At 67.4% G+C, this 57,106-nt stretch carries 51 protein-coding genes and 1 riboswitch (2 of these 52 running past the window's edge); of the genes, 31 read left to right on the forward strand and 20 right to left on the reverse strand.

The annotated features are described in order from the left end of the window. Positions 1–179, reverse strand: the 5' portion of a protein-coding gene (locus AC3ANU_RS08990) for an amino acid ABC transporter ATP-binding protein (protein WP_026265670.1). 577 nt of this gene lie to the left of the window's left edge; 179 of the gene's 756 nt are visible here — the first part of the coding sequence; it begins with the start codon at positions 177–179; its stop codon lies beyond the left edge, outside the window. Positions 180–283: 104 nt separating this feature from the next. Here AC3ANU_RS08990 and AC3ANU_RS08995 point away from each other — a divergent pair, with 104 nt between their 5' ends. From AC3ANU_RS08995 to AC3ANU_RS09010, 4 genes are all read left to right on the forward strand, one after another. After that, positions 284–1,066 (forward strand): LOG family protein, encoded by a 783-nt coding sequence (locus AC3ANU_RS08995; protein WP_018768594.1) that lies wholly within the window; start codon positions 284–286, stop codon positions 1,064–1,066. 43 nt (positions 1,067–1,109) lie between these two features. Next, positions 1,110–1,565, forward strand: a complete 456-nt coding sequence (locus tag AC3ANU_RS09000) for a DivIVA domain-containing protein (protein ID WP_056394094.1) — start codon at positions 1,110–1,112, stop codon at positions 1,563–1,565. Beyond that, positions 1,562–2,818, forward strand: coding sequence for a hypothetical protein (locus AC3ANU_RS09005; protein ID WP_018768592.1), 1,257 nt, complete (start codon positions 1,562–1,564; stop codon positions 2,816–2,818). Before AC3ANU_RS09000 ends, AC3ANU_RS09005 begins: the two co-directional genes overlap by 4 nt. 233 nt (positions 2,819–3,051) lie before the next feature. Beyond that, positions 3,052–3,219, forward strand: coding sequence for a DUF3117 domain-containing protein (locus AC3ANU_RS09010; RefSeq protein WP_009357720.1), 168 nt, complete (start codon positions 3,052–3,054; stop codon positions 3,217–3,219). A 58-nt stretch (positions 3,220–3,277) separates the two neighbouring features. On the opposite strand, the gene AC3ANU_RS09015 is transcribed toward AC3ANU_RS09010, so the two are convergent. Next, a complete protein-coding gene (locus AC3ANU_RS09015) occupies positions 3,278–3,910 on the reverse strand; it encodes an O-methyltransferase (protein WP_018768591.1) in 633 nt (210 codons plus the stop codon). 229 nt (positions 3,911–4,139) lie between these two features. On the opposite strand from AC3ANU_RS09015, the gene sigE reads away from it, so the two are divergent. The 3 genes from sigE to AC3ANU_RS09030 all read left to right on the forward strand — a co-directional run bounded on the left by sigE (position 4,140) and on the right by AC3ANU_RS09030 (position 6,135). Continuing rightward, positions 4,140–4,754 carry an RNA polymerase sigma factor SigE gene (sigE, locus tag AC3ANU_RS09020; protein WP_026265669.1) on the forward strand — a complete coding sequence of 205 codons (615 nt, stop codon included), beginning with the start codon at positions 4,140–4,142 and terminating at the stop codon, positions 4,752–4,754. 7 nt (positions 4,755–4,761) lie between these two features. Further along, a complete protein-coding gene (locus tag AC3ANU_RS09025; protein WP_018768589.1) occupies positions 4,762–5,661 on the forward strand; it encodes a hypothetical protein in 900 nt (299 codons plus the stop codon). A gap of 69 nt (positions 5,662–5,730) precedes the next feature. Next, positions 5,731–6,135, forward strand: a complete 405-nt coding sequence (locus AC3ANU_RS09030) for a twin-arginine translocase TatA/TatE family subunit (protein WP_018768588.1) — start codon at positions 5,731–5,733, stop codon at positions 6,133–6,135. Positions 6,136–6,165: 30 nt separating this feature from the next. Here the strand turns inward: AC3ANU_RS09030 and AC3ANU_RS09035 are convergent, their stop codons facing one another. The 3 genes from AC3ANU_RS09035 to AC3ANU_RS09045 form a co-directional block, all read right to left on the reverse strand. Next, positions 6,166–7,323, reverse strand: coding sequence for an Mrp/NBP35 family ATP-binding protein (locus AC3ANU_RS09035; RefSeq protein WP_488315859.1), 1,158 nt, complete (start codon positions 7,321–7,323; stop codon positions 6,166–6,168). 61 nt (positions 7,324–7,384) lie between these two features. Next, complete coding sequence (locus AC3ANU_RS09040; RefSeq protein WP_018768586.1) at positions 7,385–8,077, reverse strand: DUF1003 domain-containing protein; 693 nt, start codon at positions 8,075–8,077, stop codon at positions 7,385–7,387. Continuing rightward, entirely contained in the window at positions 8,061–9,344 is a 1,284-nt protein-coding gene (locus tag AC3ANU_RS09045) for a magnesium transporter MgtE N-terminal domain-containing protein (protein WP_026265667.1), read from the reverse strand. The genes AC3ANU_RS09040 and AC3ANU_RS09045 overlap by 17 nt, the downstream gene beginning before the upstream one ends. A gap of 77 nt (positions 9,345–9,421) precedes the next feature. Between AC3ANU_RS09045 and AC3ANU_RS09050 the strand changes: the two genes are divergently transcribed. After that, positions 9,422–10,423, forward strand: a complete 1,002-nt coding sequence (locus tag AC3ANU_RS09050; RefSeq protein ID WP_488315860.1) for a YflT domain-containing protein — start codon at positions 9,422–9,424, stop codon at positions 10,421–10,423. Positions 10,424–10,563: 140 nt separating this feature from the next. Here the strand turns inward: AC3ANU_RS09050 and AC3ANU_RS09055 are convergent, their stop codons facing one another. Next, complete coding sequence (locus AC3ANU_RS09055; RefSeq protein WP_056394082.1) at positions 10,564–12,138, reverse strand: aminopeptidase P family protein; 1,575 nt, start codon at positions 12,136–12,138, stop codon at positions 10,564–10,566. 80 nt (positions 12,139–12,218) lie between these two features. Between AC3ANU_RS09055 and AC3ANU_RS09060 the strand changes: the two genes are divergently transcribed. Further along, a complete protein-coding gene (locus AC3ANU_RS09060) occupies positions 12,219–13,067 on the forward strand; it encodes a PHP domain-containing protein (RefSeq protein ID WP_018768582.1) in 849 nt (282 codons plus the stop codon). Here AC3ANU_RS09060 and AC3ANU_RS09065 read toward each other — a convergent pair. The 4 genes from AC3ANU_RS09065 to thiE form a co-directional block, all read right to left on the reverse strand. After that, on the reverse strand, positions 13,064–13,936 hold the full coding sequence (locus tag AC3ANU_RS09065; protein WP_018768581.1) for a DNA-methyltransferase: 873 nt from the start codon (positions 13,934–13,936) through the stop codon (positions 13,064–13,066). The genes AC3ANU_RS09060 and AC3ANU_RS09065 overlap by 4 nt on opposite strands. Positions 13,937–13,944: 8 nt before the next feature. After that, complete coding sequence (locus tag AC3ANU_RS09070) at positions 13,945–15,645, reverse strand: DEAD/DEAH box helicase (RefSeq protein WP_018768580.1); 1,701 nt, start codon at positions 15,643–15,645, stop codon at positions 13,945–13,947. 289 nt (positions 15,646–15,934) lie between these two features. Continuing rightward, on the reverse strand, positions 15,935–17,440 hold the full coding sequence (locus tag AC3ANU_RS09075) for an RNB domain-containing ribonuclease (protein WP_144599985.1): 1,506 nt from the start codon (positions 17,438–17,440) through the stop codon (positions 15,935–15,937). A gap of 36 nt (positions 17,441–17,476) precedes the next feature. Next, a complete protein-coding gene (gene thiE, locus AC3ANU_RS09080; RefSeq protein ID WP_082581891.1) occupies positions 17,477–18,211 on the reverse strand; it encodes a thiamine phosphate synthase in 735 nt (244 codons plus the stop codon). Between the two features lie 27 nt (positions 18,212–18,238). After that, positions 18,239–18,357: riboswitch (TPP riboswitch) on the forward strand. On the opposite strand from thiE, the gene thiO reads away from it, so the two are divergent. The 3 genes from thiO (at position 18,351) to AC3ANU_RS09095 (ending at position 20,705) form a co-directional block, all read left to right on the forward strand. Continuing rightward, entirely contained in the window at positions 18,351–19,652 is a 1,302-nt protein-coding gene (gene thiO, locus AC3ANU_RS09085) for a glycine oxidase ThiO (protein WP_134163765.1), read from the forward strand. Its footprint overlaps the riboswitch before it by 7 nt. Then, entirely contained in the window at positions 19,649–19,885 is a 237-nt protein-coding gene (gene thiS, locus AC3ANU_RS09090) for a sulfur carrier protein ThiS (RefSeq protein ID WP_056394066.1), read from the forward strand. Before thiO ends, thiS begins: the two co-directional genes overlap by 4 nt. Before the next feature lie 4 nt (positions 19,886–19,889). Beyond that, the gene (locus AC3ANU_RS09095; protein ID WP_056394063.1) at positions 19,890–20,705 is read left to right on the forward strand and encodes a thiazole synthase; all 816 of its coding nucleotides are present in this window, start codon (positions 19,890–19,892) and stop codon (positions 20,703–20,705) included. 87 nt (positions 20,706–20,792) lie between these two features. On the opposite strand, the gene AC3ANU_RS09100 is transcribed toward AC3ANU_RS09095, so the two are convergent. The 3 genes from AC3ANU_RS09100 to AC3ANU_RS09110 are packed head-to-tail and all read right to left on the reverse strand — an operon-like array spanning position 20,793 to position 22,055. Continuing rightward, positions 20,793–21,095: a hypothetical protein gene (locus tag AC3ANU_RS09100; protein WP_018768574.1), complete on the reverse strand. Its 303-nt coding sequence runs from the start codon at positions 21,093–21,095 to the stop codon at positions 20,793–20,795. Positions 21,096–21,116: 21 nt separating this feature from the next. Further along, complete coding sequence (locus tag AC3ANU_RS09105) at positions 21,117–21,341, reverse strand: DUF3107 domain-containing protein (RefSeq protein ID WP_018768573.1); 225 nt, start codon at positions 21,339–21,341, stop codon at positions 21,117–21,119. A 48-nt stretch (positions 21,342–21,389) separates the two neighbouring features. Further along, entirely contained in the window at positions 21,390–22,055 is a 666-nt protein-coding gene (locus AC3ANU_RS09110) for a TetR/AcrR family transcriptional regulator (protein WP_018768572.1), read from the reverse strand. 84 nt (positions 22,056–22,139) lie between these two features. Between AC3ANU_RS09110 and moeB the strand changes: the two genes are divergently transcribed. Further along, the gene (gene moeB / locus AC3ANU_RS09115; protein ID WP_488315861.1) at positions 22,140–23,339 is read left to right on the forward strand and encodes a molybdopterin-synthase adenylyltransferase MoeB; all 1,200 of its coding nucleotides are present in this window, start codon (positions 22,140–22,142) and stop codon (positions 23,337–23,339) included. Positions 23,340–23,446: 107 nt separating this feature from the next. On the opposite strand, the gene AC3ANU_RS09120 is transcribed toward moeB, so the two are convergent. Beyond that, positions 23,447–24,772 carry a glutamyl-tRNA reductase gene (locus AC3ANU_RS09120; protein ID WP_144599983.1) on the reverse strand — a complete coding sequence of 442 codons (1,326 nt, stop codon included), beginning with the start codon at positions 24,770–24,772 and terminating at the stop codon, positions 23,447–23,449. Between the two features lie 158 nt (positions 24,773–24,930). Here AC3ANU_RS09120 and hemE point away from each other — a divergent pair, with 158 nt between their 5' ends. From hemE to hemL, 10 genes are all read left to right on the forward strand, one after another. Beyond that, positions 24,931–26,025, forward strand: a complete 1,095-nt coding sequence (gene hemE, locus AC3ANU_RS09125; protein WP_043424792.1) for a uroporphyrinogen decarboxylase — start codon at positions 24,931–24,933, stop codon at positions 26,023–26,025. 4 nt (positions 26,026–26,029) lie between these two features. Beyond that, positions 26,030–27,511: a protoporphyrinogen oxidase gene (hemG, locus tag AC3ANU_RS09130; protein ID WP_268003337.1), complete on the forward strand. Its 1,482-nt coding sequence runs from the start codon at positions 26,030–26,032 to the stop codon at positions 27,509–27,511. 139 nt (positions 27,512–27,650) lie between these two features. Further along, on the forward strand, positions 27,651–28,550 hold the full coding sequence (locus tag AC3ANU_RS09135) for a hypothetical protein (protein WP_488315862.1): 900 nt from the start codon (positions 27,651–27,653) through the stop codon (positions 28,548–28,550). A 113-nt stretch (positions 28,551–28,663) separates the two neighbouring features. Continuing rightward, positions 28,664–29,365 (forward strand): hydrogen peroxide-dependent heme synthase, encoded by a 702-nt coding sequence (hemQ, locus tag AC3ANU_RS09140; protein WP_018768566.1) that lies wholly within the window; start codon positions 28,664–28,666, stop codon positions 29,363–29,365. After that, entirely contained in the window at positions 29,362–30,609 is a 1,248-nt protein-coding gene (locus AC3ANU_RS09145) for a ferrochelatase (protein ID WP_268003335.1), read from the forward strand. The genes hemQ and AC3ANU_RS09145 overlap by 4 nt, the downstream gene beginning before the upstream one ends. Further along, positions 30,606–31,604 carry a hydroxymethylbilane synthase gene (gene hemC, locus AC3ANU_RS09150; protein WP_018768564.1) on the forward strand — a complete coding sequence of 333 codons (999 nt, stop codon included), beginning with the start codon at positions 30,606–30,608 and terminating at the stop codon, positions 31,602–31,604. Before AC3ANU_RS09145 ends, hemC begins: the two co-directional genes overlap by 4 nt. A gap of 7 nt (positions 31,605–31,611) precedes the next feature. Then, positions 31,612–32,493: a uroporphyrinogen-III synthase gene (locus tag AC3ANU_RS09155; protein WP_268003333.1), complete on the forward strand. Its 882-nt coding sequence runs from the start codon at positions 31,612–31,614 to the stop codon at positions 32,491–32,493. 57 nt (positions 32,494–32,550) lie between these two features. Continuing rightward, positions 32,551–33,534, forward strand: coding sequence for a porphobilinogen synthase (hemB, locus tag AC3ANU_RS09160; protein ID WP_018768562.1), 984 nt, complete (start codon positions 32,551–32,553; stop codon positions 33,532–33,534). Continuing rightward, complete coding sequence (locus AC3ANU_RS09165) at positions 33,531–34,607, forward strand: LLM class flavin-dependent oxidoreductase (protein WP_018768561.1); 1,077 nt, start codon at positions 33,531–33,533, stop codon at positions 34,605–34,607. The genes hemB and AC3ANU_RS09165 overlap by 4 nt, the downstream gene beginning before the upstream one ends. Positions 34,608–34,640: 33 nt before the next feature. Further along, positions 34,641–35,972: a glutamate-1-semialdehyde 2,1-aminomutase gene (gene hemL / locus AC3ANU_RS09170; protein ID WP_018768560.1), complete on the forward strand. Its 1,332-nt coding sequence runs from the start codon at positions 34,641–34,643 to the stop codon at positions 35,970–35,972. A 136-nt stretch (positions 35,973–36,108) separates the two neighbouring features. Here hemL and AC3ANU_RS09175 read toward each other — a convergent pair whose 3' ends face one another. The 4 genes from AC3ANU_RS09175 to AC3ANU_RS09190 all read right to left on the reverse strand — a co-directional run bounded on the left by AC3ANU_RS09175 (position 36,109) and on the right by AC3ANU_RS09190 (position 39,613). Beyond that, positions 36,109–36,846 carry an amino acid ABC transporter ATP-binding protein gene (locus tag AC3ANU_RS09175; protein WP_018768559.1) on the reverse strand — a complete coding sequence of 246 codons (738 nt, stop codon included), beginning with the start codon at positions 36,844–36,846 and terminating at the stop codon, positions 36,109–36,111. Further along, positions 36,843–37,607, reverse strand: coding sequence for an amino acid ABC transporter permease (locus tag AC3ANU_RS09180; protein ID WP_018768558.1), 765 nt, complete (start codon positions 37,605–37,607; stop codon positions 36,843–36,845). The genes AC3ANU_RS09175 and AC3ANU_RS09180 overlap by 4 nt, the downstream gene beginning before the upstream one ends. A gap of 12 nt (positions 37,608–37,619) precedes the next feature. After that, entirely contained in the window at positions 37,620–38,573 is a 954-nt protein-coding gene (locus AC3ANU_RS09185) for an ABC transporter substrate-binding protein (protein WP_018768557.1), read from the reverse strand. A 329-nt stretch (positions 38,574–38,902) separates the two neighbouring features. After that, positions 38,903–39,613: a 3'-5' exonuclease gene (locus AC3ANU_RS09190; protein WP_018768556.1), complete on the reverse strand. Its 711-nt coding sequence runs from the start codon at positions 39,611–39,613 to the stop codon at positions 38,903–38,905. A 63-nt stretch (positions 39,614–39,676) separates the two neighbouring features. Here AC3ANU_RS09190 and AC3ANU_RS09195 point away from each other — a divergent pair, with 63 nt between their 5' ends. The 3 genes from AC3ANU_RS09195 to AC3ANU_RS09205 all read left to right on the forward strand — a co-directional run bounded on the left by AC3ANU_RS09195 (position 39,677) and on the right by AC3ANU_RS09205 (position 46,943). Further along, on the forward strand, positions 39,677–40,093 hold the full coding sequence (locus AC3ANU_RS09195; protein ID WP_018768555.1) for an MGMT family protein: 417 nt from the start codon (positions 39,677–39,679) through the stop codon (positions 40,091–40,093). 122 nt (positions 40,094–40,215) lie between these two features. Beyond that, the gene (locus AC3ANU_RS09200; protein WP_488315960.1) at positions 40,216–43,467 is read left to right on the forward strand and encodes an ATP-dependent helicase; all 3,252 of its coding nucleotides are present in this window, start codon (positions 40,216–40,218) and stop codon (positions 43,465–43,467) included. Next, positions 43,464–46,943, forward strand: coding sequence for an ATP-dependent helicase (locus AC3ANU_RS09205; RefSeq protein ID WP_488315863.1), 3,480 nt, complete (start codon positions 43,464–43,466; stop codon positions 46,941–46,943). Before AC3ANU_RS09200 ends, AC3ANU_RS09205 begins: the two co-directional genes overlap by 4 nt. A 33-nt stretch (positions 46,944–46,976) precedes the next feature. Here AC3ANU_RS09205 and AC3ANU_RS09210 read toward each other — a convergent pair whose 3' ends face one another. Beyond that, positions 46,977–48,236 carry a macrolide 2'-phosphotransferase gene (locus AC3ANU_RS09210; protein ID WP_488315864.1) on the reverse strand — a complete coding sequence of 420 codons (1,260 nt, stop codon included), beginning with the start codon at positions 48,234–48,236 and terminating at the stop codon, positions 46,977–46,979. A 143-nt stretch (positions 48,237–48,379) separates the two neighbouring features. Between AC3ANU_RS09210 and nudC the strand changes: the two genes are divergently transcribed. The 3 genes from nudC to AC3ANU_RS09225 are packed head-to-tail and all read left to right on the forward strand — an operon-like array spanning position 48,380 to position 52,222. Then, on the forward strand, positions 48,380–49,402 hold the full coding sequence (nudC, locus tag AC3ANU_RS09215; protein ID WP_018768551.1) for an NAD(+) diphosphatase: 1,023 nt from the start codon (positions 48,380–48,382) through the stop codon (positions 49,400–49,402). A 55-nt stretch (positions 49,403–49,457) separates the two neighbouring features. Beyond that, on the forward strand, positions 49,458–51,593 hold the full coding sequence (locus AC3ANU_RS09220) for an ATP-dependent helicase (RefSeq protein ID WP_018768550.1): 2,136 nt from the start codon (positions 49,458–49,460) through the stop codon (positions 51,591–51,593). Then, on the forward strand, positions 51,590–52,222 hold the full coding sequence (locus tag AC3ANU_RS09225; RefSeq protein WP_488315865.1) for a YgjP-like metallopeptidase domain-containing protein: 633 nt from the start codon (positions 51,590–51,592) through the stop codon (positions 52,220–52,222). The genes AC3ANU_RS09220 and AC3ANU_RS09225 overlap by 4 nt, the downstream gene beginning before the upstream one ends. Positions 52,223–52,286: 64 nt before the next feature. On the opposite strand, the gene AC3ANU_RS09230 is transcribed toward AC3ANU_RS09225, so the two are convergent. Continuing rightward, complete coding sequence (locus AC3ANU_RS09230; protein ID WP_223992143.1) at positions 52,287–53,711, reverse strand: zinc-dependent metalloprotease; 1,425 nt, start codon at positions 53,709–53,711, stop codon at positions 52,287–52,289. Between the two features lie 136 nt (positions 53,712–53,847). On the opposite strand from AC3ANU_RS09230, the gene AC3ANU_RS09235 reads away from it, so the two are divergent. After that, the gene (locus AC3ANU_RS09235) at positions 53,848–55,062 is read left to right on the forward strand and encodes a YlbL family protein (protein ID WP_488315866.1); all 1,215 of its coding nucleotides are present in this window, start codon (positions 53,848–53,850) and stop codon (positions 55,060–55,062) included. A 162-nt stretch (positions 55,063–55,224) separates the two neighbouring features. Then, positions 55,225–57,106, forward strand: the 5' portion of a protein-coding gene (locus tag AC3ANU_RS09240) for a UPF0182 family membrane protein (RefSeq protein WP_186447752.1). It continues 1,097 nt past the right edge of the window; only the first 1,882 of its 2,979 coding nucleotides appear in the window; the start codon lies at positions 55,225–55,227; its stop codon lies off the right edge, out of view.

The raw sequence follows: 57,106 nt of genomic DNA on the forward strand, positions 1-57,106 counted from the left end.
TCCAGGCGGTTGATGGCCCGGCAGAGGGTGGACTTACCGGATCCCGAGGGTCCGATGACCACAACAACCTCGCCCTTGCGGACCTGCAGGTTGATGTCCTTCAAAACGTGCAGCTGGCCGTAATGCTTGTTTACGGCGTTCAGGGAGACGAGGGCATCGCCGGGCACATGAGTAGTCATAGGAACGAATCTAGCGAAGAACCGTGCGTTATGACGCCAATCACCCCAAGTTCCTGCTGATCGTGATTCAAGAGATACCTGGAGTGGGAGGTTAGCCTAGGGGAATGAGTATCAACGCAGATCCGGCCAAGAATTCCCAGCCCCGCCGTAAGGGGCCCCTTGAGCTGCGGCGCAAGCAGGCGGCCGTGGAGATGTCGGACCAACACCTGCTTGATACCAAGGGTCCGGGCCAGTTTGTCCACACCGATCCGTGGCGGGTCCTGCGGATCCAGAGTGAATTCGTCGAAGGTTTCGGTGCCCTGGCGGACATTGGAAAAGCGGTCAGCGTTTTCGGCTCGGCGCGGACCAAACCGGGCAGCCAGTACTACGAGATGGGTGTGGAGGTGGGCCGCAAGCTCGCCGAAGCCGGAGTCGCGGTAATTACCGGTGGCGGGCCGGGCTCCATGGAGGCGGCCAACCGGGGGACGGTGGAGGGCAACGGCGTATCGGTTGGCCTTGGCATCGAGTTGCCGTTCGAGCAGGGCCTGAACCAGTGGGTGGACCTGGGCATCAACTTCCGGTACTTCTTTGCCCGCAAGACGATGTTCGTCAAATACGCGCAGGGCTTCATTGTGCTCCCCGGCGGGCTGGGCACCCTGGATGAGCTGTTCGAGGCCATGGTCCTGGTCCAGACGCGCAAGGTGACCTCGTTTCCCATCGTGCTCCTCGGCGTCGAATTCTGGGGACCGATGATCGACTGGATCAGGGGCACCCTGGTGGCCGAAGGCATGGTCTCGGAAAAGGACCTGGACCTGATCCAGCTCGTGGACGATCCCGCGGAGGCAGTGGACCGGGTCCTGCATGCAGGCGTGACACCGTCCCTGAATGGGGAACAGCGGCCGGAGTAGCTGCAGGCCAAAGTCCGGGCCGCCGGTCTGGCACGATGGAACCGTGAGCTTCTTCCTCGTTTTCCTGGCCGTCGTGCTGGTGGCGGCCGTCCTTTGGGCCGGCCTGGGCCGGCGCGCCCGCAAGACCGGTGGGGCTGCGCTGCCCGCCCTTTTGGACGGGGGATTCGACGAGCCGCCCGCCAACCTGCCGCCCGTGCTGCTTCCGGAGCGTGCCGCTCCGGAAGACGTTGAGCAGATCCGCTTTTCGCTTGGCCTGCGCGGCTACCGGATGGACCAGGTGGACCAGGTCCTGGACGAGCTGCGGGACCAGTTGACCGCAAGGGACACCGAGCTGGCGGAGCTGCGTATCCGGCTGGCTGCCATGGAGCAGGCGGGGGAGCAGGCTTCCGACGGCGGACCCGCGGCACCCGGCGGGAGGGCACCTGAAGTGCCAGGCAGCGGGAACGCCGGGAGTGGGGAGGCCGACGAGGTTGCCGTGCCAGGACAGGGCGGCCTGTGAGCACGGTGGCCCCCCGCAACGCTCCGCCCTCTGCCGGCACCCTGGCCCGGCGCCTGGCCTCAGCCGTCCGCAACTGGCCGTGGTGGCTCCAGGTCACCGGCCTGTATGCCGCCGCACGCCTCGTTTCGGCCTGCATCTTCATGGCCGCGGCGCTCCACCAGGGCGTCAACCCCTGGTTCCCGCCCAAGCCGGATTACTGGAACTTCATCAACATCTGGGACGCCCGCTGGTACGCCCAGGTCATCGCCAACGGCTACCCGTCAATCCTTCCCACGGATGCCGCCGGCAATGTGCAGGAAAATACGTGGGCTTTCTACCCGCTCTATCCTGCACTGGCCGGTGGACTTAGCCGCCTCACCGGCTTGAACCCTGCCGCCTCGCTGACCCTCATCGCCATGCTGGCCGGCTGGGCGGCCGCCCTGGTGGTCTACACGCTCTTCCGGCAGAAGGCCGCACACGTGCCGGCCATGTGGGGGGTAGCGTTCTTTTCGACTTTTCCCGTCTCCGCCGTGCTGCAGGTCCCGTATGCCGAGCCGCTGTCACTCCTGCTGCTGGCCGCGGCCCTGCTGTTGGTAGTACGCCGGCAGTACCTCTGGGCCATCCCCGTGGTGTTCCTGCTGTGCCTGTCCCGGCCGGTGGGCGTCCCCTTCGCCGCCATGGCGGGGCTGCTGCTGGTCTTCCGCGCCGCCGCGCACATCCGGAAGGGGCGGCAGCGCGGCGCGGATGAAGCAGCCCATTCCCTCCGGGACCTGGCGGCACTGACAGGGCTCACCGCCGTCGCAGGCGTTTCCGCGCTGGCCTGGCCCGCCGCCGCCTGGGCAGCGACGGGCGACCCGCAGGCCTATACCAAAACCGAGACGGTGTGGCGGGGCCAGGACCTGGTCCCCTTCCAGCCGTGGTTCGACACCGGCGTCGAACTCTTCGGCCCCGTGCTGGGCCTTCTGGCCCCCGTGGTTTTCGTGGCACTGTTCATTGCCATGCTGTTCCTTCCCCCGGTGGTGCGGCTCGGCGTCGAACTGCGGCTTTGGTGCGCCTGCTACATGGGTTACCTGCTGATGTTCCTCCATCCGCAAACCAGCACCTTCAGGATGCTGCTGCCGCTGTTTCCACTGGCCCTGGGGGCGGCGTTCCTGTCCCGTTCCAGGGCTTACCGGGGCACGGTGGTGGTGATGTTCCTGCTGCTTCAGATGGTCTGGATCGTCTGGCTCTGGGCCTGGGCGCAGCTTCCCGGCGGAGGGGATTATCCGCCCTGACAAATCAGGCTTCCGCGCAGGTCAGCCGGGAAATAACAGTTGCCGGAAAATGTCCATCGATTAGCTACGTACGGGTAATTCCGCGATAATGATAGGTAAGCAAGGACAAAAGCATTCAGAAAACGCGCAGCCTTGGCGGTGGCACCACCACCCCGCCATAGCGGCCTGATCGACATGCGGACACAGCCCGCCCGGGCTGATCAGTCCTGGGACAAAATGGAGGGGAATTCCTCATGGCGGCTATGAAACCACGCACCGGCGACGGCCCAATGGAAGTCACCAAGGAGGGCCGCAGCCTGATCATGCGCGTCCCGCTCGAAGGCGGCGGACGCCTGGTGGTCGAACTGAACGCTGCCGAGGCAGCCAACCTCAAGGAATGCCTGGTAGGCGTTACCGAATAGTCGTACCGGACAGGGTGCGCGGCCCGCGGGCTGCGCACCCTGTCCTTTTTTGGGAGGCTTACTTCTTGACTGCCACCAGCAGACCATCGCCGGTGGGGAGCATTGCCGACGCCAGCCTGTCGTCGTCGCGGATTGCCCTGCCCACCTGCCGCAGGACCACCGTGGTGGCCTCCCGGCCCGCCGGGTTGGCAACCTTGTCCTTGTCCAGCGCGTCATTGATGACCAGCAGCCCCGCGGGCTTCAGCAGCCGGATGGCCTGCTCCACATAGCCCGGAAGGCCCGGCTTGTCCGCGTCGATGAAGACGAGGTCGTAGGCGCCATCGGTCAGCCGTGGCAGGACGTCGCCCGCACGGCCGGAAATGGTGCGGGTGCGGTTGGCGGGACTGCCGGCCTCCGCAAACGCTTCGCGGGCGGCCCTCAGGTGCTCCACATCCACGTCGATGGTGGTCAGGACTGCGTGCGGTCCCAGGCCCCGCAGCAGGCAGACGCCGGAGACGCCGGCGCCGGTGCCGATCTCGACGGCGGTCTGGGCTTTGGAGGCGGCGGCCAGCACCGTCAGGACGGCCCCCACGCCGGGGCTGATGGCGCTTACTCCCAATTCAAATGAACGTTCCCGGGCCCGAAGCATAACCTCATCCTCAGCGGGCAGATCTTCTGCATAGGACCAGCTGCTGGATTTGTCGGCGCTCATGAATTATCGCTTTCTGGGCGTAAGGGGGGAATGTCTCCTCAAGCCTACTGTGTTCGGGCCGGCCGGCCGGGAAAGCGGCCGTTGCGCCGAAGGCTGAAGTTTGCCAATGGTCAGGAAATTCCCAGCCAAGTTTGACATGATTGATATCCGCTCATCCAAAAGGTGACCGGCGCCGAATCAGAGATGTCAACAGTATCCGGGCGTTAGCATTTCACGAGGGGAGTGGACGATGTCATCTTCAGTTGTGGCACCTGTCCCTGCAGTAAACAATCCCGACGATGAGTGGGTCCGTCCCACCTGGGAAGAAGTGGTCACCAACCATTCCGCAAAGGTGTACCGGCTGGCGTACCGCCTGACCGGAAACAAGTACGACGCCGAGGACCTCACCCAGGAGGTGTTTGTCCGCGTCTTCCGGTCGCTGGAGAACTTCAAGCCAGGAACACTCGATGGCTGGCTGCACCGCATCACCACCAACCTGTTCCTTGACCAGGCCCGGCGCAGGACCCGCATCCGTTTCGACGCCCTCGCGGAGGACGCCGAGTCCCGGCTGCCCGGCCGTGAGCCGGGGCCGGAGCAGAGCTTCGAGCTGAACAACCTGGACCTGGACGTACAGGCGGCGCTGGAGGAACTGCCGCCGGACTTCCGTGCCGCCGTGGTCCTGTGCGACCTCGAGGGGCTGTCCTACGACGAAGTCGCCGAGGCCCTGGGCGTGAAGCTGGGCACCGTCCGCTCACGCATCCACCGCGGCAGGACCATGCTCCGTGAAAAGCTGGCCCACCGCGACCCCCGCCCGCAGCAGTCCCGCCGCAAGCTTGCGATGCCACGCATCGCCGGCATCCTCTGAACGGCACATGAAGTCCCAGTTTCCTTTCGGCGGCAGGCATCAGCGCAGCGGCAGCCACCTTGAGGCCTGCCAGGAGTGTGCTGCGGCCGTGCGCCGGGAACGGCAGTACCTGGAGCGTCTGCGCGATGCTCCCATTCCGCCCGCCAGCCAGGACCTGACGGCGCGGCTGCTGACCCGCACCCACGAATTGGCAGCCCAGCCGCCCGCCCCTGCCCATCAGGGCGGGACCTCCCGTGTGGCCGCCCGGGCACTTGCATTCACCGCGGGCGGAACCATGGCAGCGGCCGGAGTGCTGGCCGTAGGGGCCTTCACGGCAGCGGGAGACCCTGCGGCCGGGGAACGGGCGGGGACCGAAGCAGCCTTTTCGCACGTCTCGTCCCAGACCCCTGCGGACGGCCGGACCTTGACCGCCGCGCAGCTGGCCACGTTGCGTTCCGAGGGGTGGGCCTGCCCCGAACTGCAGGCCATGGGATTCCATGTGGAAGCGGCCAGGGCGCTGGTGGTTGACGGGCAACCTGCAGTGGAGCTGCGGCTCACCGACGGTACCCATCACGCCACCGTCACGGAACAGCACCCGGTTGATCATCAACCGGCCGGCAACGCGACACCGGCTCCGGGCGCCCCGGCGGGGGAGGGCTCCGCCGGCCAAGGTGGTCCAATGCAGGTTTCGAGCACCTCTCCCTGGTCCGCCACCTACCGGGCCGCCGGCCTCACCATCACTTACCGCTCCGATCTGCCCCCCGAGCAGGCAGATGATGCCCTGCCCATGCTCAAGCAGTACGCCGATACCGCGGCGGAAGGGGTTGCCGCCGCCGTGCCCGACACCACAGTGACGCCGGCACCGGAGCCCCTGGAGTCGCGGCTGGAGCGCGGGATCAACAAGATAGCTGCCCTGTTCACCCAGTAATGCAGACTGTTATCCCGTCCGCCGGACGGGAATCGTCACTCGCAGCCCGGAGAGGGTAATCTTCCTAAAGTGTTTGGAATCAACGGCCCGGAGTTCATCCTTCTGCTGATCATCGGCGTGCTGGTGATCGGCCCCCAGCGGCTGCCGGAATATACCCAGAAGCTGGCAAACCTGGTCAAGGAACTCCGCCGCATGGCTTCCGGGGCGCGTGAACAAATCAAGGAAGAAGTGGGCATCGACATTGACGATGTCGACTGGAAGAAGTACGACCCCCGCCAGTACGACCCCCGCCGCATCATCAAGGAAGCACTGCTCGACGACGACACCAAGCCCGTCAGCGCAAATGCTCCGGCCGCCGTGGCAGCAGTTTCCGGCGCCGCGGCCGTGGCGGATGCAGCCCCGCAGCGGCCTGAAAGAGTCGTGCAGAGGCTGGCCCCTGGCGATGCAGCCCCTTTCGACACCGAAGCCACCTAGGGTTTTCGCGCCCCGCCAGTTCCGGCCCGGTCAGCGCGGCTGCAGTCCCAGCTTCATCCCTGCAAGGCCACGGGGTTTTGCGGCCAACTGCCCTGCGATGCCGGCCAGCGCCACAGCGCCCGGCGAAGCAGGTTGGCCCAGCACGATCGGAACCCCCGAGTCCCCGCCTTCGCGCAGCTGGATGTCCAGGGGAATCTGGCCCAGCAACGGTACCTCCGCCCCGACCGTGGCGCTGAGGCGTTCGGTGAGGACCGCCCCGCCGCCGCTTCCAAACAGTTCCATCCGGCCGCCGTCGGGCATCTCCAGGTAGGACATGTTCTCGATGACGCCCGCGATCTTCTGACCCGTCTGGGTGGCGATGGCGCCAGCGCGTTCGGCAACGTCCGCCGCCGCCGCCTGGGGCGTGGTGACCACCAGGATTTCGGCCTTGGGCAGGAGTTGGGCCACGGAAATGGCGATGTCACCCGTACCCGGCGGGAGATCCAGGAACAGGGCGTCCAGGTCGCCGAAGTAGACGTCGGTGAGGAACTGTTCCAGGGCCCGGTGCAGCATGGGTCCCCGCCAGGCAACCGGCTGGTTGCCGGTGACGAACATGCCAATGGAGATCACCTTCACGCCGTACGCAACCGGGGGCAGGATCATGTCGTCCACCTGGGTGGGTTTCTGGGTGATGCCCATCAGCGCAGGGACGGAGAAGCCGTAGACGTCTGCATCCACGATGCCCACACGCAGGCCTTGGGCAGCCAGGGCCGTGGCCAGGTTGACGGTGACCGAGGACTTGCCCACTCCGCCCTTGCCGCTGGCCACGGCGTAGACCCTGGTGAGGGAATCGGGCTCATTGAAGGGGATTTTGCGCTGGCCGCCGGCGCCGCGCAGCTTCTCCTTGAGGGCATCGCGCTGGGCCTGGTCCATCACCTTGAGCTCGACGTCGACGGCGGTGACGCCGGGGACTGCGAAAAGGGCCTTTTGCGCATCGGCGGTGATGGTGTCCCGCAGCGGGCAGCCGGCAATGGTGAGCAGGACCGCCACGCTCACCTTGCCGTCGTCGGAAACCTGGACGGAGTCCACCATGCCCAGTTCGGTGATGGGGCGCCGGAGTTCGGGATCGATCACGGTGGCGAGGGCGCTGTTGACGGCCTGTGCCAGTGCCGGTTGGGTGGAGTCAGCGGGATCGATGGGGGCGCTCATGGGAGGAGCCTCGGCTTTCGTACGGATGCGGCGGCGGGCCTGCCGGAGGGCGGCCTGGCGGTCATTGGGCAGAGTGGCCCGGTTTCACCCGGGGGATCTGCTGGGTGCGCGGGCTGCGTTGCCGGTCCCGCTGTTCGCGCAGCTTGTCCTTGACCTTGTCCCGTGGGGATTCGTGCGAACCGGGGCCCGTGTCATCGTGGGTCCGCAGTTCCTCCTGGGCTTCCAGCAGGTCTTCAAGGAGTGACCGCAGCTCGGCGCGGACGTAGTCGCGGGTGGCTACCTCGCGCAGGGCGATCCGCAGGGAGGCCAGTTCCCGGGTCAGGTACTCGGTGTCGGACAGGTTGCGTTCGGCGCGCTGGCGGTCCTGCTGCACCGAGACGCGGTCGCGGTCATCCTGCCGGTTCTGCGCCAGCAGCAGCAGGGGCGCGGCGTAGGAAGCCTGCAGCGACAGCATCAGGGTCAGCAGGGTGAATCCAAGGTCCCTTGAATCGAACTGCCACTCGACGGGCGCCCACGTGTTCCAGCCCAGCCAGAAAATACAGAACACCGTCATGTAGACCAGGAACTGCGGGGTGCCCATGAACCGGGCAAAGCCCTCGGTGGCGTGGCCGAATGCGTCCGGATCCGGGGAGAACTTGGGCAGGATCCGCTGCCGCGCGCTCAAGGGAGTATCGAGACTGCCTTTTGATTCCGCGTTGGCCAGGTTCCGCTGGCTGGGGTTCTTCGGGGCGCTGTTATCAGCCAATGCGGCCACCGAGCTTTCTTATCGGGGCTTCGCCATCATGGGCGCGCCAGTCGTCCGGCAACAAGTGATCCAATACGTCATCAACAGTCACCGCCCCCACAAGCCGGCCGGCGTCGTTGACCACCGGGAGGGAGTTGAGGTTGTAGGTGGCCAGGGTCCGTGCCACTTCGCTGATGTGGGCCTGGTCGGACAACGGCTCGAGGTTCTTGTCCACCAGGTTTCCCAGAGCCTCGAACGGCGGGAAGCGCAGCAGCTGCTGGATGTGCACCACACCCAGGAAGCGGCCGGTTGGGGTTTCCAGCGGCGGCCGGGCAATAAAGATCGACGACGCCAGCGCAGGGGAGAGCTCCTCCCGCCGGACGTGGGCCAGGGCTTCGGCAACCGTGGCCTCCGGCGGCAGGATGACCGGTACCGGAGTCATCAGGCCGCCGGCGGTGTCCTCGTCGTATTCAAGCAGGCGGCGGACGTCCTCCGCGCCTTCGGGTTCCATCAGCTGGAGGAGTTCCTCTGCCTGGGCGGAGGGGAGTTCGCCGAGGAGGTCGGCGGCGTCGTCGGGGTCCATCTCCTCGAGGACGTCGGCGGCGCGCTGGACATCCAGCGCGGAGAGGATTTCCACCTGGTCGTCCTCGGGAAGCTCCTGGAGGACGTCGGCCAGCCGCTCGTCCTGCAGTTCGCTGGCCACTTCGAACCGGCGCTTGTCGCTCATCTCCTGCAGTGCCTCGGCGAAGTCAGCGGGCTTGAGGTCCTCGTGGTTGGCCACGAACTGTGTGGCTGCCTGCGGCTCGGTGCGTGGCCCCTGCTGGGCGTCCGCCCAGTCAATGATCAGTGTTTCGTTGCGGCGCAGCCGGCTCAAGGGGGACAGTGAGTGGCCGCGCCGGACAAAAAGCTTGCTGACGAACCAGTCGCGGGACCGGTGCTGGTCGATGGCGATGTCCTCGATGGTGGCGTCCCCGCTGCCGTCACGGAGGGTGACCCTGCGGTCGAACATCTCCGCCACCACCAGCGTTTCGGCTCCGCGCTGTTCAAACCGGCGCAGGTTGACCAGGCCCGTGCAGATGATCTGGGTCTGGTCGATCGAGGTAATGCGCGTCATGGGCACGAAGACGCGCTTCTTTCCCGGTACTTCCACCACGATGCCCACCACGTGGGGGGCTCCCTGGGTTCCGCGGGACAGCACAACAACATCGCGCAGCCGGCCCAGCCGGTCGCCCAGCGGGTCGAAGACATCGAGGCCCAGGAGGCGCGCCACGAAGACGCGAGTAGGTGTTGTGCTCACCACTACAGGCTACCGAGTCTGCTCTCTTTTAGCTGAATTTACAGGCAGCACCCACCTTGATGGGCAAGAATGGGGTTATGTCGAACATTTTTGGTCCTCCCAGGGCCGGCGCCGCGAACGGACCGGACGATGCCCGGGCTGTTCCCACCGGCGACACCGTTGGCTCCTACACTTCCTACCTCGACGCCCAAAAAGCGGTTGACTACCTGGCGGACCAGCAGTTCCCGGTCCAGATGGTCTCCATCGTGGGCAATGAACTGAAGATGGTGGAGCGGGTCACCGGGCGTCTCAGCTACCCCCGGGTGGCGCTGTCGGGGGCGTTGAGCGGCATGTGGTTCGGCCTGTTCGTCGGCGTCATGCTGTCCTTCTTCGCACCCTCGCCCGGCTACTTCTCGATCATGACGTCGGTGCTGATGGGTGCGGCGTTCTTCATGCTCTTCGGCATCGTCACGTACGCCATGCAGCGCGGCAAGCGGGACTTCACGTCCACCAGCCAGGTGGTGGCAACGAGCTATGACGTGATCGTTGCGCCGGAGGCCGCCCACGAGGCGCGGCGCCTGCTGCAGCAGCTGCCCATGACGCGTTCGGACGCGGCAGCGGGCCAGCGGCCGTACACACAGCACGACTACTACAACCAGCCGTACCAGCACCAGCAGCAGCCGGGGCAGCAGCAGGGCCCTGCCCGTCCCGCCGGATGGAACGATCCCTACGGCCAGCGGTCCGCCGGCACAGCCGCCGAGGATGGATCAGCCCAGGACGGAAGTGGCTACGCAGGCGACGCCGGCCAGCAGCACAGTGGGCAGCAGCACGGCGGGCAGCAATACGACGGCGGCCAGCACCAGCCGGCGCAGCCGGCAAGCCCGGTCCGGGCCGTCCGCTACCCGGACCTGCCGGATGGCCGCCCGCAGTACGGCGTGCGCCTGCCGCAGGGTCCCGGCGCCGGACAGCCAGGGCCAGGACAGCCAGAGCCAGGACAGCCAGATCCCCGACAGCCTGCGCCAGGACAGAACGCGGAACACCAACCTGACGCCCGGCATGGCCAAGACGGGGACCAGCACCACGGCGACCACCGGGAGTAGGACGGCCGGAGCAGCCAAGGTCCAGGAAGCCTGAAAGCCAAGGAAACCTGAAAGCCAAGGAAACCTGGGAGCGCCAACGCAAAGAGCGGGGCCGCCGGAACGAATCCGGCGGCCCCGCTCTTTGCTGTTTCCGGCCGGGGTCAGGCTTCTTCGGTTCGGTAGATGCCGGCCATCCAGTCCTCCACGTCTTCCGGTTTCCGCGGCAGGGCGGCACTGAGGTTCACGGGGCCGTCAGCGGTCATGAGGATGTCGTCCTCGATCCTGATGCCGATGCCGCGGTATTCCTCGGGAATCGCCAGGTCTTCCTTCTTGAAGTACAGGCCCGGTTCGATGGTGAAGACCATGCCTTCGGTGAGGATGCCGTCCAGGTAGAGTTCGCGTTTGGCCTGCGCGCAGTCGTGCACGTCCAGTCCCAGGTGGTGGCTGGTGCCGTGCGGCATCCACCGGCGGTGCTGCTGCCCCTCGGGGCTGATGGCCTCCTCCACGCTGACCGGCAGGATGTCCCATTCGGCCAGGCGTTCTGCCAGCACGGTGGTGGCGGCGGTGTGGATGTCACGGAACTTGGTTCCCGGCCGGGCAGCGGCGAACCCGGCGTCGGCAGCATCAAGGACTGCCTGGTAGACCTTGCGCTGGATGTCGCTGAAGGAGCCGCTGGCCGGAAGCGTCCGGGTGATGTCTGCAGTGTAGAGCGAGTCGGCCTCGACACCGGCGTCCAGGAGCAGGAGCTCGCCGGCGTGGATGCGTCCGGTGTTGCGGGTCCAGTGCAGCACGGTGGCGTTGTTGCCGGATGCTGCGATGGTGTCGTAACCCAGTTCGTTGCCCACTTCGCGGGCGCGGGCGAAGAAGGCTCCCTCCACCACCCGCTCGCCGCGGGCATGCGTCAGTGCCCGCGGAAGTGCCTTGACCACTTCTTCGAAGCCTTCGACGGTGGCCGCCACCGCGATCTTCATTTCCTCGATTTCCCACTCATCCTTGAGCAGGCGCAGTTCGGAAAGGGCCTCACTGAGCTTTTCGTCCAGGGCATCAAGGACGCCAAGGTCCAGGTTCTCAGGGTCCCTGGCCGTGTTGTACCGGGCCGTGTCCACCAGTGCGTCAATGTTCTCGTCCACTTTGCGGACCAGGCGGATGGAGATTCCGCCGATCTCCGGGGCGCCCACATCCTTGGTGATGGCCGTTTCCAGTTGGTCGATGTGCGCGGTGGCCAGTCCCAGGCGGGCCTCGAATTCCTCCAGGGTGGGGCGGGCCCCAATCCAGAACTCGCCGGAGCGGGAATCGGCGTAGAACTGTTCGGTGTCCCTGCCGGCCAGCGGCCGGAAGTACAGCGTCGCGCGGTGGTTCCCGCCGTCGTCGCCCGTTCCTTCTGCCACGGGTTCCAGGATCAGGACGGCATCCGGTTCGTGGTCCAGGCCCAGCCCGGTCAGGTGGGCGAAGCCGGAGTGCGGGCGGAAGCGGTAGTCGCAGTCGTTGGAACGGACTTTCAGGGGCCCCGCGGGGATGATCAGGCGTTCGCCGTTGAACAGGGCGGAGATCGCCTTGCGCCGGGCAGCGGCGTATCCGGCGACGGCGTCCCGCTGCGGAAGCTCCTGGCTGGACGGCGCCCAGTTGCTGGCCATGAAGGCCTTGAAAGCGTTGGAACTGGGCCGCTGCGAGCGGTTGTTGACGCGCTCCTCCAACGGCTGGGAAGCAGAGTTCTGGGTGTTTTCGGCATCGTTCACGGCACCATCGTCTCACCAGCATCCCGGCTAAGCGAACAGGACAGCCGGGTCCCGGGGCCGTGGTCCACTACGCTGGACCAGTGAGGATTGACCTGCATGCCCACTCCAATGTTTCCGACGGTACCGAAACGCCCGCCGATGTCATGGCGTCCGCCGCGCGTGCCGGCCTTGATGTGGTGGCCCTGACCGACCACGACTCCACGGCAGGCTGGGCGGAGGCGGCAGCGGCCGCAGCAACCTGCGGGGTGGCACTGGTACCGGGCATGGAGGTTTCATGCCGGACGGAGGAGGGCATCAGCGTCCACCTGCTGAGCTATCTGCATGATCCCACCCATCCCGGCCTCCTGGAGGAAATCACCAAGGCCAAGGATTCCCGCCTCACCAGGGCCGAACGGATGGTCACCATCCTGGCGGAGGACTACCCGCTGACGTGGGATGACGTGATCCACCACGTGGCACCCGGCGCCACCCTCGGACGGCCGCACATCGCAGACGCCCTCGTCGCGGCGGGCGTGGTGGAGGACCGTTCGGAAGCCTTCGCCTCCATCCTCACCTCCCGGTCCCGGTACTTCATCCCGCACTATGCTCCGGACCCGGCCACCGCCGTCGAACTTGTCCGTGCCGCCGGCGGCGTGCCCGTGTTCGCCCACCCTGTGGCGTCCGCACGGGGACGGATCGTGGGGGAGCGGACCTACCGCGACATGATCGACGCCGGGCTGGCCGGCCTGGAGATCGACCACCGGGACAACCCGGAAGAGGGCCGGGACTTCCTGCGCAGGCTCGCGGCCAAACACGGCCTGCTGATTACCGGTTCCTCCGACTACCACGGCACCGGCAAGCCCAACCTGCTCGGCGAAAACCTCACGGCACCCGACATGCTCGCGCGGATCGAGGCACTCGGCACGGGAGCCGCCGTCGTCCGGCCCTAGCTGGGCTGGAACGAGGCAAGGGTGGCGTGCGCGCCCAGCCGCTTGGCCATGATGTCAATGGCGGGCTGATTCTGGTCCACGCACACGAACTTCCGGCCAAGCTTGGCGGCAACGGCCCCCAGCGTTCCGGAGCCGGCGAAGAAGTCCAGGCACCAGTCACCGGGCCGGCTCGAGGCGGCCACCACCCGCCTGACCAGGCCCTCCGGCTTCTGCGTGGGGTAACCGGTCTTCTCCTTGCCGGTGGGTGAGACGATGGTGTGCCACCAGACGTCGGTGGGCAGCTTTCCCAGCTCGCGCTTGGCAGGCGTTACCAATCCAGGCGCCATGTACGGCTCGCGGTCCACCTCGGCGCTGTCGAAGTGGTACTTCGCCGGGTTCTTGACGTACACCAGGATGTTGTCGTGCTTGGTGGGCCACCGGTTTTTGGCCCGCGCGCCGTAGTCGTAGGCCCAGATGATCTCGTTCAGGAAGCATTCGCGGCCAAAGATCGCATCAAGCATCACTTTGGCGTAGTGCACCTCGCGGTAGTCCAGGTGCAGGTAGAGGGTTCCGTCGTCGGCCAGCAGGCGCCATGCCTCCACCAGCCGGGGTTCCAGGAAGGACCAGTAGTCGCTGAACGCGTCATCGTAGCGGTGCAGGGCGCCCTTGATGGTGTCGTAGGAGCGGCCCTTGAAGCCCACGCGGTCCCCGCTGCCGCCGGCGTTAACCACCATCCTGGTTTCCTGGCGCAGCTGCGGCCTGCCCGTGTTGAAGGGCGGGTCCACGTAAATCAGTGTGAAGGCGCCGTCCGGCAGCGTGGGGAGGTACTCCGCGTTGTCAGCGTGTACCACCAGGCTGCCGCCGTCCGGCGCCCAAACAGTGTCAGTCATCGGGGCAGTTAGCCCTCTGACGTGCCAGGCTGCGTGCCCGTGTCGGCGCCTGCCACCACTTCGCCGTTGCGGCGGCGGGTGCGGGTCCGGGGCCTGCGGGTGCGTGAAGGCTGTTCGCCGCCCGTTGCGGGTGCGGCAGCCTCGGCCGCGGGAGCGGCGGCGGAGTCCGGCGTCCGACGGCGGCGCTCGCCGCTGCGCGCGGTGTCGCCGCCGCTGCGGCTTCCTTCGCTGCGGGAACCTTCGCGGCTGCCAGTGCGGCTTTCCCGCCCACGGCCGTCCCGTTCCCGGGACCGGCCGCCGTCGCGGCTGCCGCTGCGGCTGTTCTTCTTGCCGGTTTCGCCCAGGTCCTCAAGCACCTCGGCGTCGACGCCAGCCAGGGTCCGCTTGTCACGCGGCAGCCGGCCCTTGGTCCCCACGGGGATGTCGAGGTCCGCGAAGAGGTGCGGCGAGGAGGAGTAGGTTTCGACAGGTTCGGGCACGTTGAGGCCCAGCGCCTTGTTGATCAGCACCCAGCGGGGAACATCGTCCCAGTCCACGAACGTGACAGCGGTGCCCTTGTTGCCCGCGCGGCCGGTGCGGCCCACCCGGTGCAGGTAGATCTTTTCGTCTTCCACGCACTGGTAGTTGATCACGTGGGTGACGTCCTCGACGTCGATGCCGCGCGCCGCGACATCGGTTGCCACCAGGACGTCCACCTTGTTGTTGCGGAATGCCCGCAGTGCCTGTTCACGGGCGCCCTGCCCCAGGTCACCGTGGATGGCAGCGGCAGCGAAGCCGCGGTCCACCAGTTCCTCGGCCACCTTTGCGGCGGTGCGCTTGGTCTTGGTGAAGATGATGGTCCGTCCGCGGCCGCGGGCCTGCAGGATGCGTGCCACCACTTCGATCTTGTCCATGCTGTGCGCACGGTAGATCAGCTGGCGGATATCGCGCTTGGTAAGGCCCTCGTCCTCAGGGTCCGCGGCGCGGATGTGCGTGGGCTGGGTCATGTAGCGGCGGGCCATGGCGATGACCGGACCGGGCATGGTGGCGGAGAACAGGAGCGTCTGGCGAACTGCGGGAGTTGCCGCGATGAGGGTCTCGACATCCGGCAGGAAGCCAAGGTCCAGCATCTCGTCAGCTTCGTCCAGCACCACGATCTTGACGTTCTTCAGGCTCAGGTGCTTTTGCTTGAAAAGGTCGATCAGCCGGCCGGGGGTACCCACCACAACCTCGACGCCCTGCTTGAGGGCCTCCACCTGGGGCTCGTAGGCGCGGCCGCCGTAAATGGTGGCGATCCTCGCGTTGCGCTTCCGGGAAGCGGTCACCAGGTCACCGGCCACCTGCACCGCCAGTTCGCGGGTGGGGACGATGACCAGGGCCTGCGGGGCTCCCGGGACGGCCAGCTTGGCGTAGCCGGGGTCGTCCTGCCCGATGACCCGCTGCAGGGCGGGGATGCCGAAGCCCAGGGTCTTGCCGGTGCCTGTCTTGGCCTGGCCGATGATGTCGTGGCCGCCCAGCGCCACCGGAAGGGTCATGGCCTGGATGGGGAACGGGTGGGTGATCCCGGCGTCAGCCAGGGATTCCACGATGTCCTCGCGGACGTTGTAGTCGGCAAAGGATTTTTCCGCGATCTCGTGCGGGGTCTCGTCCGAGATGATGGTTTCTTCCGGCTCGATGGTTTCCGTGCCGGTCTCATCGCTCAGGAGCTGGTGGGTATGCAATTCACTCACGGGGGAGTTTCCTTATTCATTTGGGCAATGGCGCTGCCTGCTCAACGGGCCGGCCAGGACTGGCCGTTCCGGAGCACGCTCAGGCGCGCAAGCGATTCCAGTGGAAGCCGATCGCGGGCTATCTAATGCTGGCACTGGTGACCAACGGGCAAATCTCAAGATCGCGTAGGGGCGGGCTTGTTGGTTTCAAATCAAGGAAATCAACGACCGGGCATCCATTTCTACCCTCTCAGTCTAGCTGCAACGTCGCAGAAACACGTTTCGGCCCGCCTGCCGCGGCCGCCGCCGCTTACGGGATCAGCTCGAAATGGATCTCGCGGGTGGTGATGTCCGAGGAAACCAACCGGACCCGGACCTTGGTACCCGACTCCAGCTCGCCGGCGCACCGGGCAGTGACCGCGGGCTCGGCAATCTGGATAATGCCCGAACTTCCGCTGCCGTTTCCGTTCTTCCCGTTGCCGTTTTTCACCGTCCCGGTCCCGTTTCCATTCCCGTTTCCGTTTTGCGGCCGGGAGCCGGAAATCACGATCGCATCGAACTCCTGCCCGATGTGGTTCAGCAGCAGCGCGGCCTCAACGGTGTCCAGGGCCAGTCGTTCCATCCTGGACGCGAGCTGGTCCGATCCGGCCATGATGCCCGGCAGGAGCGGCAGGGCTTCCCGCGCCCAGTCCGGAACATCCCCGCCATTGCTGAGGGCCTCGCAGATCACCAGCACAAAGCGGTCCACCAGGCGGCGGAGCGGCGCGGTGGTGTGGGCATAGGCCGCGCCGATGGCAGACTGCACGCCGTCCTCGGGGACCGTTCCGTCAAAGGCGGTATAGGAGGCGCCCCGGAACAGCATGCCGGCGGAATGCATGATGGCCAGCTGGCGGGGATCGGTGGGATCCAGGGAACGCAGGTATTCGCCGTAGCTGACTTCACCGTCCCAGGGCCTGCCCAGCACCTCGGTCTGCAGCCGGAAATGCTTCAGCGACCGTTCGTCCGGGGCGGGCATGGTGCGCAGGATTCCCACCTTGCCCTCCAGCATGAGCTGCGCGGCGGCCATCCCGGTCATCAGGGAAATCTGCGCGTTCCAGTCCTCCACGGGAAGCTGCGGTACGGCAGCAATGCGGTAGCCGCCGTCGGGCAGCTGGACAATTTCCTGCTCGGGCATGTTGAGGCTGGCCCCGCCGCGTTCCCGCTCCAGGGCCACCCGCTTCAGGCCCACCTCGCGGAGGAGCCGCAGCACCGGCGAGGCCGTCCCGGCGTCGAGGTCTTCCTGCGCACCCTTGTAGCTGAGCTTGTCGCGGCTGCGGACCCGCGCCCGCCTGACGCCCACCGACACAACCGTTGCGTCGCCGTCGAGCGTGAAGTCCCATACGAAAGCCGAACAATCCTGGCCCGGCAGCAGGCTTCCTGCCCCCTCGCTGATCACTTCCGGGTGCAGCGGAATCCGGCCGTCCGGAGCGTAGAACGTCTGGCCGCGGCGCCGGGTCTCGGCGTCCAGGGGACCTCCCGGCGCAACAAACGCCGGCACATCGGCGATCGCGTACATTACCCGGTAGCCGTTCCCGTCCGGTTCGATGAACACCGCCTGGTCCAGGTCCGTGGAGGAGGCCGGATCGATGGTCACGAACTGGACGGCGGTCAGGTCGTAGGACGGAAGCTTCAGCGCTGCCACCGCGGCCCGGGCATCCGCCACTGCCTCAGCCGGGTACGGTCCCGGCAGTTCAAGTTCGGTGCGCAGCAGGCCCAACGCCTCTTCCAGAGCGTTCCTGTGGTCATGGACGTTTGGAGCCAGCCGATGATGTGACACAAAAGTCAGCGTAGCTCCAAGTCCGCCGATATGGCATCAGGCGGCGGCGGCGTCCAATGCGTCGAGGAGGGAGGCGGCAGCGGCGGCGGGATCGGAGGCCTCGGTGATGGCGCGCACCACCACGATCCTGCGCGCACCGGCTTCCGCCACCTGGTGGACGTTTCCGTGGTCAATGCCGCCAATGGCGAACCAGGGCACGGGGTCCGCCGCCTGCCGTGAGGCCTCGGCGGCATACTTCACCAGGTCAGTGCCCACGGCGGACCTGCCGGGTTTGGTGGGGGTTGCCCAGACCGGACCCACGCAGAAGTAGTCCAGCCCGGCTGGTCCGGCAGTTGCTGCCAGGGCGGCGTCCACCTGCCCGGTGGTGTGGCTGGAGAGCCCGATGGCGGCGTTGCCGTTGACCAGCGTGCGCGCCGCCGCCAGCGGCAGGTCCTTCTGGCCGATGTGGAACACCGGTGCCCCGGAGAGGACGGCGATGTCCGCACGGTCATTGACCGCCCACAGCTTTCCGTGCCGTACCGCGGATTCCTTCAGCACCGCCAGGAGGTCCAGTTCCTCGGCCGCCTCGATGGTCTTGTCGCGCAGCTGGATGATGTCCACGCCACCGGCGAACGCGGCGTCAACGAACTCCGCGAAGTCGCCGCGGTCCCGGCGCGCATCGGTGCAGAGGTACAGGCGGGCTGCCTTCAGGGCGTCGTTGTCCCGTGAATTGACGACTTCGGTGGCTGGAGCGTGGTGGCCGGCGGGAAAGGATGGGGTGGACACATTCATGCGTGCAAGCCTAGTTCCTCTAAACTGGGCTGGTACTGCGGGAGCCCGCGGCGGCTGTCACAAAGCGCCGGGCTGAGAGGGCGTCAGAGCCGACCGCTTGACCTGATCCGGTTAATGCCGGCGTAGGGAAGGAACCCACATGCGTACCCCCTTCACCCATCACCCCGGGTCCGCCCGCAGCTCCATTCCCTCCACCCTCCGGGCCGACGTTGCCGTCATCGGCGGGGGAGTGGTGGGGCACGGCATTGCCTGGGAGGCGCAGCGTTCCGGGCGCTCGGTGGTCCTCATTGATGACGCGCCCGGTACCGGCGCCAGCTGGGCGGCGGCCGGCATGCTGGCTCCCGTCAGCGAACTGCATTACCAGGAGGAAGAGCTCCTGGAACTGATGCTTGACGCATCATCGCGCTGGCCCGGGTTCGCCGCCGGGCTGGGCAGGGCAACGGGCGCGGATTCCGGATACCTGACGACGCCGACCCTCGCCGTGGGTGCCGACGCGGCCGACCGCCGGGCGCTGATGGACCTGCGCACAGTCCAGCAGGCCAACGGGCTGGCGGTGGAACCCCTGACCGTGCGGGAGGCCCGGAAGCGTGAGCCGCTGCTCAGCCCGGCCATTGCGTGCGCACTTGATACCCCGGCGGACCACCAGGTGGATCCCCGGCGCCTGGTGGCCGCCTTGCGGCTGGCCCTGGCCGGCGCGGCGCAGGAGCAGCCCCAGCTGGCGGTTGCCGGGGCAGTGGAAGGTTTTGCCGTGCCGGAGCGGGCAGCCGGGCTGCTGTGGGAGGGCGGAACGGTGTCCGGGGTCCGCCTGGCCGGCGGCGGCACGGTGCTGGCAACGGAGACCGTGGTGGCCAATGGCCTGCAGGCGGGGGCGCTTGACGGCCTGCCGGACGGCCTTGAGCTGCCGCTGCGGCCCGTGCACGGGGATATCCTGCGCCTTGCCGTTCCCCGCCACCTTCAGCCCTTGGTGACGTCAACGGTGCGCGGCCTGGTCCACGGCATCCCCGTGTACATCGTTCCCAGGCAGGACGGGACCGTGGTGATCGGAGCCACGCAGCGGGAGGATGCCCTCTCCGATGCCGTGAGTGCCGGCGGCGTCTACCAGCTGCTGCGGGATGCGCAGGCTCTGGTGCCCGCCGTCGCTGAACTCGAACTCCTGGAATGCACCGCCCGCGCCCGCCCCGGTACCCCTGACAACGCGCCGCTCCTGGGCCGGGTGCCGGCCGCTCCGGGCGCCGGGGGAGGACAGGCCGGGCACGTCCCCGGACTCATCATCGCCACCGGGTTCTTCCGGCACGGAGTCCTGCTCACTCCCGCCGCGGCGGCCATCTGCAGGGAACTGCTGGACGGCAGGGCCGATCCCCGCTGGGGTCCCTTCAGCCCGGACCGGTTTTCCAGGCCGGCAACGGCAGCAACAAGCCCCCACATCAAGGAGACTGCGTGAACATCACCCTTAACGGAAACCCGCACACGGTGGCCGACGGAGCTTCGATCACCACGCTGGTCAGCGAGGTCACCGGACGCCCGCTGGCGGACAACGGACAGGCGACCGACGGCGGGAAACTCGGCGTCGCCGTCGCGCACAATGCCCAGGTGGTGCCGCGCAGCCAATGGTTCGCCACCGCGCTCGCCGACGGCGACGACATCGAACTTGTTACAGCAGTACAGGGAGGCTGACGCCATGACCGAAACCAGCACCATCAACCCTGCAGGAAACGCCGGTGCCGGCGACGCCCTGGTGATCGACGGCGTCGCGCTGGGTTCCAGGCTCATCATGGGCACCGGGGGAGCGCCCAGCCTCGATGGCCTGGGCGCGGCGCTCCTTGCCTCCGGCACCGCACTGACCACCGTGGCCATGCGGCGCTACTCCACGGCTGAAACCGGCTCGCTGTTCCAGCTGCTGGTGGATCATGGAATCCGGGTCCTGCCCAATACGGCCGGCTGCTTCACGGCCAGGGACGCGGTCCTTACCGCGGAACTGGCCCGGGAGGCCCTGGAAACAGACTGGGTGAAACTGGAGGTCATCGCCGATGAACAAACCCTACTGCCGGACGCCGTGGAACTGGTCGAGGCCACCGAGCAGCTGGTCAACCGCGGCTTCAAGGTCTTCGCCTACACCAACGACGATCCTGTGCTGGCCCTGCGGCTGGAGAACCTTGGAGCCACCGCCGTCATGCCGCTGGGTGCCCCGATCGGCACCGGCCTGGGGATCCTGAACCCGCACAACATTGAGCTCATCGTTTCCCGGGCCTCCGTGCCCGTGGTCCTGGATGCCGGCATCGGCACGGCATCCGACGCCTCCCTTGCCATGGAGCTGGGCTGCGACGCCGTGCTGCTGGCCACGGCCGTGACCCGCGCCCAGAACCCCACGCTCATGGGAGAAGCCTTCAAGCACGCGGTGATCGCGGGCAGGATGGCCCGGGCGGCCGGGCGCATCCCGCGCCGGGAGCATGCCCTCGCCTCATCCGCCATGGAAGGCCGGGCCGAGTTCCTCTAGGCATCGGCCATTCACTTAAAGGGCTGTGGCCACCACCCGCCTGGGTGGTGGCCACAGCCATATGCCTGGGAGCCTGCCAGCGACGGCTCAGCGCCGCAGGATCGCAGTGAGCCGTTCCGCATCATGGCGCGCCCGCGTACGGCCAAAATAGGCGACGGCGGCGATGGCGGCAGCAATGCCCAGAACGATGGGCAGGACCCAGGGAAGCCAGGTCAGCCCGGGCAGGTAGCCGAAACCGGCCGCCATCAGAATGATCCACACCAGCGCCGCAGCACCCGCGGCGACGCCGGCCGGAAGCGCCGCACCGTACTTGGCGTGCCGCTTGTCATTGGCCCAGACGACGAAGCCGCCGGCGACAGTAGCCAGCACCACGATGGACAGCGAAAGCATGGATCTCCTTGGAACCGGGGACTAGAACTGGCCGAAACCTACGCGCCGAACCTCTTCGGCACCGATTTCCACATAGGCAAGAGCGTTGCCCGGAACAATGATCAGGCGTCCTTTTTCATCCTTCAGGCGAAGTTCGTTGCCTCCGGTGATGGCTTCGCCAACAACCTTGGCCACAGTCTCCGCGTCCTGGTCCGATTCCAGCACGATCTCGCGGCCAACGTTTTGAACGCCGATCTTAATTTCCAAGGGGGCCTCCCAGCCTGTGAAGTTCGTCGATGATGTCTTATTTGTAGTCTAGGACTCTTTGGGGAAGCGAGAGATTCCGCGCCAAGCTAAACGGTAGATGAGGTCACTGGCCACGTTGAGGTCCAGGTTGCCGTCCGTTTCCAGCCAGTACCGCGCGCTGACCTGCGCCATTCCGGCCAGTCCGCGGCCAAGGAGTTCGGCCTCGAGGTGGGGGAGCTTGGTGTCCTCGGCAATGACCCTGGCGATGGCGTCGGCGAAGGTCCGGTTGAAGGTTTCCAGCCTGGAGCTGACGTCGGGGTCGTTGATCAGGTCGGACTCGAACACCAGGCGGTGGGCCTGGTCGTCGCTGGCGATGAAATGGAAGTAGGCGCGCATGACGGCCTGGACCCGTTCATCGTTGTCCGTGGTGGAATTCAGGGCACCCAGCATCAACTCGGTCAGGGACGCAAGGTGGCTCTCGAGCAGTGCGAGGTAGAGTTCCCGCTTTGACGGAAAGTGCTGGTACAGCACCGGTTTGCTGACATGGGCGGTCTCTGCAATTTCATCCATGGCCGCGCCGTGGTAGCCGTTGGCCACGAACACCTCCTGGGCGGCGGCAAGCAGCTGTGCGCGGCGCTCATCCCGGGGCAACCGGGCGGACCGATGGCCTGCGGGGCGGGAGGGAGTTTGCGGTTCGGCGGCGGGCGGGCGGTCAGCCCGTGCTTCAGGGACCACAGTTGTCCTTCTTTCCATTGCAGTTACCTTCACTTTACTGCGGGGTAATATGACCCGGCGGTATCCCGGGGCATACATTGAAGTATGGCTTCGTCTTTCACCGCAAATGTTTCAACCCATTCCCTGGATCCGCTGGTGGAACCGGCCGCCGGTCTCACCCCTGCCGAGGTTGAACGGTACTCCCGGCACCTGATCATTCCCGAGATCGGTGCCCTGGGCCAGCGGCGGCTCAAGAACGCCAAGGTGCTGGTGATCGGTGCCGGCGGCCTGGGCGCCCCGGCCCTGCTGTACCTGGCCGCGGCAGGCGTTGGAACCATTGGAATCGTCGACGACGACGTGGTGGACCTGAGCAACCTGCAGCGGCAGGTGATCCACGGCGTCAGCGACGTGGGCCGGCCCAAGATCGAGTCGGCACGCGATGCCATCGCGGAGCTGAATCCGCTGGTGGATGTCCGGCTGCACAACCTGCGCCTTGACGCGTCCAACGCCCTGGAGTTGTTCCGGGGGTACGACCTCATCCTTGACGGGGCCGACAACTTCGCCACCAGGTATCTGGTGAACGACGCCGCGGCCATCCTGGGCAAGCCTTACGTGTGGGGTTCCATCTTCCGGTTCGACGGCCAGGTCAGCGTGTTCTGGGAGAAGCACGGGCCCACCTACCGCGACTTGTATCCGGAGGCTCCCCCCGCGGGGTCCGTGCCGTCGTGCGGCGAGGGCGGTGTGTTCGGCATGCTCTGCGCTGCCGTGGGATCGCTCATGGTGACCGAGGCAGTGAAGCTGATCACCGGCGTCGGGCGTTCCCTGCTGGGCCGCGTGGCCCTCTTTGACGCCTTGGGCGGCAGCTGGCGGGAGATCCGGGTGTCGAAGGACCCCGCGGCGGAACCCATCACCGAACTCACTGACTACGAGGCTTTCTGCGGCATTGCTCCCGCCTCGCAGGCGGACACGGAACATACGGTCACCGCCACCCAGCTGGCCACTATGCTGGCGTCGCGGAAAGCCGGACTCAAGGATTTCGAGCTGGTAGATGTCCGCGAGGCCGGGGAATACGACATTGTCCGGATCGACGGGGCCAAACTGATCCCGCAGGGACGGATCCTTGCCGGGGAGGCGTGGGACGAACTTCCGCAGGACCGGGACATCGTGTTCCACTGCAAGGCCGGCACCCGGTCCGCGAACGTGCTGGCAGCGGCACGGCAGGCCGGCTACCAGCGGGTCAGCCACCTTGACGGCGGGATCCTGGCCTGGGTGCGTGAGGTGGAACCCCAGAAGCCCCTCTACTGACGGGACGCTCCATCACTTCCCGCGCCCTTTTGGAGTACGCCCCATCACTTTCCAGAAGAAAGTGATGGGGCCTTGCCGTAAATAGTGCAGGTAGTGATGGGGCGTGGTCAGGCGGTTTCGCGGCCCTGGTGGTCCACCGGGCATTCGGCCTCGACGGCGGCAGGGGCGGCGGTGGCGGGCTGTTCGACAGTGATGCCGTACAGGGCCTCCAGCGCAGCAACGTAGTCGTCCTGTTGGCCGTTCGCAGCGAGTTCGCGGGCGCGGACCGTGGGTACGTGCAGCAGCTGCTTGACCATGCGGCGGAGGGCGAACTCGACTTCCTCGGCGGCGGCGGTGCAGCCGTGGCGGGCACGGACCTTTTCCATCTCCGCGTCCAGGACGTTCATGGTGTGGCGCCGCAGGGCAACGATGGCTGAATCGACGGAGCGGGCTTCACGCTCCTGCTCGAAGGCCTTGGCGGCACCCTTCACGATGCCGCTGGCCTGGGCCAGCGATTCCGCCTGTTCCTGCGGCGCGGCCAGGCGGACTGATTCCAGGGTGAGCAGTTCCACGCCGTCCAGCTCGCCGACGGCGGGGTCGAAGTCGTGGGTGAGGGCAAGGTCGATGGCGATCAGGGGCTGCGGCGAATCGGCGCGCACCTGGGCGAGCTCGTCGGCTTCGACCCGGGTGTCCGACCCACTGCACCCGATCATGACGTCCGCAGCCGCCACTGCGGACCGCAGCGAGTCCACGTCCAGGGCGGTCCCGCCGCGCGAGGCGACAAATCCTTCGGCCCGGCCGGACGAGGAGTAAACGGAGATGTCCGTGCAGCCGCGTTCACGCAGCAGTGCCATGGTGGCCCCGGCGTAGGCGCCGGTCCCGAACAGCACAACCTTCTTGGTTGTCCAGTCCGGGTTTTCGGAAAGATCGGTGGCAAGGTCCAGTGCCACCGAGACGATGGACAGGCCGCGGGAACCGAGCGCCGTCTGCGCGCCAACATCCTTGGCTGTCTTGGAGGCGGCCTGGAAAAGCCGGATGAGGCCGGCGCTGGCAGTGCCGTCGTGCTGGGCGGTAATCAGTGCCCGCCGCACCTGGCCGGCGATTTCGCGTTCACCCACGACGGCGGAGTCCAGTCCCGCGCTGACGGCGAACAGGTGCTGGGTCACCTCGGGTCCGGTGCGTGTGCTGAAGGAACGTGAGACGAGGGGTTCGGCCAGTCCGCTGGCCTCGCTGATCCGGGCCACGAGTGCCGCCCGGGCTGCTTCGACGTCGTTGGGGTTGGCAGCTTCGCCGTAGATTTCGTAGCGGTTGCAGGTGGCCAGCACCACTGCCCCTGCCACGGCGGGGGATTCGGTGAGCGCGGATGCGGCAATCCCGGAGGAACCGTTGCTCAACTGAGCAACGGTTTCAAGGTCGATGTCGGCGTGTGTAGCCACCAATGAGAAAAGAACCACAGCAGACCAATCATAGCTTTTTCGTTGCCTGGTAGAACAACCCCCGGAAAGGATAACCGCCACATTCCACCGTGATCCGCGCCACCTCCCCCTGGCCCGCGTTGCCAGCGACAGGTTGTCGTTATCTTTTGCAGCTCTTTTTCGGCACAATCAAAAGCATGACTCCTAGCCCTGCCGTCTCCGCTGCCGGCGCCCTTGCCGCAGACCATCCACTGATGGACGGCCGCACAGCGGATTCACCGCTGATCACGGCCTACCGCGGAGGCAAGCCGTCCCGCCGTCCCGTCTGGTTCATGCGGCAGGCGGGCCGGTCGCTGCCGGAATACCTTAAGGTGCGCGAGGGCATCGCCATGCTGGACTCCTGCCTCCGGCCGGAGCTGGCCTCCGAAATCACGCTCCAGCCCGTACGCCGCCACGATGTGGACGCGGGCATCTTCTTCTCGGACATCGTCATCCCGCTGAAGCTCGCCGGCGTGGGCGTGGACATCGTTCCCGGGGTGGGCCCGGTCCTTGACATGCCGGTGCGTACGGCGGCCGACGTTGCCGCCCTGCCCCAGCTCACCTGGGAAGCCCTGGAACCCATCCGCGAAGCCGTCCGCCTGACCGTGGCCGAACTGGGCAAGACGCCGCTGATCGGGTTTGCCGGCGCACCGTTCACCCTGGCCGCCTACATGGTGGAAGGAAAACCCAGCCGTGACCACCTCGGCCCGCGGACCATGATGCATGCGGATCCGGAGACGTGGACCGCCCTGGCCAACTGGGCTGCCGATGCCTCGGGCATGTTCCTCCAGGCCCAGCTGGAGGCAGGCGCGTCCGCCGCCCAGCTCTTTGACTCCTGGGCGGGTTCGCTGGGACTGGCCGATTACACCAAGTACGTTGCACCGGCGTCGGCCCGCGCCCTGGACCATGTCCGCCACCTCGGGGCTCCGCTCATCCACTTCGGCACCGGCACCTCCGAACTTCTCGTTGCCATGCGCGACGTGGGTGTGGATGTGGTGGGCGTCGACTACCGGCTGCCGCTCGATGAGGCCAACCGCCGGCTGGGTGGAACCGTCCCGCTGCAGGGAAACATCGACCCCGCACTGCTGGCGGCTCCTTGGGACATCCTCGAGGCCCATGTCCGCGAGGTCATCGCCGCCGGCTCCGCCGCCCCCGGCCACGTCCTGAACCTGGGACACGGAGTGCCGCCCGAAACCGACCCGGACGTCCTGACCCGGGTGGTGGAGCTCATCCACTCCATCTCGCCGGAGTAGCCACATGGGCAGTTCTGCGGCGAGGCCCGGCACGGCACTGGTGGTGGGCGGAGGAATCTCCGGGCTGCTGTCCGCCCGGGAACTCGCCGCGGCCGGCCACGAGGTGACGGTCCTGGAGGCGGGCCCGGCGTGGGGCGGCTGCGTGGGCAGCCACACGGTAGCGGGCCTCACGCTGGACAGTGGCGCCGAGTCGTTCGCCACGCGGTCCGACGCCGTCGCGCGGCTGTGCGCAGAACTTGGCCTGGGCGCAAGGATCGTTCCGCCCCGCCCCGGAGGTGCGTGGGTGCAGCTTCCGGATGGTGCCCGCGAACTTCCCAGGACCGGCGTCCTGGGCATCCCCGCCAACCCCTGGGATCCTGAAGTCCGGCGCACCCTGGGTACCCTGGGCTCGCTGCGGGCCTCCCTGGACAGGCTGCTGCCCGCTTCCGTGGGCGCCGGTGCGGGCGTCACCAGCGTCTCCGCGCTGGTCAGGGCCCGGATGGGTTCGCGGGTGCTGGAGCGCCTGGTCTCGCCGGTGGTGGGCGGCGTCCACTCCGCAGATCCCGGGCTGCTCGACGTTGACATGGTGGCTCCAGGGCTGCGGGCAGGGTTGCGCCGGCACGGTTCCCTCGCTGCCGCGGTTTCGGCCCAGCGGCGCGGGGCCGGTGAGAATTCCGGGGCAGCCGGCGCCGGCACCCCACTCCAGCCCGGCCAAGCAGGAAAACCTGCCAAGGCCGGTTCCGCAGTCGCGGGCCTCGAAGGCGGCATGCACACCCTGGTGGATGCACTGGTGGAAGATCTCAGGCGACGGGGCGTCGCCCTGCTGGCGAACACCGCTGCCACCTCTGTATCCCGCACCCCTGAAGGCTGGCTGGTGGAGGCCGGCGGTGCAGCCTTCCGCACCGCCCTGCTGGTGGTGGCCGTGGATGGCCCGGCCGCCGTCGGACTGCTGGAACATGCCGTCCCGCTGATCGCAGGGAAGAAGCCTGCGTCCGGACCTGACGTCAAGCTGGTCACCGTGGTCCTGGACAAACCGGACCTTGACCGGCGGCCCCGGGGGACAGGAATCCTGGTGGCCCCGCAAACGCCGGGCATCGAGGCAAAGGCGCTGACGCATGCAACGGGAAAATGGGACTGGCTGGCGGCTGCTGCCGGCCAGGGACGCCACGTGGTGCGCCTTTCCTACGGCCGGGTGGACGGCGCTTCGGTGCACCAGCCTGCCGGACCGGATACCGATGACGAGCTCTTCGCAGCCGCCCTGCGGGACGCTTCCGCTCTCCTGGGCGTCCAGATCGCCGGCGGGGACGTGCGCGGATGGGACGTTGTCCGATGGCGCGGCTCGCTGCCGTTCGCAGCCGTGGGGCACCGCGCCCGGGCAGCAGAGATCCGCCAGGCCTGCACCGCCGCCGGTGGCCTGGCAATCGTGGGCGGCTGGGTGGCCGGAAACGGCCTCGCCGCCGTCGTTGCCGACACACGTGAGCAAATCGGCCAATTAACCGCCGCCTAGGCATCGGTGCTGGTCAGCCCGGCGCGTCGGGTTCTTGGCAGTATCCACCCGCACGCCCCGCGGCCCTTCCCGGTTTTCAATCGGCCATCCGTTCTGGTTAGGGTCGATGACTATGGTTCAACACAGGTCCGAGCTTTCCATGTCCCGGACCGGTATCCATGGGGGACTCCGACGCGGTACTGCAGCCGCTGCGTTCGGAGCGGTACTGGTTCTTTCCACCGGCGTGCAGGCGTCCTTGGCTGACGACGCGGTTCCCCCTCCCCAAGACTCCCCAGCGCAGGCGTCCCTGGCCGGAACGGCCGCCGACGGTTCAACTGCCACCCCTCGTGGCAAGGTTCCGGCCATCCCTGCCGTGCCGGGAGCATTGCTGCCGGCCGTGAAGGCTTCGCTCGCACCCGGTTCGACGACGGCGACGGCACAGGCCACAGCGCAGGCTTCGATGACGGGACTGCCGCTTCCGGACGTCCCGCTGCCCACAGTCTCCGGAACGCCTTTGGTGACCGGCGGCCCGACCACCTCGACTGCGGCGCCGGCCGGCGGAGCATCCTCCACGGCAACCCGACCAGGATCCGGCACCCAGCCGGGGCCCACCTCAGCCACCGCGCCAGGGGTTGCCCCCGCGGCCGGTACCTCCCCGGCGGGGGGCGCCCCGGCCCCGACGCCTCCCTTGCCTGGAACAGAAGCGGCAGGCCAGGCGTCCGGTTCACAGGATGCCGTAGCAGCCCCCGGCGGGGCGGCAGGTACCGCCACCGGTGGAGAGGCCGGTGGAGATGCGGCCGGCCCGGCCGCGAGTGGGGGAGCGGTTGCGCCTTCTCCCACCCTGCCCACGTCGCTGCCCACCGCGCTGTCCATCAATGCACGCCAGTCCCAGCCCACCCGGGTGCCGCAGGCTGCCGCTGCACCCGCGGGCCCGGGCCGCGCCGTTTCCTCCACCGGCCCCCTGCCGGACATGCCGGATGCCATGGTGTGGTTGGGCGCCGGACTGGTTGGCGTGGGTGCCGCCGCCGGGTTGGTCTTCCTGCGCATGCGCCGCCCCTGAGGATGCGGCGCCGGAAGCCCTCCACGGCAGGCAAACGTGACTTTGCTCACTTCTACGAGTTGTAGAACTCTTCGGTTTCGCCTTGGGGGCAGCGAAGGGGCAAACTTGTAACCATGAGCCACACTTCTGCCGAATCTGTCACTAAAACCGAAGAATCAGCCGAGCAGTTCTTTACCCTCTGGACGGTATTCAAGCGGTCGGAGTCAGTGGTCCGCAGCGCCGATGCCGCCGCCGACTTCGAAGCGCTGCTGGAGCGGCTCGCCGCGGCCGGCGTCACGCACCGGGGCAGCTACGACGTCTCGGCCATGCGCGCCGACGCCGACGTCATGGTGTGGCTCCACGGCCCCAAGCCCGAGGCGCTGCAGCAGGCCATCCGCGACATCCGCCGCAGCCCCCTCTTCGCGGGCACGGAGATCGTGTGGTCCGCCATGGGCGTCCACCGCGAGGCGGAGTTCGCCAAGAACCACACGCCCGCCTACTCGCGGGGCGTCGCTCCGGCCGAGTGGCTGTGCGTCTACCCGTTCGTGCGCTCCTACGAGTGGTACATCCTGCCGGAGGCCGAGCGCGGCAAGATGCTCCGCGACCACGGCCTGCTGGGCAGGGACTTCCCCCAGGTCATCTCCAACACCGTCTCCTCCTTCGCCCTGGGGGACTGGGAATGGATCCTCGGCCTGGAGGCACCCGAACTGGTGGACCTCGTGGACCTGATGCGCCACCTGCGCGCCACGGAGGCCCGCAACCATGTCCGCGAGGAAGTTCCGTTCTACACCGGACGCCGGATCACCGCCGAAGAAGTAGCAGAGGTGCTCGCATGAACCCGCTCGACCCCACAGTTGCCACCGCCGTGAACCCCGTCACCGAGGCCGGGCGCATGGTCCCCAAGAATTACGACGCCGTCCTGCTCGCCTCCTTCGGCGGTCCGGAAGGCCAGGAGGACGTCATCCCGTTCCTCCGCAACGTCACGCGCGGCCGGGGGATCCCGGACGAGCGGCTCGAGGAAGTCTCGCACCATTACCGCGCCAACGGCGGCGTGAGCCCCATCAACCAGCAGAACCGGGAACTCAAGGCAGCGCTGGAAGCCGAACTGGCTGCCCGCGGCATCGACCTGCCCGTGCTGTGGGGCAACCGGAACTGGGCGCCGTACATCCCCCAGACCCTGCAGGAAGCGTACGACGCCGGCCACCGCCGGGTGCTGATGCTCACCACGAGTGCCTACTCCTGCTACTCCAGCTGCCGCCAGTACCGCGAGGACATCGGCATGGCCCTGACGGAGACCGGCCTGGACGGCCGGCTGGAAGTGGACAAGGTCCGCCAGTACTTCGACCACCCCGGTTTCGTGGAGCCGTTCGTCGAGGGAACTGCCGCAGGACTGGCCGATGTGCGCGCCAAGCTTGCCGACGCCGGAAGCCCCGACGCGCCCGTCCACATCCTGTTTGCCACCCACTCCATCCCTACCCGGGATGCTGAGGCCGCGGGGCGGTCCGAGGGTGAGCCGCGTGAGTTCGAGGAAGGGTCCGCCTACGTGGCGCAGCACCTGGCCAACGCCGCGGCCGTCATCGGGCGGGTCCAGGATGAAACCGGCCTGACCGCACCGTGGTCCCTGGTGTACCAGTCCCGTTCGGGCGCCCCGCACGTGCCGTGGCTGGAACCGGACATCAATGACGCCATCGAGGAACTCGCCGGGCAGGGCGTCAAGGGCATCGTCATCGTCCCCCTGGGCTTTGTCAGCGACCACATGGAAGTTGTCTGGGACCTGGACACCGAGGCCATGGAAACGTGCGCAAACCTCGGCCTTGCGGCCACCCGCGTCCCCACCCCCGGTACCCACCGCACGTTCGTTAATGGACTTGTGGACCTCATCTGCGAGCGGACGGTGGCCAACAACATCAGCGACCGTCCCGCCCTGACGGATCTTGGCCCCTGGTACGACGTCTGCCGCCCGGGCTGCTGCGCCAACTTCCGCGGCGAAAAACCCACGATTGCAGGAGCCGACACCACCGTGGGCACGGGGCATGACCCTTATCCCTCGGGGGATGCCGGCGAGACGGCGCAGCCGTGACGGTCCGGATTGGAACCCGCGCCAGCAAACTGGCGCTCACCCAGACCCAGCAGACCGCGGACCAGCTCGCCGCCGTCGGGGGTTTCCCGGTGGAACTGGTGCACATCCGCACTGACGGTGACGTCCTCACCGGGTCGCTGTCCCAGATGGGCGGCACGGGCGTCTTTGTTGCGGCCCTGCGCGACGCGCTGCTGCGCAGTGAGTGCGACGTCGCCGTCCATTCGCTCAAGGACCTGCCCACCGGTGCGGCAGTAGGACTCAGCCTTGCCGCCACGCCGCGCCGGGTGGACGTCCGCGACGTCCTGTGCGCCCGCGACGGGTTCAAGCTGGCCGACCTGCCTGCCGGAGCCCGGGTCGGCACCGGGTCGCCCCGCCGCGCTGCACAGCTGCGGGCGGCCCGCGCCGACCTGGACATTGTCGACATCCGCGGCAACGTGGACACCCGCCTGGGCCGTGTTCCCGGCCTGCCAGGCAACTCCACTGACCAAGTGGTCCCCGGGAAATCCTGCGACCTGGACGCCGTGGTTCTTGCTGCCGCCGGCCTTGAGCGCATTGGCCGGCTGGACGCCGTCACCGAGTACCTCGAAACGGACGTGATGCTGCCCGCGGCCGGACAGGGATCACTGGCCATCGAATGCCGTACTGCCGACGCGCCGCCCAAACCGGGATCGGATGAAGGATCCCGTGAGGTCCTGGCCCAAGCCCTCGCTGCCCTGGACGACCCCGACACCCGCCTTGCCGTGACGGCAGAGCGCGCCCTGCTGGCCCGGCTCGAAGCAGGCTGTGCAGCCCCGGTAGGCGCCTATGCCTACCGGAAGGGCAGCATGCTGCACCTGGAAGCCGTGGTGTGCGCCGTCGACGGCACCGCAACGGTCCGGGACAAGCGCGCCACGGACGGACTCACGGAAGTCGGGGCCACCCTGCTGGGCATCGAACTGGCCGAAGCGCTGCTTGCCGCCGGAGCCGCCGACATCGCAGACCTGCAGGCGTCCTGACCCGGCGATGACGCAGCCTTCCCGCAGGTCCGGACCGCAGATTCCACCCAGCCAATCCCTGCTGGGCGGAGCCCGCGTCCTCGTCACGCGCAGCCCGGAGCGGTCCGGTGCCCTGGTGGAGGCCCTGGCCGGAGCCGGCGCGACGCCGGTGCTGCTGCCGCTCATCGACTTCGAACGGGCCCCGGACCAGCACGCGCTCGACGTCGCCTGCGACGCCCTGGCGGCAGGGGCCTTCGACTGGCTGGTGGTCAGCAGTGCCACGACCGTGCATGTCCTGATGGAAATGGCCGCCGAGCGTGGCCTTGGCCTGGGCCAGTTGGTCCCCTCCGGTACCCGGATCGCCGCGATCGGCCCCGCCACGCGGAGGCTGCTGTCGGCGGGCGGGCTGGATGCCGCCCTCACCCCCGCCGGCGAACAGTCGGCCGCCGGCCTCCTCGCGGTATGGCCCGGCGGCGGCAGGATCCTGCTGCCGCAGGCGGACATCGCAGCCGGCACACTGGCAGAGGGCCTCGCTGCCGCAGGCAGCGCCGTCACCGCCGTAACGGCCTACCGCACCGTCGACTATCCGGCGGCAGCCGACCGCAGGCTCGCCGTGCAGCCGGAAGACGGCGACGCCGGCCAGCACCCGCCGTCGTACTCCCTCCTGACGCCCGAAACGGCCGCCGCGGACATCGCCGAAGGGCGCATAGCGGCCGTGATCGCCGCCTCGCCGAGCGCCGTACGCCGTATTTCCGCCCTTGGTCCCCTGGGCGGCTGCCGGCTGGTGGTGATCGGCCGTTCGACGGCGGACCAGGCTGCTGCCCTGGGCCTGGACGTGGCTGCGGTGGCGGCTGAGCCCACACCGGACGGGCTGGTGGCGGCCGTCGCGAAGGCCCTCAACCCGCCCTGACCGCCCCGCCCCGGTATGCCCCCTCAAGCTTCAAGAACAACGCGAAGGACAGGACCCATGACTTTCCCCAACCAACGCCCCCGCCGCCTGCGCACCACCCCCGCCATGCGCCGGCTGACCGCCGAAACCCGCCTCTCGCCGGCGGAACTCATCCTTCCGGCCTTCATCCGCGAGGGACTGACCGAACCCAACCCCATCACTTCCATGCCGGGGGTGGTCCAGCACACCACCGACACGCTCAAGCGGGCCGCGGCGGAGGCCGTTGAGCTCGGCCTGGGCGGCATCATGCTCTTCGGCATCCCGGAAACCCGTGACGCCGAAGGCTCGGCATCACTCGACCCGGAGGGAGTGCTGAACAAGGCCATCCGGGACGTCCGCGCCGAAGTGGGCGATGACCTGGTGGTCATGAGCGATGTGTGCCTGGACGAATTCACCGACCACGGCCACTGCGGAGTCCTCGACGCCGACGGGTACGTGGACAACGACCGCACCGTGGAGATCTACGCCAGGATGGCCGTTGCACAGGCGGAGGCCGGCGCGCACATGCTGGGCCCCTCGGGCATGATGGACGGCCAGATCGCCGCCATCCGGTCGGCCCTGGATCAAGCCGGATATGCCAACACCTCCGTCATCGCCTACGCCGCCAAGTACGCCTCGGCGTTCTACGGGCCGTTCCGCGAAGCGGTGGACTCACAGCTCAAGGGCGACCGGCGGACCTACCAAATGGATGCCGGCAACCGCACCGAAGCCCTCCGCGAGGTTGAACTGGACCTCGCCGAGGGCGCGGACATCATCATGGTCAAACCGGCCATGAGCTACCTGGACATCGTGGCCGACGTTGCCGCGATGAGTCCCGTCCCGGTGTCCGCCTACCAGATTTCCGGTGAATACGCCATGATCGAGGCCGCCGCCGCCAACGGCTGGATCGACCGCCGCGCAGCCATCACCGAGTCCGTCCTGGGCATCCGGCGGGCCGGGGCCCACATGGTCCTCACGTACTGGGCCGCCGAACTGGCCGGCTGGCTGAAGGAAGCCCGGTGACAGCCGGGCAGGCCGCGGAACCCACCGCGCCGGTGGGGGAGGACCGCATCCTCCTCGGCCTGAACACCTTCGGTGACGTTGGCGAGGCTCCGGACGGCAGCCAGCAGCCGCACGCCCAGGTCCTGCGCCAACTGCTGGAACAGGCGGAACTTGCCGACGCCGTCGGGCTCCATGCCTTTGGCGTGGGTGAGCACCACCGCAAGGACTACGCGGTGTCAGCGCCGGAAGTCTTCCTGGCCGCCGCTGCCGCCCGCACAACCCGCATCCGGCTGGGCTCCGCCGTAACAGTCCTGAGCTCGGATGACCCCATCCGTGTCTTCCAGCGCTTTTCCACTGTGGACGCCATTTCGAACGGCCGCGCCGAAGTGATGCTGGGGCGCGGATCCTTCATCGAATCCTTCCCCCTGTTCGGCCTGGACCTGGCCGACTATGAGGTCCTGTTCGAAGAGAAACTCGAGTTGTTCGACAAGGTCCGCGCGCAAAAGCCCGTGCACTGGGAAGGCCGCACCCGGCCCGCGCTGCACGGCCTGAGCGTCTATCCGCCCCTGGAGCACCACCTGCTGCCCACGTGGATCGGGGTGGGCGGAACACCAGAATCGGTGCTGCGCTGCGCCCAGTACGGCTATCCCATCATCTTTGCCATCATCGGCGGCCAGCCGCGCGGCTTCCGGCCGCTTGCCGACCTCTACCGGGAGGCGATGGCCAAGTACGGGCACCCCATGCAGCAGATGGCCACGCACTCGCCCGGGCACGTGGCCGACACCGATGAGCAGGCCCGGGAAGAACTGTTCCCGCACTGGCTGAAGCTGCGCAACAAGCTCGGCGCCGAACGCGGATGGGGACCGGCCGGCCGGGGAGAGTTCGACGCCCTGTGCTCCGCGGAAGGCGCCCTCTACGTCGGATCGCCGGAAACGGTGGCCCAAAAAATCGTCCGGCTGAAGCGGAACCTGGGTGTGGACCGCTTCGACTTGAAATACAGCAACGGACCGCTGCCGCACGCGGCCATGATGCGTTCAATCGAACTGATGGGCACCGCGGTGGCGCCCCGGGTGGCAGAGCTGCTCGCCGGCTGACTGCGCTTCCGGCTAACTGAGAGAATAGAAACCATGACTTCCAGCAATCCTCGCAACGAGGCACTCTTCGACCGCGCCCGCCAGCTGATGCCGGGCGGAGTCAATTCGCCGGTCCGGGCCTTCGGCTCCGTCGGCGGGACGCCGCGCTTCATGGTCTCCGCCAAGGGGCCCTACCTGACCGACGCCGACGGCAAGGAATACGTGGACCTGGTCTGCTCCTGGGGCCCGGCGCTGCTGGGGCACGCCCACCCGGCCGTGCTGGATGCCGTCCACGCCGCCGTCGACCGCGGCCTCTCCTTCGGCGCTTCCACCCCGGACGAAGCGAACCTGGCCGAAATCGTGAAGGAGCGCGTCCCCGCCGTCGAGCGCCTCCGCATGGTCTCCACCGGCACCGAAGCCACCATGACGGCGGTCCGGCTGGCCCGCGGGTTCACCGGCCGCAACCTCATCATCAAGTTCGCCGGCTGCTACCACGGCCACCTCGATGGACTCCTGGCCGCTGCAGGCTCCGGCGTGGCAACCCTCGCCCTGCCCGGTTCCGCCGGCGTCACGGAAGCCACCGCCGCCGAAACCCTGGTGCTGCCCTACAACGACCTCCAGGCCGTCAAGGAAGCCTTCGCCACGCACGGATCCAATATCGCGGCCGTCATCACCGAAGCGGCGCCCGCCAACATGGGTGTGGTCACCCCCGCCGAAGGGTTCAATGCAGGGCTTTCCCGGATCACCCGCGAGCATGGCGCGCTGCTCATCGTCGACGAGGTCCTGACCGGTTTCCGCACCGGCTACTCCGGCTACTGGGGCCTCACCGGAGGCGCGCCGGATGCCGAGGACCCCTGGACTCCGGACCTGCTCACCTTCGGCAAGGTCATCGGCGGCGGAATGCCGACGGCGGCACTGGGCGGACGTGCCGACGTCATGGACTACCTGGCCCCCACCGGCCCGGTCTACCAGGCCGGAACGCTTTCCGGGAACCCGGTGGCCATGGCGGCAGGTGTGGCAACCCTGACGCACGCCACGCGGGACGTTTATTCCTTCATCGACGTCCGGTCCCTCGAACTGTCCTCCGCGCTGTCCAACGCCCTGGATGCCGCCGGGGTGGACCACTCCATCCAGTTCGCCGGCAACCTGTTCTCGGTGGCCTTCGGAACCTCGGCCCACGGCGTCCACAACTACGCCGACGCCCAGGCCCAGGAGGCGTTCCGCTACGCGCCGTTCTTCCACTCCATGCTGGAGTCCGGCGTGTACCTGCCGCCGTCGGTCTTCGAGGCCTGGTTCCTCTCCGCCGCGCACGACGATGATGCCATGAACCGGATCTACGACGCCCTTCCCGCGGCAGCCAGGGCCGCAGCCGCCGCCCAGGGGTAGGAACAGCGAAAAGGTGCGTCCCGGCGTCGTGAACCTGCCGCCGGGACGAAAAATCCCCGCCTTCCGGACAAATCCCACTGCATGCGAGGGGAAAGTCCGGGAAGCGGGGATTTTCTGTCTGTGCGTGCCTTCGGCCCTAGAGGACGTCCGAGAGGAAGCCCTTGAGCCGGTCCGTCTTCGGGTCGGTGAAGAGCTGCTCCGGCGGACCGGACTCCACAACAACACCGGCGTCCATGAACGTTACGGCGTCGGACACGTTGCGGGAGAAGCCCATTTCGTGGGTTACCACCACCATGGTCATGCCGCCCTTGGCGAGGTCCGCCATCAGCGACAGCACGCCCTTGACCAGCTCCGGGTCCAGGGCAGAGGTTGCCTCGTCGAAGAACATGACCTCCGGCTTCATGGCCAGCGCACGGGCGATGGCCACGCGCTGCTGCTGGCCGCCGGAGAGGTTGGCCGGGCGGGAATCGGCCTTATGCCTCAGGCCCACCAGGTCCAGCTGCTCCAGTGCCTCACTGCGCGCCTCCTCCTTGGAGAGCTTGCGCAGCTTCCGCAGGGCCAGTGAAACGTTTTCCTCCACCGTCTTGTGCGGGAACAGGTTGAACTGCTGGAACACCATGCCGATCCGGCGGCGCAGCTCGTCCGGGTTGTCCTTCAGGACTGACCGCCCGTCCAGCAGGATGTCCCCCTGGTCCGGTTCGATCAGGCGGTTCATGACGCGCAACAGCGTGGACTTGCCCGAACCCGACGGTCCAATGACGGACGCCGTGGTGCCCTGGGGAACGTGCAGGTCGATGCCCCGCAGGACGTGGTTGCTGCCGAAGGAAAGGTGGATGTTCTTGGCGCTCAGTGTTCCCGACGCAAATTCGCTCATGCCTGGGCTCCCTTTCCAACGACCGCTGCGGCCTCGTCCGGTTCTTTCTTTTCGGGCCTGCCGGTGCGCAGCCGGGCATCGATCCAGTTCACGAAGTGGGTCAGCGGGATGGTCAGCGCCAGGTAGAAGACGGCTGCCGCCACGTAGGGCGACAGGTTGCCGGTGGTGGCCGCCGCATCCTTGCCGATTTGGAAGATCTCGCGCTCACTTGCCAGCAGTCCCAGGAGGAAGACAAGGGATGATTCCTTGATCAGCGCAATGAACTGGTTGACCAGGGCCGGAAGCACCCGCCGGATGCCCTGGGGCACCACTACAAGGCGCATGGACGCACCGTAGCCGAACCCCAGGGCGCGGGAAGCCTCGAGTTGTCCCTTGTCGACGCTCTGGATGCCGGAGCGGAAGATCTCGCCGATGTAGGCGCCGGACATCAGCGAAAGCGCCGCGACAGCCATCGGGTAGGGGCTCGTGGAACCCGTGAATTCGCGGACGATCGGCCCGAATCCGAAGCCGATGACCAGGATGGTCAGGACCGGCGGGAGGCCGCGCAGGATGTCCGTGTAGATCCGCGCGACCCAGCGCGCTGCTGCGTTCCGGGAGATCCCCATCAGGGCGAGCAGCATCCCCAGGGCTGTCCCGATGATGCCCGAGATGATGGCCAGCACGAGGGTATTCGGCAGGCCGACGGCGAACATCTTGGGGATGACTTCGCCCATCGCCTTCCAGTCAAGGAAGGTGTCAGCGAGTTGCTTGAGGATATCCATGGAACGCCCTGGTTACTTGGCGGCCGGGATCTGGACGGCCTTGCTGCCCGGCTTCCAGCCCTGCGGGGTCTGTTCAGCGGCGGTGGGGCGGTCCTTGTACCACTCGGACGTCAGCTTGGCCCAGGTACCGTCCGCGATGACCGCGTCCAGGCCGGAGTTCAGGGCGTCGATCAGGGGCTGGTTGTCCTTGTTGACGGCGTAGGCGGTGAAGTTCTGGGTGTTCACAACCTTCTCGGCGATCTTGGTGTTGTCGCCTTCCTTGACCTGGCCGGTTGCCTGCTGGGAGGGTGCCACCCAGGCGTCGATCTGGCCGTTCTTCACGTTGCCGTACACGGTGTTGTAGTCCGGGAAACGGACAGGCTCCAGCTTGAGGGTGTTGGTGACGTAGTCGTCCTGGACGGTGCCCTGGACGACGCCGATCCGGACGCCTTCCTTGAGGTCGGCGAAGCCGTTGACCTTGGAGCCGTTCTTGGTCACCACAGCCATGTAGCCGAAGTCGTAGCCGTTGGTGAAGCCAACGGTCTTGCGGCGGGCGTCGGTGGTGGAGATCGAGGAGGATCCGACGTCGAACTGCTTGTTGGCCACCTGGGACAGCAGGGCCGAGAAGTCGGTGGAGGCGAACTCAACCTTGAGGCCCAGCTTGTCGGCAATGGCGCGCAGCAGCTCGTTGTCGTAGCCGGTGAACTTGCCCGAAGGGTCGATGAAGATGTTGGGCGGGGCGTCCGAGAGGGTTCCCACGCGCAGGGTGCCCTCGGTGATGAGGCCCAGCTTGGTCTTGTCGATCTTGTCCACCGGGGTGACGTTGGCGGTGGTGTACTTGTCCAGCGTCTGCTGGTCGCTGCCGGCGAGGGCATCGGTGGGGGTGCCGCTGGGCTGGGAAGACCCGCCGCCGCAGGCTGCGAGGGAAACCGCGAGGGCAAGTGCAACGGGAGCGGTAGTGAGCCACTTCATCGCTTTGATTTTCATCAGGTTGTCACTTTCATATGAGTCATAAGTCGACCGGGCCGCAAGGCAGCGCTGTGGCGCCTGGCACCTGCCCGGTGCTGGTCGAGCCGTCCGGGGCAGGGGTGACCGCAAAACTTTATTGTCTCACTAGCGTGAAGTGGGGGTCCTTGCCGAAGAAGCGCGAGCCCAATCTCGGTTCTGCCAAATGAAATTCCGCCCTTTATGAGGAAGTTGGAGCAGCTTGCGCGCGGTTACCCTCTTCCGGTGAAGGATGCAGGTGCAGGGACTCCGCGGTTTGTGAAGCAGCATGACTGTGACATGCCTCCCAGTTTGGAGTGGCGCGGCTGCGCCTAGAAGCCACCTGCCGTTGCATCCTGCGGCGGCAGCACCGGCCAGTCACCCTCGATCACGGCGGCCGGCTTTGTCTTTCGGAGGTACCCCTGGAAGTCGGCCGCCTGGCTGACCGCCCAGTCCACCTGCAGTTGGTGCAGCTGGCTTGCCGGCATCACCAGCTTGGGGAACTTGCCCGCCATCGCATCGAGGACCCGCAGGGTGGCAAGCGCATCCGCGGCCGAAGTGTGGGCATTGTCCAGGACCACGCCGTACTCCTCGCACAATGCGGTGAGCGTGCGCTTGCCCTTGCGGAACCGGTCAACCTGCTTGTTCATGATGTAGGGGTCAAGGACCGGGAAGCGGCTGAGCTGGGGAATCCCATAGCGGGCGGATTCAGCGGCAAGGACCGTGAAATCGTAGCTCGCGTTGAACGCGATCACCGGGATGGCGGAATCGAAGAGCTCCTGGAGCACCGCGGCGACTTCACGGGTGACCTCGTGCGCCGGGCGGCCGTCCCGCCTGGCCTGTTCGGTGGTGATGCCGTGGACGTCACTTGCCTCGGTGGGGATTTCCACGCCGGGATCAGCCAGCCACTCGTGTTCCTTGATGACCTGGCCTTGGTGGTCCACCACGGTGATTGATGCGGTGACGATTCTTGCCGCCCGCGAATTGCGGCCGGTGGTTTCCAGGTCGAAGGCTGCGCGGGGAAGGGTGTTCCAGGAACTCATGCTTCAACGCTAAAGGGACCCACTGACAAATCCGTGGAACGCCACTGGGGCTAGATTGGATCAATGCGGAATGAGTACGTCCAAGCGGTCCTTGCCGTCGTAAGGCTGGTACCGCCAGGGTCCGCAGTGTCGTACGGGGATGTGGCCGAGCTCCTGGGTTCGGGCGGACCGCGCCAGATCGGTTCCGTCATGAGCCACCATGGCGGCGGCGTTCCCTGGTGGCGCGTCCTGAAGGCCAGCGGCCACGCGCCCGAGGGGCATGAGGCCGAGGCCCTCCTCCTTTACCTTGAAGAGGGCACCGCGCTCCTTGGCGACTTCAGTTCGTACCTCCGGACCGGGGAGGGCCGGTGGCGGGTTGACCTGGCGGCCGCCCGCTGGGCACCCACGGAGAGTGATTTTGACAGTATCGACGCAATTGCCGGGCAACTTGAGCGCAGCCTCCACAGATTGTCGGTGGCTGATGATGGAATGATTTTGTGACCGTAACAATTCCTTTGACCGGCCCCTGGGACCCGCACCGGCAGGCGCCGGGGACAGGCCAGCCCCACACGGGGCAGGAGCAGGCTTTTCCCGACGCAGGGACCCCGGACAGCGGCAGTGGCCTGCCTGCTGTCCCTGCCCTCCGGTTGCTGCCCCCGCGACGGGTGCACGTGGAAGCCCTCCGGCTCACGCCGGACCAGCAGGCCGCAGTTGACGTGGCACAGGGTTCAGGGCCCGTCCTGGTCCCGGGCGCACCGGGCACGGGAAAAACCACCGTCCTGGTCGAGGCCGCCGTCCAGCGGGTCTTCCGTGACGGCGTCGACCCCGAGCGCATGCTGATTCTCGCGCCCACCCGCCTTGCTGCCGATTTCCTGCGCGACCGTTTTACCGCCCGGCTGGACAGGAGCCTCAGCACCACCCCCGCCAGGACGTGGGCCTCCTACGCCTTCGACCTGATCCGCCGTGCCAAGGCCGAGGGCGTCATCCCGCTTTCCAGGCCGCCACGGCTGCTGTCCGGCCCGGAACAGGACCTCATCATCAGGGAACTCCTCGAAGGCCACAGGCTTCCCGGCCTTGAACTGCCCTGGCCCGCCGATCTTGAGGGGGCACTGGAAACCCGCGGCTTCCGCCAGGAAGTGCGGCAGCTCTTTGACCGCATCATCGAATCCGGCCGCACGGCCGGGGACCTTGTCCGGTTGGCGGATGAATGCAACCGGCCCGATTGGAAAGCCGCAGCTGCGCTGTATGCCGAGTACCGCGACGTCCTTGACCTGCGGATGCCCGAGGCCTTCGATCCCGCCGGGATCATCACGGCCGCCCGGCAGATCTTCCAGGACGCCCCGGATTTCCTCGCCGCGGAACGTGCCCGGCTGCAGGTTGTCCTGGTGGACGATATCCAGGAAGCAAACCCCGCTATCTTTGAGCTGCTGGCAGATATCGCCGCCGGCAAGGACTGCTACGTGACATCGTCCCCGGACACGGTGGTCCAGGGTTTCCGGGGAGCCCGTCCCGACCTGGTGGCGGAGCTGCCCCGGCTGCTGTCAACCCGGACGCCTGTCCTGGAGCGCCCGCTGTGGCACGCCCACGGCCTGGCGCCCAGCCTGGCCGAGGCGTGGCAAAACGTCGCGGGCCGCATTTCGCAGCGCGCAGGCGGCCAGCTGGCACGGCGCCTTGAACCGCCGGTGTGGCCTGGACAGGCCGAAGACCCCGCGCGCCCCGGACCTGCCGTTCCCGGGAACGTCGAGGCCCATCTGGTCCCCACTCCGGTGCATGAGCTCCGGTATGTTGCACAGCGGATCCTGGACCAGCACATCAACCACAACCGCGATCTCGCGGATATTGCAGTCATCGTCCGCAACGGCGGCCAGGTCAGCGAGTTGCAGCGTTATCTCTCCGGGCAGGGCATTCCGGTGCGAGTGCCTGTGGCCGAATCGGCGGTCCGGGACGAAGTGGCTGTCCGGCCCCTGCTGGATGCTTTCGCCATTGCGTTGGATCCCAAGCTGCTGACACCCGAGGCCGCAGTGTCACTTCTCACCTCCCGCATCGGTGGTGCCACCTCCATCGAACTGCGCAGGCTCCGGCAATCGCTGCGGCGCGAGGAACTCCTGGGCGGCGGGGGCCGCGCCAGCGATGTGCTGCTGGTCGAGGCACTGCTTGAGCCCGGCGCGCTGGGTGCACTGGGTATCGAGGGCCGCGCCGCCCGCCGGACTGCCCGGATGATCCAGGCCGGGCGGGAAGCCGCCCACCTGCCCGGTGCCAACGCCGAGTCGGTGCTGTGGGCGCTCTGGAACTCCACGGGGCTCTCATCGGTGTGGACGGCCACCGCTTTGTCGGGCGGCCCGCACGGGGCCCGGGCTGACCGCGACCTGGACGCCATGATGGCGCTGTTCCACACAGCGGAGCGCTACGTGGACCAGATGCCCGGCGCGGGCCCCGAACAGTTCCTGGAGTACCTCCTGAACCAGGAGCTTCCCATGGACACCCTCGCCGCCCGCGCCCAGGTGGATGATGCCGTGGAGTTGATGACCCCCGCCAGTGCCGCCGGGCGGGAATGGCCCGTCGTGATAGTTGCGGGGCTGCAGGAGGGGGTGTGGCCCAACACAAGGCTCCGCGGTGAACTGCTCGGCAGCACGCTGTATGCGGATGCCGTGGAACATGGTCCGGAGTATGCCCTCCAGCGGGACCCCTTGAGCCGCCTCCGGGACATCCGCTACGACGAACTCCGGAGTTTCTCCACGGCGGTGTCCAGGGCACGGGAGCTGCTGGTTTGTACCGCAGTCTCGTCGGAGGACTGCCAGCCGTCATCCTTCCTGGACTTCGTTGCGCCCCTGGGCGCGGGGGAGGAGGGGCGGGCGTTCACCCAGGTGGAACGGCCCATGACGCTGCGTGCTCTGGTCGCCGAGCTCCGGCAACATGCCCAGCTGGAGGGGACAGCCCAGGCAGCAGAAGCCGCGAGGGTTCTGGCACATCTCGCTGCGCAGGACCCTGCCGTGGCCGGAGCGCACCCGGACAGCTGGTGGGGACTTGCCCCTTTGACCTCCTCGGAGGCGGTGGTCCCGCCCGGCGGGACGGTGTCCGTTTCCCCCTCAAAGGTGGAGACCGTCCAAAAGTCGCCGTTGGACTGGTTCGTCCAGGCAGCCGGCGGGGAAGCAGCAACGGACTTCGCCCGGAGCCTGGGCACCCTGGTGCACGCGATCGCGCAGGACATGCCGGACGCGTCCGGATCAGAGTACGTTGCTGAACTCGTGCGGCGCTGGCCTGCGCTGGGCATGAAGGACAACTGGGAGGGAAAGCTGGACTTCCAGCGTGCTGAAGCCATGGTGCGCAAGCTTGCGCAGTACGTGCTTTCGATGAGGAGCGAAAACCGCAGCCTGCTGGGCGTGGAAAAGGACTTTGAAGTGGCCCTTGGCCAGGTGGCAGTGGACGATGCTCCGCCGCGTGAAGCGGTGCTCCGCGGCCAGGTGGACCGTTTGGAGATCGACGCCGAAGGGCGGCTGGTGGTGGTGGACCTCAAGACCGGGAAGCGGCAGCCAGGCAAGGACGATCTGTCCCGCCACCCACAGCTCGGCGCATACCAGGCGGCAGTACTGGCGGGCGGTTTCGATGCCGGCGCTGACGGGGACCGCCCCAGGTCCGGCGGGGCCGTGCTGGCACAGCTGGGGACTGGAGCCATCAATCCAGCCATCCAGCAGCAGGAACCACTCGACCCGCAGGAGAACTGGGCATTGGACATGGTGGAGGAGGCGGCCGCCGTGATGGCCGGCAAGGAGTTCGTTGCACGGCATGACCCTGCCAAGGGCAGCCATGGCGGCCATGGCTGCCGGCTCCCTGAGGTGTGCCCCCTGTGCGCGCGCGGAAGGCAGGTGACCGAATGAGCGGGGTGCCGGCAGCCGCGGAAGCCGCTCCGGCGGTGCGCTTCAGCCCCGAAGAACTGTCTGCGCTGCTCGGAGAAAGAAATACCCCAACGCCTGAGCAATCAGCGATCATCTCCTCGCCGCTTGCTCCGCGGCTGGTCATCGCGGGAGCCGGATCGGGAAAAACCGCCACCATGGCCGACCGGGTGGTCTGGCTCGTGGCCAACGGGTGGGTCACCCCTGAGGAGGTCCTGGGCGTGACCTTCACCCGGAAGGCGGCCGGCGAACTTGCCAGCCGGATCCGGTCAAAGCTCCTGGCCCTGCAGCGTCTTGCGGCGAAGGAGGCCGGGAAAGGCGTCTTTCCGGAGGCCCTGGGCAGCAGTGACGCCCTTGAGCCCAAAGTGTCCACCTACCATTCGTTCGCCAGCGGCATCGTCTCCGACTACGGGCTGCGGCTCGGGGTGGAGCGGGACGTGGTTCTGCTGGGCGGCGCGCAGGCCTGGCAGCTGGCCAGTGAGGTGGTTGAGGCCTACGACGGCGAATACGCCCACTTCCGGGCCGCCAAGTCCACATTGGTGAAGGCCGTCATTCAGCTGGCGGGGGAATGCGCGGAACACCTTCAGGAGCCTGAGGACGTCGAAGCGTGGCTCATGGCCCGCCTTTCGGAGTTTGATTCACTGCCCTACGTGGCCGGAAAGAAAAGGAACCCGCCCAAGGCGGCACTGGACCTGGGTGGAATGGTGCGGACCAGGGCAAGCGTCGCTGACATGGTGGGCCGCTACGCCGCAGCCAAACGGGCCCGCGGCGCACTCGATTTCGGCGACCTGGTGGCCCTCGCCGCCAAGGTGGCGCAGGAGGTCCCGCTGGCTGCCCAGATGGAGCGCCAGCGGTACAAAGTGGTCCTGCTCGACGAGTTCCAGGACACCTCATACGCGCAGTTGGTGCTGTTTTCCCGTCTGTTCGGCGGCGGCCACGCCGTGACAGCGGTCGGGGACCCCAACCAGTCAATCTATGGTTTCCGTGGCGCTTCCGCGGGCCAGTTGTTCCACTTCGTCCGCGAATTTCCCGTCCGGACCAGCGCACCGGACGAGGCACCGGGCTGGGCGCCTGCCCCCACCTCATACCTCACAACGGCCTGGCGGAACGGCCGGTCGATCCTGGCCGCAGCAAACGTCATGTCGCAATCCCTCGGCCGGTCAGCGGCCCACAAGGGACCTGCCGGGGACAGGGCAGCAGCTGCGGACGTGCCCCCGCTGCAGCCGAGCCCCCATGCCGTGGACGGAACGGTGGTGCTGGGCCGTTTCGCCAGCGACGTGGAGGAAGCTGCAGCCCTGGCTGACGATGTCCTGAAATACCGGGTGACAGACTTCGAACTGAAACCTGACGGTGTGCCCGAGCCGCCGGCCCTCGCCGTGCTGTGCCGCAGGCGCGCCCAGATGGAAACCGTCCGGCGGCAGTTCGAGGCCCGGGGGATCCCTTACGAAATCGTCGGTCTTGGCGGACTCCTGGACACCCCGGAGGTTGTTGACCTGGTGGCCACCCTCCGCGTGCTTGCCGATCCGGGGCGGTCTGATGCCCTGATGCGGCTGCTCGCGGGTGCCCGATGGCGGATAGGTCCTGCCGACCTCATGGCCCTGCGCGATTGGTCGAGCCAGCTGGCAAGGAGGCGGGGGCGGGCTGCGCAGGAGTTCGACGCCGACACCCGGGACGGTGACAGCGATGAAGCAGGCGTCCCCGTCCTCGAGGGTGACCTTACCGACGGCGCCAGCCTGGTGGAGGCCCTGGACTTCCTGCCGCGTGACGGGTGGACGTCGCAGAATGGCCGCATCCTCAGCGCTGCGGCCCGCAGCAGGCTGGCCCGGCTGTCTGCCGAGTTGCGGCAACTGCGCGGATACCTCGGCGATGACCTCACCACGCTCCTGGGCGAGGTGGAGAGGGCCATGCTGCTGGACATCGAAGTGGCAGCGCGCCCGGGGATCAGCATCCACCAGGCCCGCCGCAACCTCGATGCGTTCCAGGATGCCGCCGCCGGGTTCCTGCGCACCTCCCAGAGAGTGGATATCCTCGCTTTCCTGTCCTGGCTGGAGGCTGCTTCAGCGGAAGAAAACGGGTTGGAAGCGCCTGCCAGTGACGTGAACCGGGAGGCCGTGCAGCTGTTGACGGTCCACGCTTCCAAGGGCCTGGAATGGGATGTTGTGTTTGTCCCCGGGATGAATGCCGGCGCCTTCCCCAGCGACAGGGACTCCCGCTGGAGCAGCGGTTCCGCCGCGCTGCCCTGGCCGCTGCGCGGGGACCGGGCCGACCTTCCGCAGTGGGACCTCGACCAACCGGACCAGAAAGGCTGGCTGGACGCGGAGAAGGACTACAAGGCCGGGGTGCAGGCCCACGGCGAATCGGAGGAACGGCGGCTGGCGTACGTCGCCTACACCAGGGCCAAGCATGTTCTGTGGGTGTCCAGTGCCGCCTGGGTGGGCTCACGGGCGGGGCGGGCGGAGATGTCTCCATTCCTTGCGGAGCTGGAAGTCCTGGCGCAACCGGCTGACGGCGCGGGAAGTCGGGAGGCTGTGGTCCACCCGCTGTCGCTGGAGGAGGCAGCGCTGCCCCTGCAGAGTCCGTTGACACTGGAAACAGAAGAAGCAACCTGGCCGTACGACCCCCTTGAAGGGCCCGTGGACCCACGCAGCGGTGAGCGCCTTCGGTTGGCCCGCGGGCGAAGGACGGCCATGGAGTCGGCGGCCCAACGGGTGCTCGGCATCCTGTCCACCGGCGGGGGAGCGCTGGTGCCCGCGGAGCGGTCCGGGCCGCAGCCCGGCCTGACGGGAGCAGCGGCCGGCTGGGCACGCGAAGCCGCGTTGCTGCTGGAGCGCAGGGCCAGAAGATCCAGTGGGCAGGATGTGCACCTGCCTACCCACATCTCTGCTTCCACCCTGGTTGACCTCGGGGATGACCCTGAGGCGGTGCTGGGGCGCCTGCGCCGGCCGGTGCCCCGGGAACCAGGCATGTCGGCCCGGAAGGGCACCGCTTTCCATGCTTGGGTGGAGGAATATTTTGGCAGGGCCGGAATGCTTGACCTCGGCGAAGCGCCCGGTTCGGACGACCATATCGATGCTGCCTACGATTTGGATGAGATGGTGGCTACGTTCAAGGCTTCCCCTTGGGCTGAGCGGAACCCGGCCTTCGTCGAGGTCCCGGTGGAAACCAGGGTTGGGGAGGTTGTGGTGCGGGGCCGGGTGGACGCCGTATTCCGTGACGCCGATGGCCGCTGGGACCTGGTGGACTGGAAAACCGGCCGCCGGCCGTCCCCGGAGCAGCTGAAGACCCGTTCGATCCAGTTGGCGGTGTACCGGCTGGCGTGGGCACGCCTGAAGGATGTTCCCCTGGAGGACGTGCGGGCTGCATTCTTCTACGTGGCTGACAACGCTGTGGTGCGGCCGCACGATTTGGGGTCGGCCGACGAGCTGGAAGAAATCGTTGCCGCTGCGCTTAGCCGGCCTTGAGTGGGACTGCCACGTAACCAGGCCTGGCCAGGCTCAGCCCTGTTTGACGTTAATGACCGAGATGGCGGCGGTGGATGTATCGTCCGGACCCTTGGTTCCGGGGGTTTCGGCGCCCGTGGCCTCCGCGGAACCGGCTGCAGTGGGCTGCTCCGCCGGGATGGGGGCAACGTGCACTGCAGGTTGGATGGAGACTGCCGGCTCCGCTGGCGTAGTGGACCCGGCGGGGACCGGAACCACCGTAACGGCGGGAGTGACGGCGGAACTGCCGCTCCCGGAAGCCGCGCCTGTTCCGGATCCGGTGGCGGCTGCGGGAACGGATGCGCCTGCAGCGTCCGGGCTGCCCTTGACCGGAAGCGGCTCCACGCTGATCGGCTGGCCGCCGTACTCGGCGATGTCGCTGGCCAGGCTCTCCAGCATGTCTTCCGCCTCGGTGACCATGTCCTGGTCACCGGTGGCGAGGCCCTTGACCAGGTACTGAGCCAGGGCGAATTCGGCGGACAGGGCGGCCCGGCGCAGGAGGTGCTGGTCCGGCACGTCGCGTCGGCTGGATGTGTACGCCTTCAGCACGGCGTCAATGAAGTCCTGTTCATTGGAAGCCACCAGCCAGGCGAAGTCATCGGCCGGGTCCCCGATGCGCAGGTCGGTCCAACCCGTTACTGCGGTCACCCTGCTCGCCTCCACCAGCAGGTTGTCCTCATGCAGGTCGCCGTGGACCACGCAGGGGTTGAACCGCCACAGGGACACATCCTCCATGGCGTGTTCCCAGCGGCGCAGCAGTGCGGCCGGGATCTTGCCGGTGGTGGCTGCCTGGTCCAGTTCGTTCAGCCGCCGCTGGCGGAACTCGTTGGGGGTGTAGCTGGGCAGGTCGGCGTTGCTGACCAGTGAGCGGGGCAGATCGTGGACCGCGGCCAAGGCGGAGCCGATCTCCCGGGCCAGGCCGGCAGGCCCCGACGTCAGCTCCTCGACGCTGCGTGTGGTGCCGGACAGGTGCGAGTATACGAAGGTGGTCAGCGTTCCCAGCCGGACGCTGCCGGCCACCGTCGGCATCAGGAACGGCAGTTCGGCGCGCACGGCGGGAGCAAAAGCCCGGAGTACCAGGAATTCCGTTTCCAGCCGCGCGCTGGCTTCCGCGTGGCGCGGCGACCGGACCCGCCAGCGCTTTCCTTCGGAATCGAGGAGCAGGGCCGAATCGAAGTCCGCGGGGTCATCCGGCGCGGAGCTAACGGCCGTCGGGGTCAGTCCGGGGACTGCCGCGGTTGCTATTGCCGCCAGTTCAATCGGTTTTCTTCTCACCGTTCCACGGTAGATTGCCCGCCCTCCCAGACAGCGGTCCGGCCGCGGCGAGTCTTGAGATAGCTGCAAATAGGGGGCTTCCCTGCGGCGGGGCGGTACCTCCCGAAATGTGAAATGTCGGAAGCAGTCAGTACGGTGGAACCATGAGCCATGCGGAGTCTGTCATACCCGTCCACCAGGCGGCGCCGGAACGGCTGCCGGCGAACCATCTGGTGGATACCCTGCTCCCCGTAAGGCCGGCCTTGGTGGACCGCGGATCGGCCGCGCGCGCCAGGCCCGGCATGATCGATGATCTTCTGTCCGGCCCGGATGCGCTGGCTGCGGTCCTGTCGAGGCGCCAGGGGCTGGTGCAGGGCGGCGACATGATGCTGACCGGGGCCAGGGAACTCCTGGCACAGCTGAAAGCAGCAGGAGCCGCGCCGGAACTCGTGGTGTACCTGGGCTCGGCGCTGCCTGCCTCACACCTTCCGGCCGGGACCGAGCTGCTGCTGTTCGTCCTTCCTGAGCCCCCGGAACCCGGGACCGCCGGTATCCCCGCGGATGCTGAGTGGGCTGGATTCCGCGACGTCGCCGCAGGCTTGACGGCCACCTCCACAGCCTTGTTCGTGGAAGCCAGCGCCATCGCAAACTGGCACGCTGCCCACACGCATTGCCCACGCTGCGGCACCCCCACGGAAGTGGTGGCCGGCGGCTGGGTGCGCCGGTGCCCGGCGGACAGTTCCGAACACTTCCCCCGCACGGACCCCGCCATCATCGTCACTGTCGTCGGCCCGGACGGCCGGCTGCTCCTGGGCGGCGGCGGCCCCGTGGACGCCCGGAACTACTCCACCCTCGCCGGGTTCGTTGAGCCTGGCGAATCCCTTGAAGAGGCCGTGGTGCGCGAGATCCAGGAGGAGGTGGGCGTGCGGGTCACCGCCTGCCAGTACCTCGGCTCCCAGTCGTGGCCGTTCCCCGCCTCCCTTATGCTTGGATTCACCGCCGTCACCGAGGACGCCCAGGCAACGCCCGACGGCGTGGAGGTCACCAGGGCCCGCTGGTTCAGCCGGGAGGAACTCCAGGAAGCGGTGCTCAGCGGGGAGATCACCATCTCCACCAGGCTCTCCATTGCCCGCTCGCTTATTGAGCACTGGTACGGCGGCCGGATCCAGGACCTCACTGGCGCCTAAGTTATTCCATCCACCAGACTCCAGCACGCGGTAGTCGAGAAACAAAGCAGCAGAAGTGACTACAGAGAATTTTGACGGAGCAGCCTCGCTGGAGGACCGGATCCTCGGCGGACTGGACGCCGAACAGCGTGAGGTGGCCAGCACCTTGAATGGCCCGTTGTGCGTCCTGGCCGGCGCGGGCACCGGAAAGACCCGTGCCATCACCCACCGCATCGCCTACGGCGTGCACTCGGGGGTTTACACTCCGCAGCGCCTGCTCGCCGTAACGTTCACGGCCCGGGCTGCGGCAGAGATGCGCAGCCGCCTGCGGGACCTCGGCGCCGGCAACGTGCAGGCCCGTACCTTCCACGCCGCTGCCCTGCGCCAGCTGCAGTTCTTCTGGCCCCAGGCGGTGGGTGGAACACTGCCCAACCTGCTGGACCACAAGGCCCAGATGCTGGCAGAGGCCGCCCGGCGGCTCAGGCTCAGCACGGACCGGGCCTCCATCCGCGACCTTGCCTCGGAAATCGAATGGGCCAAGGTGTCCATGCTGACACCGGCCAATTACCTGGAGAACGCCCAGGGGAGGGGCGCGCCCGGGGGGTTCGACCTCACCACGGTCGCCCGGGTCTTCCAGTCCTACGAGGACGTCAAGACGGACCGCAACGTGATCGACTTTGAGGACGTCCTGCTGATCACGGTGGGCATCCTGCAGGAGGACGAGAAGGTGGCCGCCACGGTCCGGGAACAGTACCGGCACTTTGTGGTGGACGAATACCAGGACGTCTCCCCGCTGCAGCAGCGGCTCCTGGACCTGTGGCTCGGCGGCCGTGACGAACTCTGCGTGGTGGGTGACGCAAGCCAGACCATCTATTCCTTTACCGGCGCATCGCCCCGGCACCTCCTGGACTTCAAGACCCGATACCCCCAGGCCAACGTGGTCAAGCTCATCAGGGACTACCGCTCCACCCCGCAGGTGGTGAAACTGGCCAATGACCTGCTGGCCGCCCGCCGCAGCGGCGGGCCCACCGCCGACGCCGCGTGGGCATCGCCCCTCCAGCTCGTGGCGCAGCGCCCCGCCGGGCCCGCGCCCCAGTTCACCGAGTGCACGGACGACGAAGCTGAAGCCGCCACGGTGGCGCAGAAGATCAAGGCACTGCTCGACGCCGGCACTCCAGCCAGCGAGGTGGCCATCCTTTTCCGTACCAACGGCCAGTCCGAGGCTTACGAGCAGGCGCTGGCCGCGGCAGGCATCGGCTACCAGCTGCGTGGCGGCGAGCGCTTCTTCGCCCGCAAGGAGGTAAGGGACGCGATCCTCCAGCTGCGTGCCGCCACCCGGGCGGTTTCCGAATCGGACACACCGGAACCCCTGGGTCAACTGGTCCGGGACATCGTCTCCTCCCTCGGCTACACCGACTCGGCACCGCACAGCGGGGGTGCCCTGCGCGAACGCTGGGAGTCCCTCGCGGCACTGGTGGCGCTCGCCGACGAACTGGTGCAGTCCCGCGGCCCCCAGTTTGGCCTGGCTGATTTCGTCAACGAACTCCAGGAGCGTTCCCTCGCCCAGCACGCGCCCACCGTGCAGGGCGTTACGCTCGCCTCGCTCCACGCGGCCAAGGGCCTGGAATGGGATGCCGTCTTCCTGGTGGGGCTCAGCGAAGGCCTGATGCCCATTTCCTTCGCCGATTCACCGGAATCGGTGGATGAGGAGCGCCGCCTCCTCTATGTCGGCATCACCCGCGCCCGTGAACACCTTTCCCTCTCGTGGAGCACCGCGAGGACCCCCGGCGGCCGGGCCAACCGGAAGCCGTCCCGGTTCCTCGACGGCCTGCGGCCGGACTCGGTGGCAAGCTCAAGCACCCGGGGGAAGGGCGCGCTTCCGCGCCGCAAGGCTGCCGCCCCCGCCGTGTGCCGGGTCTGCGGGAGCATGCTTGCCACCGGAGCGGAACGCAAGGTTGGCCGCTGCAACGCGTGTCCCCCCAGCTACGAGGAGCAGACCTTTGATGCGCTCCGCAACTGGCGCCGCGAGGTGGCCCAATCCGCGGACGTCCCGGCCTTCGTCGTCTTTACCGACGCCACCCTCACTGCCATCGCGGAGGCGAGGCCGGCGTCGCTGGAGGAACTTGCCGGCCTGGCCGGCGTTGGCCCATCCAAGCTGGAAAAGTACGGGGAGGACGTCCTCCGGGTCCTCGTCGAAAGCTCGGTCCTGTGAAACGCGGAGCCAGCGGCGGTGCCCGGCAGGCGTCAGTGCTGACCACCTCGAACGGTTCTCCGGTGGAGGTGCGGCGCTCTGCCCGGCGCACCCGCACCGTGGCGGCGTTCTGGGAAGACGGGACGGCGGTGGTTGCCATTCCGGCCCGCTTCACTGCGGCGCAGGAGCGCGAGTGGGTCCACAAAATGCTGGCCAAACTGCACAAGCAGGGGCAGCGGCATGCGGCAGCCGGGCGGCGGCGTCCTGCCACAGATGAGGCCCTCGCAGCCCATGCGGCCACGCTGTCCACGCAATACCTCGGTGGCCGGTCAGTGCCCACATCCGTCCGTTGGGTCAGCAACCAGAATTCCCGGTGGGGTTCGGCCACGCCGGCCGAGGGGACCATCCGCCTGTCTGACAAGCTGCGGCCCATGCCCCAGTGGGTCATCGACTACGTGCTGCTCCACGAGCTGGCCCACCTTCTGGTGGCCTCACACAACGCTGCCTTCTGGCAGCTGCTGGAGGCCTACCCCGAAACCCAGCGGGCCAAGGCCTTCCTCGAGGGTGTTTCCTTCGCCACGTCGCGGGGAATGGACAAAGATGCCGACCAGCCTGACGTCGGCCCGCTTGACGCTGACGTAGTCCAATAGCGGGCATTAAATCCGGCGAAAAGCAGTCTGGCGGGCCAGGAAGCCCTGGCCCGCCAGCAATGTCTCAGCCCTTGGGCTGGTCCGTTCCGCCGTCGTCGTCCTTGCTGCCGGTGTCCCCGGCGCCGCCCTGATCACCGGAGGTGTCGTCGAAGCCGCCGTCCAGCAGTTTCTGCAGCGCGTCATCCACCTCGCTGTCGCTTGCCTCGGCAAGCTTGCGGCGGGAGCTGAAACCCTTCGGATCATCCAGGTCCTCGGCCGTGGGCAGCAGGTCGGGGTGGTGCCAGATGGCGTCACGGCCCTCGATCCCGCGTTCCTCCTTCAACGTGGCCCACAGGGTGGCCGCGTCCCGCAGCCTGCGCGGACGCAGCTCGAGTCCCACCAGTGAAGCGAAGGCGTGTTCGGCGGGACCGCCCGTTGCCCGCCGGCGCCGCACTGTTTCGCGCAGTGCCCCGGCGGACGGCAGTACCTTCTCCGTGGCGGCCGCGGTCAGTTCATCCACCCAGCCCTCCACAAGGGCCAGTGCGGTCTCGAGCTTTTCCAGTGCCTGTTCCTGGGCGGGAGTCCGCTGTGGCATGAACACGCCCTGCGACAGGGCCTCCTGGATGCCTTCCGGGTTGCTGGGGTCAAGGTCGCGGGCGAGTTCCTCGATGCGTGAGGTGTCGATGTGGATGCCGCGGGCGTATGCCTCGATGGCGCCCAGCAGGTGTCCGCGCAGCCAGGGAACCTGTACGAACAGCCGGGCGTGCGCGGCTTCCCGCACGGCCAGGAACAGCCGGATGTCGTTCTCGGGCAGGGACAGGCCCTCGCCGAACGCGGCGACATTGGCCGGCAGGAGTGCCATCTCAAGGTCGGCCAGCGGGACGCCGATGTCGGTGGAGCTCACCACGTCCTTGGACAGGGCGCCGATGGCCTGCCCCAGCTGCATACCGAAGATGGCGCCGCCCATGTTCTGCAGCATCGAGGAGGCGCCGCCCATCATGGACTTCATTTCCTCGGGCATCTGCTCCGTCATGGCGGAGGAGAGCGCATTGGCGATGCTGTTGGCCACGGGTTCTGTCAGCCGCTTCCAGGTGCCCAGGGTGGCCTCCACCCATTCCGCGCGGGACCATGCCTTGCCGATCAGACCGGTGGCGGGCAGGTCGGTGACGGGGTCCAGCCACATCTCGGCGAGGCGGAGGGCTTCATCCACCTCCCGGGACTGCTGGGCAGTGACGGACGGGTCCGCGCTGCCGGCCGCAACCCGCCGGGCATTGTCGTGGGCCAGTGTCCAGTTGACGGGCCCTTCGGACGGTGCGCTCATCATCGCCTGAACCTGGGAGAACATCTGGGCCAGCAGGTTGGGGTCGTCCGGCAGGCCGGCCGCCTTGGCCAGCTCGGCGGGATCGAAGTTTTCCATCCCCTTGCCGCCCATTAGGTTCTGCAGCATTTCGGTCAACGGATCCTTGGGGGTGTCGTCGCCGTTGGACGGATTGAGTGGGTTGGAGGTCATGGTCCCGCCGATCGATGGTGTGACTGTTGATCAACCTTCACGGTACCCCGGTGGGGGTCGGCTGTCTGCCGCCCGCCGCCGTCGTTCGCTCTAGGCAAAGCGCCCCGTCGCACCACCACCGCGTACTGTTGGTGGGGTGACTACAACCCGTGGCGGCCACCCTTCAGAGGACCACGTTCCCGATCTTCCCCCTTTCTCCAATCCCGGTCCGTTTGGTGCCGGCAGCCCGCCCGAAGGCTCCGGGGCCGGTGGCGGCCAGGCAGTTGAAGGCAGCGGCCCCGGCGCGTCCGACGGCGGCGGCACGGGCAGGCGGCTTTCCACCATGATGGTTGCCGGGCTGGCGGCGTTGGGGCTGGGAATTGCCGTGGGGACGCTTCCGGTGCCGTATGTCATTGAATCGCCCGGGCCCACCTACAACACGCTGGGGGAGAGCCAGGGACATCCGGTCATCAACGTCAGCGGCCGCGAAACGTATCCGGCTGCCGGGAGCCTCGACCTGACCACCGTGTACGTTGACGGCGGCCCCAATGGCCCGGTCAGCATCCTCAACGCATTCTCGGCATGGCTGGACAACTCCAAAGCCGTGTACCCGGTGGAGCTGATCTATCCCACGGGCACAACGAAGGAAGAGGCCCAGGAACAGAGTGCGGTGGCCATGGCCACGTCCCAGGAGAACGCGGTGGCCTCCGCCCTGAATGAACTCGGGATTCCCTTCAGCCAACAGCTCCAGGCCGCGGACCTGTCCAAGGATTCCGCGTCCGCCGGCAGGATCCAGCAAGGGGACATCCTCAAATCCATTAACGGCAGGGACATCACCGCCCTCAGTGTGATCCAGGATGAGCTGGCCTCGGGCAAGGGTGCCCCGGTATCGGTAACGGTGGAACGCGCCGGCCAGCCCGTCACCGTCCAGGTCACGCCCAAGGACAACGGCCAGGGCCGTTTCATCCTCGGTGTCATGTTGAAGTACCTCTTCAGCTTCCCCTTCCAGGTCCAGATCTCCCTGGACAAGGTGGGCGGGCCCAGTGCCGGGCTCATGTTCTCGCTGGGCATCATCGATAGGGTTACGCCGGGGGACCTCACCGGCGGAAAACATATCGCGGGTACCGGCACCATCTCGCCTGACGGCAAGGTGGGACCCATCGGCGGCATCGGGCAAAAGATGCGGGGTGCGCGTTCGTCCGGTGCCACCCTTTTCCTGGCGCCCGCCGGCAACTGCAACGAAGTGGCCGGCCACGTTCCCGACGGCCTCCAGGTGGTCCGCGTGGAAAACCTCTCGGAAGCCCGGCATGCCGTGGAACTGGCCGGAAGCGGCCAGGACACATCCGCGCTCCCGGCCTGCGCCAGCAAATAGACTGGGCGCAACTAGACTCACAGGAACTAAGCTTTACCGCCACTCGTGGCACAGTTGACGGACGAAACCAGCCGTTTGACCGGTACCGTACGTCGCTCGCACGCTTCGAATATTTCGACGACCAGCTATGAGGTACCCAGTTTGTCCCGTCCCGCCAGCACCATGTCCACCGGCAGGCCCCCTTCACGACGCGGCGTGCTGACGCCCACCCTGATTATTGTCGCCCTGGTGGTAGTGGGCTTCATTTTCTTCGCCAACGTCTGGACCGACGTCCTCTGGTACCGGCAACTGGGCTTCATCGAAGTCTTCGTCACCGAGAACCTCGCCAAGATCGCCACCTTCGTGGCCGGCTTCGCCATCATGTTCGCGGCTGTCTTCTTTTCGATCCGCATTGCCTACAACGCCCGGCCGGTCTACGCGCCGGACTCTGAAATCAGGGACAACCTCAACCGGTACCAGGCGCAGCTGGAGCCGGTCCGGCGCATCGTCATGGTGGGCCTGCCGGTCCTCTTCGGCCTGTTTGCGGGCAGCGCTGCGGCGAGCCAGTGGCAGAAGGTCCTGCTGTTCTTCAACCAGGTTGGCTTCGGCGAGGCCGATCCGCAGTTCAACATGGACATCAGCTTCTACCTGATGACCCTGCCGTTCCTCGGTTTTGTGACCGGGTTCCTGATCAGCGTGGTGGTGATTGCGGGCATCGCCGGCATCCTCACCCACTACCTGTACGGCAGCATCCGGCTGATGGAGCGCGGCGTGTTCACCAGCCGCGCGGCACAGATCCACATCGCCGTGACCGGCGCCGCCTTCCTGGTGCTCCTCGGCGTCAACTTCTGGCTGGACCGCTACTCTTCCGTCCAGAGCAACGGCGGCCGCTGGGCCGGCGCCCTCTACACGGATGTCAACGCCGTCATCCCCACCAAGGCCATCCTCGCCGTGGCTGCCGTGCTGGTGGCCATCCTGTTCATCGTGGCCGCCGTGATTGGCCGCTGGCGCCTTCCGGTGATCGGTACCGCCATGCTGATCATCACCTCCATCCTGGCCGGGGGCGTGTATCCCTGGGTGATCCAGCAGTTCCAGGTCCGCCCGTCCGAGCAGACGCTGGAAAGCAAATACATCCAGCGCAACATCGAGAACACGCGCAAGGCCTACGGCCTGGACGGCATCCAGGAAACCCGGTACGACGCCACCAACACGGCCAGTACCGGCGCGTTGGCGCCGGACGCCCAGACCACTGCCAACATCCGCCTTCTGGACCCGAACCTGATTTCGGACGCGTTTGCTCAGCTGGAGCAGTACCGCCCGTACTACCAGTTCCCCAAGGCCCTCAATGTGGACCGCTACGAGGTGGACGGCAAGATCCAGGACACCGTGATCGCCGTGCGGGAACTGAATCCCACGAACGTGGCAACCAACCAGCAGGGCTGGCTGAACCAGCATGTGGTGTACACCCACGGCTATGGGGTTGTGGCGGCCAAGGGCAACAAGTTCACGGTTGACGGCAAGCCTGAATTCCTCCAGTCCGGCATTCCGTCCACCGGCGTGTTGGGCAACGATACAACCTACGAGCCGCGGATCTACTTCGGCGAGTCCTCGCCCGAATACTCGATCGTCGGCGCACCCGACGGCGCCACCCCGCGCGAGCAGGACCGCCCTTCCGGCAAGGAAGGGGAGGGCGAAACCCAGTACACGTTCAAGGGGAACGGCGGGCCCAATGTTGGATCCTTCTTCAACAAGATCCTTTACGCCATCAAGTTCCAGTCCTCGGACCTGCTGCTTTCGGACGGCGTGAACCCGGCGTCGCAGATCCTGTATGACCGCAGCCCCCGCGAGCGTGTCCAGAAGGTGGCACCCTACCTGACCGTTGACGGCGGCGCTTACCCGGCCGTGGTGGACGGCCGGGTCAAATGGATCGTGGACGGCTACACCACCAGCCAGTACTACCCGTACTCGCAGCAGAAGCAGCTCTCGGATGCCACCACTGATTCGCAGACCAGCTCCGGCCGCGCCGTGGCCCTGCCCAACAGCACGGTGAACTACATCCGCAACT

The sequence above is a fragment of the Arthrobacter sp. SDR-2R genome (assembly GCF_057747955.1).

What these genes read in the sequence shown, in the direction of transcription:
- AC3ANU_RS08995 (WP_018768594.1), top strand. Translation starts at nt 284, where the DNA reads ATGAGTATCAACGCAGATCCGGCCAAGAATTCCCAGCCCCGCCGTAAG.
- AC3ANU_RS09010 (WP_009357720.1), top strand. Translation starts at nt 3,052, where the DNA reads ATGGCGGCTATGAAACCACGCACCGGCGACGGCCCAATGGAAGTCACC.
- AC3ANU_RS09015 (WP_018768591.1), bottom strand. Translation starts at nt 3,910, where the DNA reads ATGAGCGCCGACAAATCCAGCAGCTGGTCCTATGCAGAAGATCTGCCC.
- sigE (WP_026265669.1), top strand. Translation starts at nt 4,140, where the DNA reads ATGTCATCTTCAGTTGTGGCACCTGTCCCTGCAGTAAACAATCCCGAC.
- AC3ANU_RS09025 (WP_018768589.1), top strand. Translation starts at nt 4,762, where the DNA reads ATGAAGTCCCAGTTTCCTTTCGGCGGCAGGCATCAGCGCAGCGGCAGC.
- AC3ANU_RS09035 (WP_488315859.1), bottom strand. Translation starts at nt 7,323, where the DNA reads ATGAGCGCCCCCATCGATCCCGCTGACTCCACCCAACCGGCACTGGCA.
- AC3ANU_RS09050 (WP_488315860.1), top strand. Translation starts at nt 9,422, where the DNA reads ATGTCGAACATTTTTGGTCCTCCCAGGGCCGGCGCCGCGAACGGACCG.
- AC3ANU_RS09065 (WP_018768581.1), bottom strand. Translation starts at nt 13,936, where the DNA reads ATGACTGACACTGTTTGGGCGCCGGACGGCGGCAGCCTGGTGGTACAC.
- thiE (WP_082581891.1), bottom strand. Translation starts at nt 18,211, where the DNA reads ATGAATGTGTCCACCCCATCCTTTCCCGCCGGCCACCACGCTCCAGCC.
- thiO (WP_134163765.1), top strand. Translation starts at nt 18,351, where the DNA reads ATGCGTACCCCCTTCACCCATCACCCCGGGTCCGCCCGCAGCTCCATT.
- AC3ANU_RS09095 (WP_056394063.1), top strand. Translation starts at nt 19,890, where the DNA reads ATGACCGAAACCAGCACCATCAACCCTGCAGGAAACGCCGGTGCCGGC.
- AC3ANU_RS09100 (WP_018768574.1), bottom strand. Translation starts at nt 21,095, where the DNA reads ATGCTTTCGCTGTCCATCGTGGTGCTGGCTACTGTCGCCGGCGGCTTC.
- moeB (WP_488315861.1), top strand. Translation starts at nt 22,140, where the DNA reads ATGGCTTCGTCTTTCACCGCAAATGTTTCAACCCATTCCCTGGATCCG.
- hemE (WP_043424792.1), top strand. Translation starts at nt 24,931, where the DNA reads ATGACTCCTAGCCCTGCCGTCTCCGCTGCCGGCGCCCTTGCCGCAGAC.
- hemG (WP_268003337.1), top strand. Translation starts at nt 26,030, where the DNA reads ATGGGCAGTTCTGCGGCGAGGCCCGGCACGGCACTGGTGGTGGGCGGA.
- AC3ANU_RS09135 (WP_488315862.1), top strand. Translation starts at nt 27,651, where the DNA reads ATGTCCCGGACCGGTATCCATGGGGGACTCCGACGCGGTACTGCAGCC.
- hemQ (WP_018768566.1), top strand. Translation starts at nt 28,664, where the DNA reads ATGAGCCACACTTCTGCCGAATCTGTCACTAAAACCGAAGAATCAGCC.
- AC3ANU_RS09145 (WP_268003335.1), top strand. Translation starts at nt 29,362, where the DNA reads ATGAACCCGCTCGACCCCACAGTTGCCACCGCCGTGAACCCCGTCACC.
- AC3ANU_RS09155 (WP_268003333.1), top strand. Translation starts at nt 31,612, where the DNA reads ATGACGCAGCCTTCCCGCAGGTCCGGACCGCAGATTCCACCCAGCCAA.
- hemB (WP_018768562.1), top strand. Translation starts at nt 32,551, where the DNA reads ATGACTTTCCCCAACCAACGCCCCCGCCGCCTGCGCACCACCCCCGCC.
- hemL (WP_018768560.1), top strand. Translation starts at nt 34,641, where the DNA reads ATGACTTCCAGCAATCCTCGCAACGAGGCACTCTTCGACCGCGCCCGC.
- AC3ANU_RS09175 (WP_018768559.1), bottom strand. Translation starts at nt 36,846, where the DNA reads ATGAGCGAATTTGCGTCGGGAACACTGAGCGCCAAGAACATCCACCTT.
- AC3ANU_RS09180 (WP_018768558.1), bottom strand. Translation starts at nt 37,607, where the DNA reads ATGGATATCCTCAAGCAACTCGCTGACACCTTCCTTGACTGGAAGGCG.
- AC3ANU_RS09185 (WP_018768557.1), bottom strand. Translation starts at nt 38,573, where the DNA reads ATGAAAATCAAAGCGATGAAGTGGCTCACTACCGCTCCCGTTGCACTT.
- AC3ANU_RS09190 (WP_018768556.1), bottom strand. Translation starts at nt 39,613, where the DNA reads ATGAGTTCCTGGAACACCCTTCCCCGCGCAGCCTTCGACCTGGAAACC.
- AC3ANU_RS09195 (WP_018768555.1), top strand. Translation starts at nt 39,677, where the DNA reads ATGCGGAATGAGTACGTCCAAGCGGTCCTTGCCGTCGTAAGGCTGGTA.
- AC3ANU_RS09205 (WP_488315863.1), top strand. Translation starts at nt 43,464, where the DNA reads ATGAGCGGGGTGCCGGCAGCCGCGGAAGCCGCTCCGGCGGTGCGCTTC.
- nudC (WP_018768551.1), top strand. Translation starts at nt 48,380, where the DNA reads ATGAGCCATGCGGAGTCTGTCATACCCGTCCACCAGGCGGCGCCGGAA.
- AC3ANU_RS09230 (WP_223992143.1), bottom strand. Translation starts at nt 53,711, where the DNA reads ATGACCTCCAACCCACTCAATCCGTCCAACGGCGACGACACCCCCAAG.